Below are 57,671 nucleotides of genomic sequence, written 5' to 3' on the forward strand. Positions count from 1 at the left end.
TTGCTGGTCGGGATGGTGGCCACGCGCAGCTCGATGCGGTGCTGCGGCGAATACTTGGCGAAATTGATCTTCCCGTCCTGCGGCTTGCGCTTTTCGCTGATGTCCAGGTCGCACATGATCTTCACGCGCGCGACCACCGCATTGCGGTAGCTGGCCGGCAGCTCCAGGTGGGTGTGCAGGCGCCCGTCGCGGCGAAAGCGGATGCGGGTCTTTTCCTTGCCCGGATAGCTTTCGATGTGAATGTCGGACACCCCCTCGCGGTGCGCGTCGACGATCATGCTGTTGATCATTCGCACCAGGGAGTTGTCCGATTGCTCGATGCTTTCTTCTTCGGCGACGTGAACGGGGCGTTCCTTTTCGAGGGTGACCAGCAGCTCGCTGGTGCCCGCCACGCTGAAGTCGAAGTCGAGCGGCCGCGAGGGGTCATGGACGATGGTCGGGTCGAGGGTGTCGTTCCCGATCTTTCCGTAGGCCTTGTAGAGCACGGTGTCCAGAACAAGGCATTCGCCGATCACCGGCACCACCTTCATCTGCGAGATGAACTCCACTTCGTCGATCGCGGCATGGCGGCCGGCCGGATCGTCCAGGGCAAGGATCAGGCGGCCCTGGTGGATCATCAGCGGCATGACCTGCAGACGCCGGGCGACCGCATGGCTGATGGTGCGCAAGGCGTCGACCGCGACCGGGAACACGTGCAGGTCCACGAGGGGATAGCCCATCTTGCGCACCAGCGCGGTCTTCAGCTGCTCCCGGGTTACCGCGCCCATGCGAACCAGCGTTTCGCCGAGCGGCACGCTGCGGTCGAGCTGCTGCTGCTCCAGGCCCGCACGCAGCTGCTCGTCCGTGATCGCGCCCAGAGCCATCAGTGCCTGGCCGATGCGCAAGATGGGCATGCGGCTTTGAACCTCCAGTGCATGCAGCAACTGCTCGGGCGTGACGACTTCGGTGGGGGACATGTAGTTGGATCTCCTATGCGCCCATTCTGGGGGGCCGGGGCAGGCTTGTCAGCAGGAGCGCACCGCGTGCCAAGCCTCGTGGCCATGTGGCATCACTACCAAAGTTCTCAGTTTGAAGCGCATCAATCCGAGAACCCGAAGGTGTTGCGCCCCGCGGACTTTGCGCGGTACAGCGCGGCATCGGCATGCGCCAGCAGCTCCGAAGCCGTGGCGGATATTTCGCCTGCCGCCTGAAACGCCACGCCGACGCTGGTGGTGACGCGCAGGCCCTGCCCGTCGATGTCGAATGCCGTGCCGCCGATCTGATCGACGATCTTCCGTGCAATGGCCGCGGCGGCTTCCCGCGTGTGCAGGTTTTCCAGCACCACCACGAACTCGTCGCCGGCAAGTCGTGCCACGGTGTCGGTGTTTCGCACGCTGGCCAGCAGGCGGCGGGCGTATTCCATCAGCACGCCGTCGCCGGTCGCATGGCCGAGCGTGTCGTTGATGGTCTTGAAGTGATCGACGTCGAGAAACAGCACCGCCAGTGCGCTTTCCGTGCGCTGCGCGCGGGCGATGGCGCCGGGCAGGAACTCGTTGAACGCGAGCCGGTTCGCAAGGCCGGTGAGCGTGTCGACACGCGCCAGGTCGCTCAGCTTGCGCTCCACCGCCTTCAATGCGCTGATGTCGAGGCTCAGCGAAAAGATGCCGCGCGTGATGCCGTCGGGCCCGGTGTCGGGCACATAGCTCACGCGGGTGATGCGCTGTCCGTCCTTCGTCCGGGTCTGCGCCTCGAACTCGACCCGCTCGCCCGCCAGCGCGCGCTGGATCATGGGCTTGCGCGAAAGATACAGCTCGGGGCCCGCGACATCGCTGATGTGATGGCCCAATATCGCGGTGGGCTCCACGCCCAGCCATTCGCGGTAGGTGGCGTTCGCGAAGGTGATTTTTTCCTCGCGGTCGATGTAGGTGATCAGCGCCGGCAGGTTGTCGGTGATGGTGCGCAGCCGCATCTCGCTTTCGGCCTGCCGCAGCTCCGCTTTTTTCAGCGCGGTGATGTTGAAGGTCATGAGATAGAAGCCCAGGAACTTGCCGTCCAGGTCCTTGTCTGGAATCAGGTTGACCTGAAAGTAGCCGGTCTTGCCGTGCAGCGGCGCCCGCACCGGAAACCGCACCGCGTTGCCTTCGCGCACCATGGAGAGATAGGGCAGCTGCTGCTGGTACACCACGTCGCCTACCGCCCGGCGCAGGTCGATGCCGGCAAGCGGGCCGTCGTCCAGGCCGGCCATCCGCCGCGCCCGCACGTTCGCGAAAAGGCAGTTTTCGTCGGTGTCGAAGTAGCCCACCAGCGCCGGAATGTTGTCGGTGACATCGCGCAGCCGTTTTTCCTGTTCGGTCAGGGCCTTGCGTATGTTCACTTCGTCGGTGATGTCGAAGGTCATGGCGAACACGCCTTGCACCACGCCGTTCGCGTCCTTGTCGGGGACGTAGTGCGCCTTGAATGTCCGGTCCCCGATGCCTATTGCCGGATCGCCGGACTTCTCGATGACCACCGTTTCGCCGGCGAGCGCGCGTTGGTAAGAGTCGGCAACCAGCGCGAAATCCCCCCGGCCGCGAACCTCCGGCATCAGTTGGCCGACAAGGGCTCTGCCCTTGTGCAGCGCCTTGACTTTCGCATTGACGAAGGTGTATTTCAGCGACGAATCGACATGCGACACCAGTGCAGGGATGTTGTCCGCAATGATGCGGACCTGTGCCTCGCTGTGCGCAAGGCTCATTTCGATGCGCTTGCGCTCGGTCACGTCGGAGGTCATGGCGTAGTAGCCGCGAACCTGTCCGTCCTGGTCGCGGTCGGGAATCAGCTCGGTCTGAAAGAAGCGGTCCTGCTCGCCGTGGCGGGCATCGCCCCGGGCTTCGAAGCTCACGGCTTCGCCCGTCAGCACGCGGCGAACGGCGGCATCCAGCGCCTCGTCTTCGCCGGTGACCTTCGCGGTCCGCCCGATGAGTTGCGCCGCGCCTCGGTCGAGCTTCTTGCACAGCGGCGCGTTCACGAAGGTGTAGCGGCCTTGCGCATCCACGTGCGACACCATCGCGGGAAGGTTGTCGGTAATGTCGCGCAGGAATTTCTCGCTCGACTTGCGCAGCCGCATCAGCTCGTCGAAGGTTCGCGCAAGATCGCCGATCTCGTCGCGAGCGTATGTGCGCGGCCCGGCGCTTTCCAGTGCAGCGTTGTCCACGTCCAGCATGTGCCGGTGCAGATACTTGAGCGGCCTGAGCTGCCAGCTCACCACGGCCAGTGCAACGGCGCCCGCCAGCACCCCGAGCACCAGCGCTCCGACCCAGGCCGCGCGCTCGATGGCATTGATCCCCGCGAAGGCTTCGGCGCTCGGGTACATCGCCCCGAGCATCCAGTTCGTCTGCTGAATGCGCTTGAAGGCGTACAGGCCGTGCACACCCGCATGGTTGACGCCTTCGGCCACGCCTTCGTAGCCGTCCATCGGGCGGTCGATCTCGGGATTGCCGACGCCCTTCAAGCCCGTCTGGTTGATGATGAGTTCGGTGCGCGGATGGTCGATGACCACGCCGTCCGCGCTGGTGATGAACAAATAGCCGGTTTCGCCGAACTTCACCTCGGAGAGTTCGCCCAGGAGGTTCCGCTCCTTCAGGTTGATGGCGCCCGAGATCACGTACTTCACGTTGCCAGCGGGGTCCAGCACCGGCTCGGTAACGGCAACCTGTGCCAGTCCGCTGAGCCGGTTGAGGTAAGGCTCGGAGATGACGCTGGTCTTGGAGGTGACCGTTTCCTGGAAGTACGGGCGGTCCTTGATGCTCACCCTGCCGGGCTGCTGCGCACCGGTCAGGCTGGCGATCAGGTCTCCGTCGGCTGTGAAGAATGCGACATTGCTGAAGGCCTTGCGCAGCGACTGATGCTTTTCGAGGAAGGCTTGCAGCGCCGCCGCATCCGCGAAGTCATTCGACTCCACGCTGTCGGCAAAGGTCTCCAGCAAGGTGCGCCGGCTGACGAACTTTTGATTGACTGTATTTGCAACGGCCGACAACCGCGCGAACTCTTCGCTTTCGATCGAGGCCTTCATGCTGGCCTTGACGAGCTGCAGGGCCACCGTGCCAATCGCGAACGTGGCCGCCAGGACTACCGCGGCAACGCCGAGGCCGAGGCGCGTATTCAAGCTGATGCGAATGTTCCGTAGACCTGATGAGTTCATTGGCGTGGACAGGCATTGCGATGGAATCCCCGCGTTGCGTGCGTAGTGTGTCAGAAGCGGGGTTTTCGGTCCTGCGCGCAATCCCCCATAGGTCTCTCGGTGCGTTGCCGGCGCGCGGTCACGCCTCGCCGCGTTCGAGAGCGCGGCAACCGATGCGGCTACTTGCCGGACGGATAGGTTTCAGGCACCTCGGCGTCGCTCGGCGCCGCATCGCGCTCCAGAGGCTCGACCGCGCGGGTCCGGTCTATGTGCAGCAGTGCATCGAACTGCACCGGCAAGCGCGCGAAGAAGTAGTGGCTCTGCCGTTCGGTCTCCGGCCGGTAGATGACGCCGATGGCCCGCTCGAGCCGCTGCTGCTGCAACGCGAAGAAATGGCTCCCTTCGCCGCGCAGGGGCAGCATGAAGCGCTCTAGCCCGGTCTCGTGCATGAGGCTCTCGTAGCTGTCGGGCCGCGAGGGAGCGACCTGCTTGCGCTCTGCGGCGGCTCCCCAGTCGGAGGCCGCCATCACAGTGCCGGTGTGGGTGGTAAAGCCCACCAGCACCGCGTCGCGGCCCTGGCGTTCGCGCACCAGTTGGCCCACGTTGAGCTCGCCGCGCTCTTCGCCCATTTCGGTGGCCCGCGCGTCGCCCAGGTGCGAGTTGTGGGCCCACACCACGATCTTCGGGCGCTCGCTGCCGCGCCACAGGTGGCGCTCGACCTCGCCCAGTGTCTCGGCCATGTGCCGGTCGCGCAGGTTCCATGAGGACACGTCGCTCAGGTACATCGAGCGGTAATACGCCTCGGCATTCTTGATCAGGCGTGCGTTCTGCTCGGCATTGAAGGCGTCTTCCTCGTTGGCCGTGTTGCCGCTGCGCCATGCCTCGCCGGCGGCGCGTCGCATTTCGAGCAGCATGTCGACCACCTCCTGCCGGCAGGAGGGCGCGTTGCCGAGGCCGGCCATCAGGCCGTAGACCTGCCCGCGATCGCCGAAGCGGTCGAAACAGCCGTAGCGTTCGCGCGCGAGCCTTGCCGCATCGGGGTCGGTCTGGTCGAAGTATGCGAGCACGGCTTCTATCGAGCCCAACAGGCTGTAAAGGTCGAGTCCGTAGAAGCCCGTTTTCCCCTGCGGCGGCCCGGCGTCGTTGAAGGCGCGCTGCCATTCGACGAAGCTCGCGACATCTTCGTTGCGCCACATCCAGGTGGGAAAGCGCCGGAAGCCTGCCAGCGCATCGGATGCGCCGGCATCGTCGCCGAGGCCTCTTACATACTGGTTGACGCGATAGGCATCGGGCCAGTCGCCTTCGATGGCCACGGCGTTGAAGCCCTTCTCGGCCAGCAGGCGCCGCGTGATGTTCGCGCGCTCGGCGTAGAACTCGTGCGTGCCGTGCGAGGCTTCGCCGAGCAGCACGTAGTGCGCATCGCCGATCAGGTCGAGCAGGGCGTCATGGTCGCTCGCGGATCCGTCCATCGCGAGAGCCGCGGCGCGCAGCGCTTCCGTCTCTTTCGAAATGCGGGACGGCTTCATCGTGCAAGGTCCTCAGGCTGGAGAGCGCGGGCGATGCCTCGTGCGGCGGCGGCTCGCTTTTTCAAGCAGGCTGCAGACTTCCTCGTCGCTCGTCTGCGAAAAATCGAGATACCACCGGCCGACGCCCAGGAAAGCGGCAGGTACTTCGGCGCAAACCACTTCGTCAGCCTCGCTGCGCAAGAGTTCGCAGGCTTCGGGCGACGCAACAGGCGCGGCCACGACGATGCTGGCAGGCGCCTGCCGGCGCACGGCGCGTACGGCAACGCGCATGGTCGCGCCCGTGGCAAGCCCGTCGTCGACGAGGATCACGACGCGGCTGCGCAGATCGGGCGCGGGCCGCTCGCCGCGGTAGGCGTGCTCTCGCCGTTCGAGCTCGCGCTCTTCGGCACGCACCACTTCATCGACCGCCCTGGCACCGATGCCAAGGTCCCGAACGAGGTCGCTGTCGAGCACGCGCTCGCCGCCGCCCGCAATGGCGCCCATGGCGTACTCCTCGTGTCCCGGAACGCCCAGCTTGCGCACCACCAGCACATCGAGTGGTGCGTGGAGTGCTCGGGCCACCTCGTAGGCCACCGGCATGCCGCCGCGCGGCAGGGCCAGCACGATCACGCCCGGGTTGTCTGCATGGTCGGCCAGCTTTTGAGCGAGCACGCGGCCCGCATGCTGCCGGTCTCTGAAAAACTCGAAAGCCATTTCGGTGTCCTTGCGGCCACCTTATTTTTGCCGGCGCATGGGGGCTGTAGGGAGATGCGCACATCGGCGTAGGCGTGCTCTGCCAACGCTTCCGCTAGGCATCCGGCTTACGCATCTCGGTTGCCCAGGCTGCTCTCGGGCTCAGGCCGCCTGGATCTCGATGCGCCGCGGCTGGGCGTGTTCCGCTTTCGGAATGCGCAGCTTCAGCACACCCTGCTTGAGTTCCGCCGAGATGGCGCCCGTGTCCAGTTCCTTGCTCAGGGTGAACACGCGGCGGAAGCGGCCCAGGCCCACTTCCGTATGGCTGGATTCCAGGCCCTGCGGCACCCCCAGGTCGGACTCGGCCTCGATGGTCAGCGTGTCGGAGGCAACGTGCAGGCCGAGCTTCTCGCGCGAGACACCGGGCAGGTCGGCGAAGAGCGTGATGCCGCCGCTGTCCTCGATCACGTCTACCGGGGGCGTCAGGGCTGCGTCGCTGTAGCGCGGATAGCGCGCCCCGTCTTTCCGGGCGAGCTCCTGCGATTCGGCGACGCGAGGCGATGTGGTGCTGTTCATGATCGTCTCTCCTTTCTTCTGTTTCACTGAACGGCAATGCGCCGGGGCTGCGACGAAGCGCGGCGCTGCACGGTGATGTGCAGTACGCCGTCGCGGTACTTGGCCTGTACCGCGTCGGGGTCGGCATCGTCGGGCAAGGTCAGCACCCGGCGGAATGCGCCCTCGAAGCGCTCGTTGATGTGAACGGCCGCCTTGGCATCGCCCTCGGGCAGCGCATTGCCGCGCTTGCCGGCGATGGTGAGGAGGCCGCGCTCCAGGTGGACTTCCAGGCTGGACGGCTCGACACCGGGCGCAAACGCGTAGATCTCCACGGTCTGCGGCGTACCGCCGACGTTCAGTGCAGGGAAGCCGTTGCGGCCGAAGCCGCGGATGGTCGGAGACAGATCGAAGGCCTGCTGCATCTCGCGCTGCAGGCGATCCATCTCGGCGAACATGTCGCGCGGAAACAAGGATCGGTACATGGCGAAAACCTCCATTCGAACGTTGATGAACGGAGCGCCGGAGGCCTCTCCAGCGCTTCCGATCAGCGAAATAGGCGCTGCCGGCGCGTTTTCAAGAGGGGGTTTTTTGCAGGGCCGGCCCGGCGAAAAGTGCTTCAGAAATGCATTGCAGCAAGTCTTACCCGCGAGGCCACGATTCCCGTTCCCCTCGAGGCCTGTAGGCCGCATCCTTCCGGAACATGCGCGGAAATCCATGCCGCCGGATGCATGGTTCCGTGCTGAATCCGATTCGCTCACGCAAGCGAAAAATTCATCAGGAGACAGACATGGACTTCGAAGGCATTTACTGCTTTGACACGGCCGCCGTCCGTTTTGCGATCTACCCCGACGGACCCGACGGCGCGCGGATCATCGCGCAGATTTCGGAAGAAACGCTGCACGACGTGTTCGGAACCGGAGAACTCGGCGACCGGTTGCTTGAAATATGCAGGACGCACTTCGATGTCATCGGTGCTGCCGCGCTCCAGAGGTACCGCGCCAATCCGAAACGGCCCATCGTTCTGACCGTGGATGACTTTTCCCGGCGCGCCTATTCCAGATCGGCGGGCGCGCAAACCTCGCAAACCTCGGTGTCGGCCCCCTCGTTCGCGGCCTGAAATAGCCGCGCGCACGGCGCGGCTATTTTTGTCCCTCATCGAGTTACGGGGAACTCTCCGACACCGCAAGGCGGTTTAAGCCTTACCCGCTGAGCCCGAATTCTTTGCAAATTGTGTGCTCAGGGCTTGTAGATGCCGAAAGCGTGTTCCGTTGGACACCCGGTCGCTGGCCTTCATGCAAGCAAGGAACACTGGTGCCACTGACCCAGCCGCTATCGGAACCCGAGGCGCAAGACGCCTATCTGTTCCGCGAAGGAACGCATTCCCGCTTGTACGACCTTCTGGGTTGCCATCCATCGAAAGAGGGTGGCGCCCGGTTCGCGGTGTGGGCGCCCAACGCGGAGTCGGTTGCGGTGGTCGGCGACTGGAACCATTGGTCCGGCGATGCCGACCCGCTGGCACCGTCGCCGGACGGCACGGGCATCTGGCAGGGCCACGCGTCCCACGCGGCGCCCGGTCAGGCCTACAAGTACCGCATCCGCTCGCGCCACGGGGGCTATGTGGTCGACAAGGCCGACCCCTTCGCGTTCTGCGCCGAACACCCGCCCGCCACGGCCTCGCGCATCTGTGAACTTTCCTACGCATGGAACGACGCCGAATGGATGGCCACGCGCGGAGCGCGCAACGCGCTCGACGCGCCGATGTCCGTCTACGAGGTGCACCTGGGCTCCTGGCGGCGGCGTGACGGCCTTTTCATGGGCTACCGCGAAATCGCCCATGAACTCGCGGCCTACGTGAAGCACATGGGCTTCACGCACGTGGAGCTCATGCCGGTGACGGAGCACCCGTTCTATGGCTCCTGGGGTTACCAGACCACCGGCTACTTCGCGCCCACGGCGCGTTTCGGATCGCCGCAGGACTTCATGTACCTGGTCGATCACCTGCACCAGAACGGCATCGGCGTGCTGCTCGACTGGGTGCCTTCGCACTTTCCCACCGACGAGCACGGGCTCGCGTATTTCGACGGTACGCACCTTTATGAGCATGCCGATCCGCGGCAGGGCTTTCACCCGGAGTGGAATTCGAGCATCTTCAACTACGGCCGGCCGGAAGTGCGCAGCTTTCTGGTGTCGTCGGGGCTCTTCTGGCTCGACCGCTACCACCTCGACGGGCTGCGGGTCGATGCGGTGGCGTCGATGCTGTACCTCGACTACGCGCGCAAGCACGGCGAGTGGATTCCCAACCGGCACGGCGGCCGCGAGAACCTCGAGGCCATCGATTTCCTGCAAACGCTGAACCGCGCCGTCTACCGCGAGCACCCCGACGCCATCACCGTGGCCGAGGAGTCGACCGCGTGGCCGCGCGTCTCCCGCCCAACGGACATGGACGGCCTGGGTTTCGGCGAGAAATGGAACATGGGCTGGATGCACGACGTGCTCGCCTACATGAAGGAAGAGCCCGTCCACCGCAAGCACCACCATCACAAGATGACGTTCTCGCTGGTGTATGCGTTTCACGAGAACTTCGTGCTTCCGCTCTCGCACGACGAGGTGGTGCACGGCAAGGGCTCGCTGCTCGGCAAGATGCCTGGCGACCCTTGGCAGCAGTTCGCCAACCTGCGCGCGTTGTTCGGGTTCATGTGGGCACACCCCGGCAAGAAGCTGCTGTTCATGGGCGGCGAGTTCGGGCAGCGGCGCGAATGGACGCACGACGGCGAACTCGAGTGGTGGGTATGCGATCTCGAAGGGCACTCGGGGTTGCAGCGGCTGGTTGCGCAGCTCAACCGGGTGTACCGCGGCGCACCCGCGCTCTACCAACAGGACTTCACCGCCTCGGGCTTCGAATGGGTCGTGGCGGACGACGCCGAGCGCAGCGTGTTCGCTTTCGTGCGCAAGGCGCGTGACGGACATCCGCCGCTGCTGGTGGTCAGCAACATGACGCCGGTGCCGCGCACCAACTACCTGCTGGGCGTGCCGCAGGGCGGCTCCTGGCACGAACTCATCAACACCGACGCGGTGGAGTTCGGCGGTTCAGGCTGGGGCAATCTGGGCGGCGTCGAGTCCGCACCGGTGCGCGCGCATGGCCGCATGCAGTCTGTGTGCATGACCTTGCCGCCGCTCTCCACGCTGATTCTCGAACACCGGCCATCATGAAAAAACTGTTCGCCATTCCGCAGACGCCCGTAGCTTCCAGAATGCCCGATGCGCCCCACGGCGACCGGCGCGCGGTGATCGACACCGTCCTGCCTTCGGTGGACAACGGCCGCTTCCCGGTCAAATGCATCGTGGGAGAAATGGTGCGCGTGAAGGCGCATTGCTTTACCGACGGCCACGACGTGCTGCGCGTGCAGCTGTGCTGGCGCGCGCACGACAAGACCGAGTTTCGCGAGGTGCCGATGAAGCTGCTCGTCAACGACGTGTGGGAAGCCGCCTTCTCGCCGCCCGCGCTCGGGCGCTACTTCTACACCGTGGTGGCGTGGGTCGACCCCTTCGAATCGTGGCGCAGCGAGATGGCGCGCCGCGTCGAGGCCGACGACGTGCGCATTGCATCGCAGGTGGGCGCACTCGAGGTGGCTGCGGCCGCCGAGCGGGCCGAAGGCGCGGACCGGCAGGCGCTTGCACGCTGGGCCACCGAGCTCGATGCCGTTGCAGCCCATCCCGCCACGGAGGTGTCGACCCTCAAGGCATTGGCGCTGGACGAAGAGCTTGCCATGCTCGCGCGCCGCCACCCCGACCGCCGGCACGAGGTGCGCTACCCGGTCGAGCTGCCGCTGGAGGCCGAGCGCGAACGCGCGCGCTTCAGCACCTGGTACGAACTCTTCCCGCGTTCGGCGAGCCCGACGCCCGGGGTGCACGGCACCTTCAAGGACGTGGAAGCCCGCCTGCCGGCCATCGCGGCCATGGGTTTCGACGTGCTCTACTTTCCGCCGATTCACCCCGTCGGCCGCGTGCAGCGCAAGGGGCCGAACAACGCGCTGGCCAGCGGCCCCGACGATGTCGGCAGCCCCTGGGCCATCGGCGCGGCGGAGGGCGGCCACAAGGCCATTCTGCCGGCCCTCGGCACGGCGGAAGACTTTCGCCATCTCTACGCACAGGCCGCGGCGCACGGGCTCGAGATTGCGCTGGACATCGCATTCCAGTGCGCGCCCGACCACCCCTACGTGAAGGCGCACCCCGACTGGTTTCGCTGGCGTCCCGACGGCAGCGTGCAATACGCGGAGAACCCGCCCAAGAAGTACCAGGACATCTACCCCTTCAACTTCGAGAGCGAAGACTGGCGAGGCCTGTGGGCAGAGCTGCGCAGCGTCATCGAGCACTGGATAGGCGAGGGCGTGCGCATCTTCCGCGTCGACAACCCGCACACCAAGGCCTTTCCGTTCTGGGAATGGGCGATAGGGGAAATCCGGCGCGAGCACCCGGAGGCGATCTTTCTTGCCGAGGCCTTCACGCGGCCCAAGGTGATGCATCGGCTGGCGAAGCTCGGCTTTTCGCAGTCGTACACCTACTTCACATGGCGCAATACCAAGCAGGAGCTGACCGAGTACTTCACCGAGCTTTCCACCGCGCCCGGCATCGACTACTTCAGGCCCAACGTGTGGCCGAACACGCCCGACATCCTGCACGAGCAGCTGCAGGGCGGGGAACCTTCCGTGTACATGGCGCGGCTGGTGCTCGCCGCCACGCTGTCGGCCAACTACGGCATCTATGGGCCGGCCTTCGAGCTGCGCGAGCACCTGCCGCGCACGCACGGCAGCGAGGAATACCTCGACTCCGAGAAATACCAGCTGCGCCACTGGAACCACGACGACCCCGGCAGCCTGGCGCCGTTCATCGCCCGGGTGAACCGCATCCGCCGTGAAAACTCCGCACTGCAGTGGGACCGCAGCCTGCGGTTTCTCCAGATCGACAACGACCAGCTGCTGGCCTATGCCAAGGTGTCCGAGAGCGGCGACAACGTGATCGTGACGGTGGTGAACCTCGACCCGCACAACGTGCAGTCGGGCTGGCTCGAATTCGACCCGCAGAGCGTGGGCATCGATCGCACCCGCGCGTTCCAGATGCACGACCTGCTGAGCGGGCAGCGCTTCATCTGGCAGGGCGGATGGCACTTCATCCGGCTCGATCCGCACAGCGTGCCCGCACACATCTTCGTGGTGCGGCGGCGCCATGGCGACGAGCGCGACTTCGACTATTTCCTGTAAGGCCGCGCCCATGAATGCACCTGTCTCCCACATTGCGCTTGAAACGGTCGAGATCGACATCAGCGACGATCCGCTGTGGTACCGGGACGCGGTGATCTACCAGCTCAACGTCAAGGCGTTTTTCGATTCCAACAACGACGGCATCGGCGACTTCAAGGGCGTGACGGCCAAGCTCGACTACGTGAAGGAGCTGGGCGTCAACACCATCTGGCTGATGCCGTTCTATCCCTCGCCGCTGCGCGACGATGGCTACGACATCTCCGCCTACGAAGACGTGAACCCGCAGTACGGCACGCTGGACGACTTCCGCGAGATGCTCGACGCCGCGCACGAACGCGGGCTGCGGGTGATTACCGAGCTGGTCATCAACCACACCTCGAGCGACCATTCCTGGTTCCAGGCCGCGCGCCGCGCCCCGCCCGGCTCGCCCGAGCGCGACTTCTACGTGTGGAGCGACACCGACCAGATCTACCAGGGCACGCGCATCATCTTCACCGACACGGAGACCTCGAACTGGGCCTGGGACCCGGTGGCCAAGGCCTACTACTGGCATCGCTTCTTCAGCCACCAGCCGGACCTGAACTTCGACAACCCCGCCGTGCTGGAGGCCATCTTCAAGGTGATGCGCTTCTGGCTCGACATGGGCGTGGACGGCTTCCGGCTCGACGCCATTCCCTACCTGGTGGAGCGCGATGGCACCAGCAACGAGAACCTGCCCGAGACCCACGCGGTGATCAAGAAGGTGCGCGCCGCCATCGATGCGCAGTACAAGAACCGCTTCCTGCTGGCCGAGGCCAACATGTGGCCGGAGGATGTGCGCGAGTATTTCGGCGACGGCGACGAATGCCACATGGCGTACCACTTTCCGCTGATGCCGCGCATGTACATGGCCATTGCGCAGGAAGACCGGCACCCCATCGTCGAGATCATGCAGCAGACGCCGGACATTCCCGAGGGCTGCCAGTGGGCCATCTTCTTGCGCAACCACGACGAGCTCACGCTCGAGATGGTGACCAGCAAGGAGCGCGACTACATGTACACCATGTATGCCGCCGACTTGCGCGCGCGCATCAACCTGGGCATACGGCGGCGGCTGGCGCCGCTGATGGAGAACGACGTCGACCGAGTCAAGCTCATGAACGGCATGCTGCTGTCGATGCCGGGCTCGCCCATCATCTACTACGGCGACGAGATCGGCATGGGCGACAACGTGTTCGTGGGCGACCGCAACGGCGTGCGCACCCCCATGCAATGGAGCCCGGACCGCAACGCCGGCTTTTCGCGCGCTGACCCGCAGCGGCTGTACCTGCAGCCCATCATGGACCCGATGTTCGGCTACGAGGCGCTCAACGTGGAGGCGCAGGCGCGCGACAGCAGTTCGCTGCTCAACTGGACCAAGCGCATGCTGGCCGTGCGCAAGACCAGCCATGCCTTCGGCCGCGGCAAGCGGCGCTTTCTGAAGCCGGGCAACCGAAAGATCCTGGCCTACCTGAGCGAGTACGGCGACGACATCATCCTGACGGTGTTCAACCTGTCGCGCGCCGCGCAGCCGGTGGAGTTGGACCTCTCGGCCTTCAAGGGCCGCGTGCCCATCGAGATGCTGGGCCGCGCGCCCTTTCCGCCCATCGGCGAGCTGCCGTATCTGCTCACGCTGGCTTCGTACGGCTTCTACTGGTTCAGGCTCACCTCCGACGCCGAAATGCCGAGCTGGCACCAGGAGGGCGTGGCGCTGCAGGAGTGGCCCACGCTGGTGCTGTTCGACGGCTGGATCAGCTTCTTCCGCGACCGCGTCATGCCGTGGCGCATCGGCATGTCCGAGCGCATGCGTGCGCAGTTCGAGCAGGAGGTGCTGCCGCGCCACATCGAGATCCAGCGCTGGTATGCGTCGAAGGGAACGACCATCGAACGTGCGCGCCTGGCGGACCACGCCGTGTGGGAAGCCGGTTCGCTGAGCTGGATGCTGCCCTTGCTGGAGCTTGACGGCCCGCCCGGCGGCGCCACCTATTTCATGCCCCTGGCGCTGGCCTGGGAAGAGCGCGACGAAGAGCGCATGGCCGGCGTGGCGCAGGCCGCGGTCGCCAAGGTGCGGCAGCAGGCGCAGGTGGGCCTGATGGGCGACGCCTTCTACGACGAAGCCTTCTGCCGCGCGCTGCTGCAGGCCATCCGCGATGGGATGGAGCTGGAAACCGCACATGGGCGGCTGCGGTTCCGCGCGACGGCGGCGTTTGCGGCCATCGAGGCCGACATCGCCAGCCTGTCGGTCGGCCGGCCGAGCGGCGTAAGCAGCAACACGGTGGTCACGCTGGACGAAACCCTGTTCCTCAAGGGCTACCGGCACCTGCGCGAAGGCCTGAACCCCGAGTTGGAGATGGGCCGCTTCCTGACCGAGGTTGCGCACTATCCGCATTGCGTTCCGGTGCTGGGCGCGCTCGAATACACCGCCAACGATGGGCGCACCATGACGTTGGCCATGGTCCAGTCGTATGTGTCCAACCAGGGCGACGGCTGGGACCACACGCTCGGCTACCTGGAGCGGTTCCTGCGCGATTTCGCCACCACCGATGGAACGCTGCCTGACCCGCTGGCCGTGCACGGCGGCTTCCTTGCGCTCATGGCCACGCTGGGCCGGCGCACGGCCGAGCTGCACGAGGCGCTGGCGATGCGCACCGGTGCTGCGGCATTCGAACCCGAGCCGCTGCTGGCCGACGACATCGCCCGCTATGTGGCGCAGGCCCGGTCCGACGTGACTTCGACGCTCTCGCTGCTGCGCGAAAGGCTCGGCCAGTTGCCGGCCCCGGCACAGATCGACGGTCAGGCGCTCCTCACCATGGAAGACGCGCTGCAAGCTTCCATTGCGGCGCGCAGGCCGCAAGCGCAGGGCGGCATCAAGAGCCGCTACCACGGCGACTTCCACCTTGGGCAGGTGCTGGTGCGGGACAACGATTTCGTCATCATCGATTTCGAAGGCGAGCCGGCACGCGGCTTCGACGAGCGCCGCACCAAGGGCTCGCCGTTGCGCGACGTGGCCGGCATGCTGCGCTCTTTCAACTACGCACGCTGGTCGGCCCTGCGGCGCGTGGCGCAGAGCGTGGAAGAGGCCGCCTATCTGGCGCCGCCGGCCGCGGCCTGGGAGCAGGCGTCGCGCCAGGCCTTCATGGACGGCTACACGCAGGCGATTGCAGGCGAGGGCAGTGCACGCATCGACACCGAACTGCTCACGCTGTTCGAACTCGAGAAGGCGCTGTATGAGCTGCGCTACGAGCTCAACAACCGCGCCGACTGGGCGCAAGTACCGCTGAACGGCGTGCTCGCGCTCCTGCAGGCGGAGCGGTCCGGTTGATGCTTGCACCGCATTCGCCGCATTCGCCGCATTCGCCGCTTTTGTCCGCAACCGCAATCACGCACCGGAGAGACTCATGGACCGATTTGGCATTCACCTGGAGCCGCTGAACGCGATGCTCTACCAGGTCGGGGCCTTCGTGCCGCGCCTGGCCATCGCACTCGTGGTGGTGCTCGCCGGCTGGCTTGTCGCCAAAACGGTGCGCTTTGCCGTCACCAAGGCGTTGCGCGCCATCAATTTCAACGTGCTGACCGAGCGCGCGGGGCTGGACAACTTCCTGCGCCAGGGCGGATGGGGCGGAGACACCAGCAGCCTCTTCGGCGTGCTGGCCTACTGGCTGGTCATTCTGGCGGCGCTGCTGGTGGCGTTCAACGGCCTGGGCCTGAGCTACATCGCCGACCTGCTCGGGCGCATGGTGTGGTTCGTGCCGAATCTTTTCATCGCCTTGCTGGTGCTTGCCTTCGGTTCGTATTTCGCCCGCTTCGTGGGAGAGGCGGTGTCGAGCTACTTTCGCGGCGCGCAACTGCGGGACGCCGTGCTGCTGGGGCAGATCGCACGCTATGCGGTCATGGCCTTCGTCATCCTGATTGCGCTGGACCAGATCAAGGTGGGCGGCGACATCGTGCGCGAGAGCTTCCTGGTGGTGCTGGCGGGCGTGGTCTTTGCGCTGGCCCTGGCTTTCGGGCTCGCCGGCAAGGACTGGGCCGCGGAGCAGATCGAGCGCTGGTGGCCCCGCTTGCCGAAGAAGAACGAGCCCCACGGCGGTACCGGGGGAAGTGTCAACAAGGGCAGCCCGCCCGACGACCGGCCGCCGCGCTGACTTTCGCTGCTGACCTTCTTTCTTTCTCTTTTCCACCCGGTTCTTTTCTCCCACATACGACTTGATGACACGCAGCAAACGACCCTCCATCACGGCCGTGTGGCCGGGCCGCCCTTACCCGCGCGGCGCCAATTGGGACGGGGAGGGCGTGAACTTCGCGCTTTTTTCCCAACACGCACAGGGCGTGGACCTGTGCCTTTTCGACGAGAAGGGCCGCCACGAAATCCAGCGCATTCCGATTCGCGAGCGCACCGACGGCGTATGGCACTGCTACCTGCCCGAGGCGCGCCCCGGGCAAGCCTACGGCTATCGCGTGCATGGGCCCTACAAACCGGAGGAAGGCCACCGCTTCAATCCGCACAAGCTGCTGGTCGATCCCTACGCGAAGGACCTGGTCGGCGAACTGCGCTGGGGCGACGCGCTCTACGGCTACACCGTGGGCAGCAAGCGCGAAGACCTTTCGTTCGACCGCCGCGACAGCGCGCCGCTCGTGCCCAAGGGCCGCGTGCTGGAGCCGGCGTTCACCTGGGGCGACGACCACCGGCCGTCGATACCCTGGCAAGACATGGTGATCTACGAGCTGCACGTGCGCGGCTTCACCATGCGCCACCCCGATGTGCCCACTGAATTGCGCGGCACCTACGGCGGCTTGTGCTGCGCACCGGTGGTCGACTACCTGAAGCGCCTGGGCGTGACCACCGTCGAGCTCTTGCCGGTGCACAGTTTCCTGAACGACAGGCACCTGGCCGAGAAGGGCCTGCAGAACTACTGGGGCTACAACTCGCTGGCCTACTTCGCCCCCGAGATGCGCTACAGCGCCTCGGGCAAGGTGAAGGAGTTCAAGACCATGGTGAAGACGCTGCACTCGGCGGGCATCGAGGTGATTCTCGACGTGGTCTACAACCACACCTGCGAAGGCAACCAGCTCGGCCCCACGCTCTCGATGCGCGGCGTGGACAACGCCTCCTACTACATCGTGAACGCGGAGAACCGGCGCTACTACGACGACTTCACCGGGTGCGGCAACACGGTCAACCTCGAGCATCCGCATGCCCTGCAACTGGTGATGGATTCGTTGCGCTACTGGGCCGAGGAGATGCATGTCGACGGCTTCCGATTCGACCTCGCCTCGGCGCTGGCGCGCGAATCCGGCAAGGTCGAAAACCTCGGCGGATTCTTCGATGCGATCCGGCAAGACCCGACGCTCAACCGCGTCAAGCTCATTGCGGAGCCCTGGGATCTCGGCCATGGCGGCTACCAGGTGGGCAACTTTCCGCTCGGCTGGGCCGAATGGAACGACCGCTACCGCGACGGCATGCGCGGCTTCTGGAAGGGCAACGCAGGTGTGATCGGCGAGGTCGGCAAGCGGCTCACCGGCTCTGAAGACCTGTACGGCTGGTCGGGCAAGCGGCCCCACGCGAGCATCAATTTCATTACCGCCCACGACGGCTTCACGCTCAATGACCTCGTCTCCTACAACGACAAGCACAACGAGGCGAACGGCGAAGACAACCGCGACGGGAGCAGCCACAACATCTCATGGAACTGCGGCGCGGAAGGGCCCACGCCGGACCCCGGGATCGTGGCGCTGCGCGAGCGCCAGAAGCGCAATCTGCTGGCCACGCTGCTGCTGTCGCAGGGCGTTCCCATGCTGCTGGCCGGGGACGAACGCGGCCATACGCAGAACGGCAACAACAACGCCTACTGCCAGGACAACGACATCAGCTGGATCGACTGGACGCCCACGCCGGAGCGGCAGGCGCTGATCACCTTCGTGGAGCGCACCATCGCATTGCGGCGCGCCCACCCTTCGTTCCGGCGGCGCAGCTTCTTCGCCGGCAAGCCCTCGGAAGCCGAAAGCGTGACCGACGTGATCTGGCTCAAGCCCGACGGCGCCGAGATGCGCCCCGAGGACTGGAGCGATGCCAACGCCAGGTGCTTTGCAATGTACATGTCGGGCGGCGGCATTGTCGACCGCGGGCCGCGCGGCGAAGCGCTGCACGACGACGACTTTCTGGTGCTGTTCAACGCGCACCACGACGAGATTTCTTTCACGCTGCCTGCCGCGCCTTACGGTGCCTGGCGGCTGTTGCTGGACACGGCAAGCGGCTCGCCGCCGCCCGCCACCGAGGATGTGGCCGCGCTCGCGCCCGCCTGGTCGGAGCCCGCCTATCCCTTGCAGTGCCGCTCGCTGGTGGTGCTGAGCCGGCCGGACGTGCGGCCATGAAGCGGGGCCACCGCATGCCCTTCGGCGCTACGGTGCATGGGGGCGGCGTGGACTTTGCGCTCTGGGCGCCGTCGGTGGACGGCATCGTGCTCGTGCACACGCCGGCCGGCGGAGCGGCCGCATCGCACGCGGTAAAGCGGAACGCCGAGGGTTGGCACCGCCTCACGCTCGCGGATGCGTGCCATGGCGACAGTTATGCCTACCGGCTGCCCGACGGCACCACCATGCCCGACCCGGCTTCGCGTTTCAATCCGCAAGACGTCCATGGCCCGAGCCAGGTCGTCGACCCGGGCCGCTTCGAATGGACAGACGCGGCCTGGCGCGGACGCCCCTGGCACGAGGCGGTGATCTACGAGTTGCACATCGGCACCTTCACCGAAGAGGGCACCTTCCAGGCTGCGCGGGAACGGCTTGGCGAACTGGCGGAGCTTGGCATTACCGCCGTCGAGCTCATGCCGCTCGCGGACTTTCCGGGCGCACGCAACTGGGGTTACGACGGCGTGCTGCAGTTTGCGCCCGACGCCAGCTATGGATCGCCGGACGACCTGAAGGCGCTGGTCTGCGCCGCGCACGCATTGGGGCTGATGGTGCTGGTCGACGTGGTCTACAACCACTTCGGGCCGGAGGGCAATTACCTGCACGCATGCTGCCCCGAGTTCTTCAACGCGGCAGAGCGCACGCCCTGGGGTGCCGCAATTAACTTCGACGGCGCCCATTCGCGCACCGTGCGCGACTTCTTCATTCACAACGCGCTGTACTGGGCGGAAGAGTTTCACCTGGACGGCCTGCGCATGGATGCAATCCATGCCATTCGCGATGCTTCCCCCAAACACATCGTGCAGGAAATCCGCGAGGCGCTGAACGCCGGTCCGGCGCGCGAGAGGCATGTGCACCTGGTGCTGGAGAACGATGCCAACCAGGCTTCCATGCTCGCTCGCGACGGCAACGGGCACCCTGTTGCGGGCACCGCGCAGTGGAACGACGACCTGCACCACGCCGCGCACGTACTGGCCACCGGCGAGCGCGACGGCTACTACGCGGACTATGCCGACGACTCTGCCTGCCGCTTCGCGCGTGCGCTGGCCGAAGGCTTCATTTACCAGGGGCAGCCATCGGCATTCCGCGGCGGCGAGGCGCGCGGCGAACCCAGCACGCAGTTGCCGTCGACGGCTTTCGTGTCTTACCTGCAGACCCACGACCAGGTCGGTAACCGTGCCTTCGGCGAGCGCATTCATGCGCTGGGTGACCCGGTGCTGGTGCGCGCGGCGTTTGCCTGCGTGCTCCTTTCGCCGCACGTACCGATGCTCTTCATGGGCGACGAGTTCGCGGCGTCGTCGCCGTTCCTGTACTTCTGCGACTTCGGTCCCGAGCTGGCCACCGCCGTGGCTGACGGGCGGCGCGCGGAGTTCGGCGGCTTTGCGGCCTTTGCGGACGAAGCGGCCCGTGCGCGCATTCCGGATCCGAATGCCGAAGAAACCTTCACCGCCTCGAAGCTGCGGTGGCGCGAGCGCGGCACACGGCCGCACTTTGCGAGGTTGTGCGAAATGCAGCAATTGCTCGACGTGCGCCATCGCCTGCTGGTTCCGCACCTGGCGGGCGCACGCCGCGCGGGAAGCCATCGTTGTGACAACGGTGTCGTGCAGGTGCAATGGGAGCTGGTGGGCATTGCTGCTGATGCGCCGGCCAAACGCCTTCATTTGCTCGCCAACTTCGGCGCACAGCCGGCCACGCAAGCCGCGGTGCCGCGCGGCGAGGCGATCTACAGCTCGGGTGCCGCGGTGGATGCCGCGGGCCTGCGGCTCGAGCGCGGCGCGGTGCATGCGACGCTGGAGGACATGGCCGGTGGATGATTCGAGTCAGTGGCCCGCCGATGTGCTGGAACGCCTGTGCAGGCACTACGGCATCTCCGCCGCCTATTTCGACGCCTTTGGAACGCAGCGCCAGGCCACGCCCGAAAACCTTGCCGCGTTGCTGGCCGAGTTCGGTGTGCAAGCGGGTGCCGCATCGGGCGATGCGGCCGAGCCCTTCTCCATGCCGGCCATGCCGCCGGTGCTGGTGGTGGCACCGCACGCGCCGCATTGGGCCGTGCATCTGTCGCAGGGCCGACTCGCGGGCAGGCTTCGCTGGCAGCTTCGCGATGAGGAAGGACGCCTGCGCAACGGCGAGGCCGATGCGCATCCGCAGCCGGATGGCGGCGGCACCCTGCACCTGACGGAACCGCTCGCGCCCGGCTATCACTGGCTGCAGATCGAAGGTCTCGAAGGCGAGACCATGGTCATCGCCTCGCCCGGCCGCTGCTACCGGCCGCCCGCGGTGCGCGACGGCGGCCGTGTCTGGGGACCGGCCGTTCAGCTGTACGCGCTGCGCTCGCCGCGCAACTGGGGCATCGGCGATTTCGGCGACCTGGAGGCGCTGATCGACAGCATGGCCGGGCAGGGCGCCGACGTGGTCGGGCTGAACCCGCTGCACGCACTGTTCCCGACCGACCCGCAACGCGCCAGCCCCTACAGCCCTTCGTCGCGGCAGCGGCTCAACGTGCTGTACATCGATGTCGAGGCGGTCGACGATTTCGTCGCCTGCGAACCCGCCCGGCGACGCGTGGAGTCGCCCGAGTTCCAAGCCAGGCTGGCGGCACTGCGTGCGGCGCCGCTGGTCGACCATGCCGGCGTGGCGGCCGCCAAGTTCGAAGTGCTCGAGCTGCTCTTCGAGCACTTCAGAACGCACCATCTTTCATCGACCGGTGCCCCGGACAACCTGGGCGAAGCCTTCCTGGATTTCGTTTCGGAGCAGGGCGAAGCGCTTCGCTGCCACGCGTTGTTCGAAGCGCTGCAGGCCCACTTCGCCGCGGCGGATCCGCAATGCTGGGGCTGGCTCGCATGGCCGGAGGCCTACCGGCAGATCGACTCGCCCGAAGTGCAGGCCTTTGCGGCGCAGCATGCGGATCGCCTGCAATACCACCAGTACCTGCAATGGCTGGCCGAACGCCAGCTTGCGCGCGCCGGCCAGCGTTGCGACGCGCTCGGCATGGGCATCGGGCTCTATCTAGACCTAGCTGTTTCGGTGGACCGCGGCGGCTCCGACGCGTGGGGCGCGCAGCATTGCTTCGCGGTCGGCGCCAGCATCGGCGCGCCGCCGGACGAGTTCAATCCGGCCGGGCAGAACTGGGGGCTGCCGCCGCTGCGCCCGGACCGCCTGCGCATTCATCACTACCGGCCTTTCGTGCAGATGCTGCGCGAGAACATGCGCCATGCGGGCGCGCTGCGCATCGACCATGTGATGGGGCTGATGCGCCTCTTCTGGATTCCGCCGGGCCGCACCGCGCACGACGGCGCATACGTTCGCTATCGGGTGGACGAGATGCTCGCCATCGTGGCGCTCGAAAGCCATCGCCATCGTTGCATGGTTGTGGGCGAAGACCTGGGGACGGTGGAAGACGCGATGCGCGAGGCGCTCGCGCGCGCCGATGTCCTGTCTTACCGGCTGCTCTACTTCGAGAAGCAGCACGGCGGCGGGTTCACGCCGCCGGCGGCATATCCACCCGCGGCGCTGGTGGCCATTAGCACGCACGATCTCGCCACGCTCGCGGGTTGGTGGTCGGGCCATGACCTCCGGCTGCGGCTGGCGCTGGGCCTTTTCCCCGACCCCCGGCTGTTCGATACCCAACTGCTCGGTCGTGCGCAGGAGCGCATTCAATTGATGCTGGCGGTGCGCGAGGCAGGGCTGCTGTCGGACGACGAAGCGGCACAGGCGCTGTCGCTTGCAACGCCTTCGCCGAAGACCATGCAGGCGATTCATGCATACCTTGCCGCGGCGCCGTCGGCGCTGATGGTGTTTCAGCTGGAAGACGTGGCCGGCGAGGTGGAGCAGGCCAACATGCCGGGCACCATCGACACGCATCCGAACTGGCGTCGCAAGCTGGTGTCGTCCATCGACGCGCTGGCCGCAAGCGATGCCATGCAAGGCCTGGCCGGGCATCTGCGCGCGATACGGCCGCGCCGCAGCGTGGGGGCGGAGCCCGCGCCACTGCTGCAGGCGCGCGTGCCCCGGGCCACCTACCGCCTGCAGTTCCACAAGGGCTTCGGCTTCGACGATGCCATTCGCGTGCTGCCCTACCTGGCGCAGCTCGGCGTGAGCCACGTGTATTGCTCGCCGATCCAGCGGGCGCGTGCGGGCAGTACGCACGGCTACGACGTGGTGGCCCACGCGGAGATCAACCCCGAACTCGGCGGCGCCGAAGGCTTTGCGCGCTTCGTTGCGGCGCTGCGGGCCAACGGGCTCGGGCAGCTGCTCGACATGGTGCCCAACCACATGGGCGTGCTCGGCGCCGACAACGCATGGTGGATGGACGTGCTGGAGAACGGCCCGGCCTCGCTGTTCGCGCAGCACTTCGACATCGACTGGCAACCGCTCAACGAAGAGCTGACCGGCAAGGTGCTGCTGCCGGTGCTCGGCGGCCACTACGGCGAAGTGCTTTCCAGCGGCGAACTGGTGCTGCATTTCGAAGCGGCAGAGGGAAGCTTTGCGCTGCGCTACTTCGACCACCGGTTTCCGCTGGCGCCCGAAACCTATCCCGCGGTGCTGGGGCGTGCGCTGCCGCATCTGAAAGACCCGGCGCTCGCGGCCGAACTCGCCAGCCTTTCGACCGCCTTCAGGCACCTGCCGGGCCGCCATGCGCAGGCGCCTTTCGAACGCACCGAGCGCGTGCGCGACAAGGAATTGTTCAAGGCGCGCCTTGCCCGGCTGGTGCAGGCGCATCCCGCGCTGGCGCGCGCCGTGCTTGCCGCCGTGGCCGAAATCAACCTCGCGTCGGAAAGCGCGCGTGACGAGCTGCACCGGCTCATCGACGTGCAGGCCTACCGGCTCGCCTACTGGCGCGTGGCGACCGACGAAATCAACTACCGGCGCTTCTTCGACATCAACGACCTGGCGGCGGTGCGCATGGAGCGCGACGAGGTGTTCGAGGCCACGCAGGCCTTCGCGCTCGACCTTGCCGCGGCCGGCACGGTGGACGGGTTGCGCATCGATCATCCCGACGGCCTGTATGACCCCGCGCGCTATTTTCGGCAACTGCAGGAAGGGTTTGCGCGCCGAGCGGGCATCGTGCTGCCCGCTGCGGGACCGGACGGCAGGCCGCCGCGTCCGCTGTACGTCGTCGCCGAGAAGATTGCCGCCTCGGAAGAAGAAGTGCCCGTGGGTTGGCACGTGCACGGCACCACCGGCTACCGTTTTGCCAACGTGGCCAACGGCGTGCTGCTGAACACCGCCGCGGCCGACGCACTGCGGCAAACCTGGCATGACTTCACAGGCGAAGCGCAAGACTTCGACGCGGTGGCCCGCTCGGGCAAGCACGAAGTGATGCGCAGCGCACTCGCGTCGGAACTGAACGTGCTTTCCACCGAGCTGCTCAGAATTGCACGCGCCGACCGCAGCACGCGCGACTACACGCTGAACGCATTGCGGCGCGCGCTGGCCGACGTGGTGGCGTGCATGCCGGTGTACCGCACCTACATCGTCGATGCGCCTTCAGCGCAAGACGCGCATTTCATCGATGCCGCCACCGACGCCGCCGAACGCAAGAGCCTCGATGCCGACCGCTCCATCTTCGCTTTTGTGCGCCGTTCGCTGCGCGGCGAGGCCGCGGAGCATGCGCCGGCTGCCTTGGCCGAACGCGTGCGCCGGTTCGCGATGCGCTTTCAGCAGTTCAGCGCGCCGGTCGCGGCCAAGGGCGTTGAAGACACCGCGTTCTATCGGTACTTTCCGCTCAGCTCGCTCAACGAGGTGGGCGGCGAGCCCGATCAATTCGGCTTCGACGTGGACGAGTTTCACGCACTCAGCGCCGACCGCGCGCGGCACTGGCCGCACACCATGCTCGCGACCTCGACGCACGACAACAAGCGCTCGGAAGATGTGCGAAACCGCATCGACGTTCTTTCTGAAATACCCGGCGAGTGGCGGGATTCGCTGGCGCGCTGGCATGGGCTCTGCCGCGAAGGGCACGACGCGGATGCCGCCGCACCGTCGCGCGCCGACGAGTACCTGCTCTACCAGACGTTGCTGGGCACCTTGCCCTTCGGCGGCCTCGATGCCGCAGCCGTGCCGGCGTACCAGCAACGCGTGCTGCAGTACATGCACAAGGCCGCGCGCGAAGCCAAGCTCCGCACACGCTGGACCCAGCCCGACCCGCAGTACGAAGCGGCGCTCGAGGCCCTGGTGCAAGGAATTCTCTCGGACCGTTCGGCAGGCGGATGCCTTGCCGATATCCAGCGCATGGCCGATCGCCTTGCGTGGTTCGGTGCCTGGAATGGCCTGACGCTGACGCTGCTGAAGTACGCCGCGCCCGGCGTGCCCGATCTCTACCAGGGAAGCGAACTCATAGACCTGAGCCTGGTCGATCCCGACAACCGGCGGCCGGTGGACTATGAGTTGCGCGGGAAGCGGCTCGATCAGCTTCGCGCGATGGTTGACCAGACCAATCTACCGGCGCACGTGCAGTCGCTCGCCGAGGCGCCGCACGACGGCAGCGCGAAGCTCTGGTTCATCTGGCGGCTGCTGTCGATGCGGCGTGAGCATGCGGCGCTTTTTCGTGAAGGCGGGTATGAAGGGCTGACGGTCGAAGGGCCGATGGCGCGGCATGTGGTGGCTTTTGCGCGGAGGCACGAAGGGCGGACGCTGGTGGTGATGGCGGGGAGGTTATTTGCTGGGATTGCGCGCATTGGGGCGGATGGTGTCGCGCCGATGCTTCCTGAGGCGGCTGCCTGGCGGGGGACGAGGGTGGTGCTGCCTGAGGGGTTTGGGAGTGCGGGGTTGGAGAACGTGCTTACCGGGGAGCGGCTGGTGGTTGACGGCAATGTCGTTGCGCTTGATGAGGCGTTTTTTCGAATGCCTTGGGCGGCGCTCAAGGGCTGAGCACCTGGTTCATCGAATCAGTTAATCGCCGGGCCGAGATGTACGGGCGGCTGGACAGTCGTTCCGCGACAACAGCACTCGCGAACTTTCATATTCATTCTGAACTTGGAGGAGTAAACCACTTCGCGCTTCCGTTGCCTGGCCGCAGACTATCGGCTAACCTGAAACAACTTGTACGGATGTAGCCTGGTGGCGTGCCTCTCCCTGAGAGAAGCGTTTTATCGGTGGCCGACGAGTAGCGGTCTTGATGCTCAAAGGGGGAGTGGGGAATGGGAAAGTCGCTTTGGCCACCACAGCGGCGGATTTCATCGTGGGCGCCGGCGCAGTGGTCCATCGTAGAAAGCCGAATTGAGACACGCCCCCCGCAGCCGTCCTATTGCCGCCCAACGTGGGCGATGCTCCTGGCTCAGCTCGCCGCTTTCCCTACGTTGCTCTGGGCTTCAGCGACCTCGCGTGCGTTGCTACACCTATCAAACAGGGTGTTCATTGCTCTCCTCCAAATCATCCTTGTTTTAGCGGCCGTCTTTGCAAACGCTCCTTCGCTAGCCGCAGTTAAACCGCTTCCTTATCAATGGCGAGGGCATGTATCGATCATGCATTCGCTTTATACGGATTACTTCTCTGCAAAACCGGATGCCTGCGCTGCGGCGTCGCCGATGATCCCAGCTGAAGTCCGGTACCTCGGTTGGGCGACTGGTTGGACGGTGTGGGATGGAACCAGCTGCAACGTCATCACACAGTCTCCAAGCGGCGCAGTGCAGCCCAATGGCATGGTGCCCATTGAGTCTAGCGCGACCTTTTGCCCCGCAAACAGCTACCCCTGGTCCAATCTTTGCCTGTGTCTCGGCGGGTATGTTGAGGATGCATCGCAAACTTCCTGTCTGAAAGCAGGTTCGACGCCCTCAGCTAAGCTGACCGAGGCTCCCAATATGTGCGTGGCTGGCGCATCCGCAGGAAACCCTATTCTTCCGGCGAGCGCGGAGAAGTATGAAGCGCAAACCGATTGGGGTTCCGAAGGACCTGCTCCCTTGCTCTTCACTCGGATTTACCGTAGCAGCCGAGCTGGCAGCGTAAGTAGCCTATCTTCGGCATTGGGACAGACTTGGTCTCATAACTACGACATTGGGCTGGAAGCGACACCGAGCGGGGCTCCTCTGACGGCGGTTGTCACCCTGCCCGAAGGCTATGTACGCACCTTTACACGTGCATCTGTCGACGCTGCTTGGATCGCTGCTGACAGCGCAGATCACCTAGAGCAGACAGGTTCGGGAACTTGGATGTGGCTTCGTGCTGATCGCGGCGATTCATACAACTTCACTATCGACGGCACGCTGCAGAGTGTCGTGGCTCGCAACGGTTGGGGCAGGTCTTACAGCTACAACGATGCTGGCCAACTGGCGACGGTCACCAATGCCTTTGGTCGTGTTTTGTCGCTTGTATATAACGGGACAGGGCAGCTGACGTCGCTGATTGCACCGGATGCTCGCGTCGTCAGCTACGGCTATGACGCTGTTGGTCGTTTGACATCGGTGCTTTATCCCGACGGGAAAAGTCGAACCTTTTTGTACGAGAACGCTAGCTATAGCCAAGCCCTTACGGGAATCTTGGATGAAGGCGGTGTCCGATGGGCTACCTTTTCTTACGACGCGCAAGGTCGAGCCGTGAGCTCGGCACTGGCTGACGGCGCGAGTAACTATCAAGTCAGCTACCCAGCAACCGGTTCAGCTGTCATTGTTGATCCGTTAGGGGCAAGTCGAAACTACAACTATGCAATCGCGGCAGGAAAACTGAATGTGGCCGCCAGTTCTCGCCCCTCTGAGCAGGACCGGGCCGACGCCGCTTCCCGTGTTCAAGACGCCAACGGCCTGATCACTCGCGAGACCGACTTCAAGGGCGTGATCACCACTACGAACTGGGATGTCGCCCGCCGCCTGCCCACGTCGGTCACACGAGCCTCAGGCACCCCTGAAGCCCAGACAGTGACCACCCAATGGCACCCGACCTTCTCACTGCCCGCGCTGGTCACCGAGACCGGACGCACCACCGCCTACACCTACGACGCCCTCGGCAATGTCCTGACTCGCACGGTCACCGACACGGCGACCAACAAGGCCCAGCTCTGGCAATGGACCTACAACGCCCAGCAGCTCGTGGCCACCGCCACCGAGCCCAACGGCGCCGTCACCAGCTACACCTACGACCCCCGAGGCAACGTCCTCACCAGCACCAACGCCCTGGGCCACGTCACCAGCCACACCTACGACAACGCCAACCGCGTCGCGAGCTCGACCGCTCCCAACGGCCTCGTCACCACCTACACCTACGACCCGCGCGACCGCTTGCTGACCCAGACCGTCGGTGGCCAGACCACCACGCTCACCTACAAGCCCTACGGCACGGTCGAGACGGTGTCCCTGCCCACCGGCCTGGTCCTCACCTACAGCTACGACGCCGCCCACCGCCTCACCGGCTGGAGCAACAACCGCAGCGAGAGCGGCACCTACACCCTGGACGGCATGGGCAACCGCACCGCCGAGCAGATCAAGGACAGCGCCGGCAACGTGGCCTGGAACGCCGCGCGCACCATCAACAACATCAATCGCCTCAGCGCCCAGACCGAAGGCCCCAACCAGGCCAGTTCCTTCGGCTATGACGCCAACGGCGAGCTCACCCGCACCACCAACGGCCTGAACCAGAGCACCCAGTACGGCCTGGACGGCCTGCGACGCATCAAGGCCGTGACCGATGCGGCCAACGCCAGCGCCACCCTCAAGTACAACGCCCTGGATGCCGTCACCGAAGCCAAGGACTTCAAGGGCGTGGCCACCACCTACGCGCGCGATGCCCAGGGCAACGCCACCGCCGAGAGCAGCGCCGACACCGGTCCTGCCAGCACCCAGTACGACGCCCTGGGCCTGCCCAGCCAGATCACCGATGCCCTCGGCCAGGCCACCACCATCACCCGCGACGCCCTGGGCCGTCCCACCAACTTGGTCTTCGCCGACGGCAAGACCACCACCCTGCGCTACGACCTGAACGCGAACAGCAAGGGCTATTTCTCGGAGATCGTCGACCGTAGCGGCACCACCGAGTACACGCGAGACGGCTTCGGCCGCGTCACCCTCAAGAAGCAGACCCTCGCGAACGGCAGCGTGCAGCAGGTCAGCTACAGCTACAACCCGAACGGCACCCTCGCGAGCATCGGCTACCCCAACAATGGCGGGCTGCTCACCCACAGCTACGACGCCACCGGCCGCCTCACGGGCCTGAGCCTGAACGGCAACCCGCTGGTCACCGGCATCGCCTGGAACCCGCTGGGCCAGCCCACCGCCTGGACCTGGGCCTTCGCCAGCCCGAGCCTCGCCGCCAGCCGCAGCTACGACACCGCAGGCCGGATGACCGCCACCGAGTTCAGCAGCTACGTCTACGATGCGGCCGGCCGCATCACCAGCCTGACGCAGCTGCTTTACGCTCCGGGCGACACCGACCCCACCCACAGCACCATCGGCGCCAGCGACATCACCTGGACCGTGGGCTACAACAGCGTGGGCCGCATCACCGGCTTCAACGCCACCGGCAGCACTGCCGGCTTCGGCTACGACGCCAACGGCAACCGAAGCAGCAGCACGAGGGCACTCAACGGCCAGAGCACCAGCCGCACCTACACCGTGGGCGCCGCCAGCAACCGCCTGATCGGCTTCACCCAGAGCATCAACGGCGCCAGCAGCACCAGCGTCACCTACGGCTACAACGCCAACGGCGACCTGGTGAGCGACGGCCTCCGGAGCTACACCTACGACGCCGAGGGCCGCCTGGCGGCAGCCACCACCGGTGCTACCGACGTGAGCCCGACCACGCGCTACGCGCACAACGCGCTGGGCCAGCGGGTGTTCAAGACCGAGCCGCTGTACCCGCCGGGCCAGGGCGACGAAGCCGACCCGGGCTTCATGCAGAGCCTGATCGCGTTCTTCACGAAGCTGTGGAACCCAACAACCAACCAGGCCGAGCAGCTGGGCTATGCCTATGTCTACGACGAGAACGGCAGCCTGATCTCGGAGGCGGGCAGCGGCGGGGCGAACAGTGCGGGGCAGGCCAGCTACATCTACCTGCCGACGGCGAACGGGCCGATGCCGATCGCGGCCGTGATCAACGGCAATACCTATGCGGTGCACAGCGATCACCTGAATACGCCAAGACGCCTGAGCAACGACAGCGGCCAGCCTGTCTGGCAGTGGAGCTACAGCGCCTTCGGGGAGGACAAGCCGACGATTGCGAAGAACAGGTTCGCGAACCTCGACACCACACCGAACCCGGGCTCCACGAGCGTCTCGGAGGTGAAGTTCAACCTGAGGTATCCAGGGCAGTATGCGGATGAGGAGTCGGGGCTGTTTTACAACTACTTCAGGAGCTACGACAGTCGGACCGGGCGATACAGTCAGGCGGATCCGATCGGGCTGGATGGTGGATGGAACCGGTTCGGGTATGTTGGTGGAAACTCGCTGAGCTATGTTGATCCACTAGGCTTATGGGAGGTGGCTGGCATCTTTCCGGAGGGTGCGCCTATCGTAGCAATGGGACGGGCATTTGGCGGTTTGTTTGCTTATGGCGAGGGCCGGTTAACCAGCAACGGCGCCCTCGCCAATGCAGCCATGGAAGGACTTCAGTGCAGTCGCGCAGAGAACATAGACGCGTTCGGCGTCATGCTTTCCATGGGACGAGCGGGACGGCAATCGCGGTTGCGAGACTTAGCGAATGACACTAAGTTGGGTTCGGCAGATCGAGGATGGCTGCAGCAGGAAATCAACTCGATCAGTCGTGGCCAGCGCTCGAGTATTCGCAATCCTCCGGGCAAAGATCTTGCTCACGAGCGCGGACGAGAAGCAGCAAAAGGCTATGACTACAAACAGTCAAACTTACAAGATCGAGATTTGCACAGGCTGCAGCACAAGTACGATGATTTCGGCCGTGCCAACGCCGAAAGACCGCTAAACGGCGGTGGACTAGGAGGTCTCGGTGGTTCAAATAGATGTGGATGTCCTTGATCATGAAATTGAATGACAAACAAATCTCAGCAGTGATTGCCCTGCCGAGCAAAGACCGCTACGAGCACTTCATCAAAGTTGTAGCCGACTGGCAAGAAGCCTGGGGTCTTTACCAAGACGGCTGGGCGCTTGCTGGTACTGATGATGGAGTTCAGGTTTTCCCCTTGTGGCCTGCCAAGGAGTACGCACAGCTGTGTGCCGAGAATGAATGGGTCGGGCACGAACCTCGAGCTATACCGTTGAGCGAGCTGACGGGTGAACTTTTGCCGCGACTGAAGAAAGACGGTGTGCTCCCGGGTGTTTTCTATACGCCATCAAACAAGGGCGTGACACCTTCAGTTGAAGAGCTGAAAGATGCGATCGATGCGGAGTTGTCGAACTATTAAGTTTGGTCGACAAGCCCTCAAAGTCCTACGACCAGCCAATGGAGTTCCAAGACGCAAGGCATCGTCGACGGCTGGGTTCTTGAACACAGTTCAATGGACCGCCTGCTTCCGAGTAGGACCCTGTCACCTATAGGGTGACCGGTCGTTCAAAGAAAGCTACCAGCCGAGGCCAAATGAAGCTGGCGGCGGTTGCGCAGACACATAAACGAAAAGAGTGAGGGAGCGTGCGATGAGGGGATTGAATGCGGTACGGCGTGACGTGGCTCACGTTCTTCGGGTGCTCACTGCGTGGGCACTGTGTGTGATCTCTGCGTCCTCTTGGGCGCTGATCCCGACGTCTGATGTCTGGTTCTACAACGGTGGGGCCTATGGCAGCCCTAACTCACTCGGGAACAATTTTGCATCGGCCAACGCGGCCTGTGACGCCTATGTGGCTGCGCAACAAGCTCGGCTCTCCGCTTGGGTGTTTGGTACGGGGTCCATAGGTGCCGCCGCGCTACCTCCGAATTACTATGGTGATCTCAAATGCACTGTGTACGCAGACACACCACACGTGAGTCATGTAGGCCCGATGGCCGCGGCCACCACCGGCGCCACCGACGTGAGCCCGACCACGCGCTACGCGCACAACGCGCTGGGCCAGCGGGTGTTCAAGACCGAGCCGCTGTACCCGCCGGGCCAGGGCGACGAAGCCGACCCGGGCTTCATGCAGAGCCTGATCGCGTTCTTCACGAAGCTGTGGAACCCAACAACCAACCAGGCCGAGCAGCTGGGCTATGCCTATGTCTACGACGAGAACGGCAGCCTGATCTCGGAGGCGGGCAGCGGCGGGGCGAACAGTGCGGGGCAGGCCAGCTACATCTACCTGCCGACGGCGAACGGGCCGATGCCGATCGCGGCCGTGATCAACGGCAATACCTATGCGGTGCACAGCGATCACCTGAATACGCCAAGACGCCTGAGCAACGACAGCGGCCAGCCTGTCTGGCAGTGGAGCTACAGCGCCTTCGGGGAGGACAAGCCGACGATTGCGAAGAACCGGTTCGCGAACCTCGACACGACACCGAATCCGGGCACCACCATCGTCTCCGAGGTGAAGTTCAACCTGCGGTATCCGGGGCAGTATGCGGATGAGGAGAGCGGGCTGTTCTACAACTACTTCCGCAGCTATGACGCGAGGACCGGGCGCTACAGCCAACCGGACCCGATCGGGCTCGGTGGGGGCTGGAATCGATTTGGGTACGTCGGTGGAGATTCCCTTGGCTTTAGCGACCCGTTCGGTCTTGATCGTTGGGGAAGCTATGGCTATGGGCGTTATCTCCCTTCTACAAATCCCTCACCTACGCTCTGGGAGAGACTCAATTTCCCCGAAACGCCCGAGCAGCGGGCGCTCGGAGAAAACATCGCAATGGCTTTCTGTGGCGGTGGGCTTGGTGGCACCACAAAAGCAATAACTCGAGTTGGACGGTGGATGTCTCAGGCTGAGTACGACGCTATGAGGGCATCTGGAAAAGTCCAGGAGAGTTTGTCAGGGACTACGCATGTTGCCGACCCGGCGGATGCAGCAGCCTTCCTGAATCAGGCCAGACCGGGAAGCCTCTATGCTGAGTTTGGTGTTCCCTCTTCCTCATTGAAACCGACCAATGAAGGATGGTCGAAAATCATCGGGCCAAACTCTCTTGAAGGCAGACTTGCACAGCGGAAGGGGCTTCCCGCGCCGCAAATGCCCAGCGCATCAGGCATAGTTCATTCGGCAACCAAACTCCCATGACAGGAAATCCTATGCTGGACAGGTTCATCGACTGGGCACGTGCGATTCAAACAGCCCAAAACGGAGCGCGCGACAACGTTGAAGCGCAACTGACTGAGAGCGACCCCTCAGACAATCGCTCCGCGCGCTTGGATGTAGACACGCCAACAGCTGTAGGCCGAATCACCTGCTGGGAAAGCGGTGACTACGATGCTGAAGCCATCGACCTTCAAACTGAGCGTTCACTCTACACGGATCTCGGGACCCTGCGAGAGGGAGAAGAGATGTCGAAGAAGTTTTCCCCGTTCTTCGAGGCGCTGGGAATAGCGTGATGAACGAAGGGTTGCAGGCACGTGCCCCTCATTGAGACCTTTGGCTTCGTCTTCACGCCGCGCTGTCCGCGCTCTCGGAGAAGGTTGCGATGATCGACCCTTCCCTCCTTGATCTGTGATCTTGGGAAAGCTCGGATGTGACATGTCCGCGGAGACTGCAGCAGCAATGACCCTGTTGACCCCGGAGCACCAAAGTAACAACATGATCGCCACTATCGATTTCAGCATCTTCTACTCTCCTACAGAGGCTTATGGGAGCGTCACCGGGAAAATTGACGTTCCAGACTCGGTAAGCGTGGGCGACGAAGTTCTTGTTCTAGAAGAAAGCTCGGCAAAGGGTTTTTGCGGGCGACTCCGAGTAACTTCAGTGAGTCCTAACCAGAACGGTTTTCAAAGCATTTTGATAGGGCTGGATGATGTTGTTCTTGAATCGATAGAAGACGCCATAGTTCTGGCTCGCGAGTTGGAAAGCCAAGTTGGATTGTTTGTTGATCCGTATCACACATGACAGGAGATCTTCCAGCGCTATAGATCGAGAGCAACCGGCCATGCAGAAGGACAGTCTGAACTTTCGAATGGAAGCTGCAGAGGACGGTACGGGTGAGCTTTTTCTCGCAGTCGACTGCCAAGGTTTTTCAGGGTCTGGCAGTTGCTATATGGATCTGGCCGCTCTTCGCGAGGCCGCGAAAAAATTCGCGCTCTACCCGATCCCTGCAGATCGAAGTGTTCGACTCGAAGGAGGGTACTTTGCTCCAGACATGAAATCGCTGGCGCAGACCCATCTTCATATATCTGCAGTGCCCATCGATTCGATCGGAAATGTCGGGCTGAGCGTCAGCCTAGCGGTTCCGACTGATGAGGGAATCAGCACATACAAGGCCTCATTGAATTGCGAGTTCTCCGTGTCCTACGAACAGCTGAAAGATCTTTCGCTGGGACTTATCGCACTCGCCGAGCGACAACGCGACGAGTACTCGTTGGCCTTGTAATTGATCTGGGATGTGTGCCTGCAACGACTACGAGAACCGCCCCATGACAGCTTCTTCAGTTTCACAGGCTGAGCCCGTTTCATTCAACTTTGATGTTGCTCACGTGGCAACGATCCAAGCAAGCTTGATAGAACTGGCATCGAGGATGGGCTTCAGTGTTGGCCAAGAGGTGGACGACCTCGAAGAGTACGAGGTGGCATACCTTCAGCTGAGAGATGGGTTCCACTTCTATCTCAGCAAATACATGAGCCGACCGCGGAGCGAGACGGAGGTGTTCTTTGCCTCTCGGCTGGATGACTGGGAGGCCCGGCTTCAGGAGGTCTGTTCCGCTCTCGGCATCAGTTCGGTGGAGCTGCTTTGGCAGAACACTGCGTATGTGAAGACCCCTTGAGCGGCACAAACACGAGAGCGAGAAAGCGACCACCTGGAGATCGGAAGCCGCCCATCGGCCAACCCAATATGGAGCGATATGTTTGCCAAACTGATCGGTGTACTGCTACTCACTCTGGCGACGACGGCCAGCGCCTACGACGAACCAATGGAGTTCCAGGATGTTGAGGCAGCAAAAGCTTGGTTCAAGAAAGCGTATCCCCAGAGCGAGATGCGCAAAGAGAACGTTATGAATGCACAGAAGGCGGCCGGGGTGATCTATGCCTTCTACGGTCCAAGAGGCTCCGGAATCATCCGTACAGAGGGGTGGTTCTACTCTTGTACCCCCGGGTACTGTGGCTTGATCGCAATGGCGAATTTGGGTGTGATCAAGTCAGAAAAGGATGCGCCCAAGCTGTCGATCGAATCCGACTTTCTTGTGCTCCGATCGGGCGGGAACATCGTTCTTAAAGTGAAACCTCGACCTTGGAATTGACGAAAAATTCGAGCGATGCCGTGAACGACACTGGCTACTACTACAGCATCCGACTGTTGATCACTCACCCAGCCATGCCTGTCGAAGAAATCACCGTCGCCTTGGGGATGGAGCCTACACGCGCCTGGAATGCTGGCGAACGTCAATTCACCAAAGATGCGATGTGGAGTCGTACCTCACGGACTGAAGGGAAACGTCTCTTCTTCGAAGAGGTTCACGATGTTCTGGAATGGTTGGATGAAGAACATCAGTTCGTTTCGCGCCTGCTGTCCTCGGGAGGCGAACTGCAGGTGATCGCGCAATTGCCCGGCACCATCAATATTGGAAGTTATCTCTCACTAGAGACGATGGCGCTTGCTGTAAAACTTGGTGTTCGCATTGGCATCGAGGTGTTTCCTAGCCTGCCCAGATCGGCATAGGCCAGATTCGAATATCGGCCCAAGGCATCTTCCAATGCGTCCGATAGAGAGACGGCCGCAGTCTCCCCCCAAACCCGCGGCCCACACACTCCTAAAGCCCGTAATACTTGTCTATCGTCCCGCTGTACGCATCGTCGTATTCAGGCACGCGGTCGTTCGCATACCGAGGCGCCCCCTCGATCTGCGCCTTGTCCAACGGCACCACATAGCCATCTTGCGACGTGTCGTACTTCAGCATGGCCCAGGGAATCGGATAGCGGTCTGTGCCCATGCCCAGAAAGCCGCCGAACTCCAGCGCGGCATAGCGGACCTGGCCCGAGATCTTGTCGATCATGAGTTCGTCGATGGTGCCGAGCTTGTCTCCCGCTACGTTGTAGACGGCAGTCCCCTCGACACGCTCTGAAGAAATAACTGGATTGGCGCTTGTCATGGAAGGATGTCTCCGGCCGGCATTTCTGGGGAATGACGGCGTTGATTGCAGTGCCCAGACATGCAACTCTCCATCCGCAAAATTCCCGCTGCATCGGCTGAATGACCGTCGTGTTGTAGGAGGCTGTCCGGCAACACGCGCAGAAGAGCTGCACGGCTTGTTGCCGCAGGCCGGGGTCAAGCCAGGACCAGCAACACCAGGCACGCCGCGGACAAGCCCAGCCCCAACATTTCCGTGCTCGTCATGCTGCGCAGCCGCCGCACGGTCAGCGTCAGCAGCGGCACCATCAAGGCAAGGCCGATCCAGCGGTCCAGCGGGGCTAGGCAGATGCGTGCGAGTGCCCACAGCCAGGCGCAGTGGGCAAGAAAGCACCAGAACTCGGCGCGGCTGGTAGCGGAATTCAGGTCCAGCGCACTGCGCCAGCCTTTGGCCACGGCGTCCCACCCACTGATCTCCTCGTTGTCCAGCAGCGTCTGCAAACCATGCAGTGCCAGCACGCACAGCAGAACAGGGCCGAAGATGCCCAACAAGGCGATGCCGGCGTAGAGCGGATGGCCGTAGCCGGTGCCGCCGTCCAGGCTTGCGGTGGCCAGCACGGCCAGGCCGGCGCCGGCCAGCAGTGTGACCACCCCCACGGCGAACTTCGGCACGCCCACGCGCATCAGGCCGCGTCCGCCTGCAAACAAGGCAAGCGCAAGCACGGTGCCGCCCAGGAAGTACTTCAGCGCCGCCGCAGAAGTCTTCCAGCCCTGATGGGGCCGCGCGGCCCAAGGGCTCGACTCGGGCGGCTCCAGCGGTTTCGCGCCGGGCGCCCATTGCCGCGCGGGCTCCTGCTGTGCGACCAGCCTCCGCCGGCCCCAGTTTTCCTCTTGCGGCGCAAGGTTCCTCAGGGCGAGTTCCAGGTGGTACAGGCGGCGAGCGTTGTCCATGTCGTGCGGCACCAGAAGCGGCTTTGCGGCAGCGCCGGCCATCATGAGCGCCGCCAACTGATCGCGCCAATACATCGGCGCGGGCTGCGCCTCACAAGCCAATGGTCCCGATGCCTCGCCGGGCTGCACCATGGTCACCGCATTGGCCTGCATTTCGCTCAGGTTCTGGTCGGGGCGATCCCAGGTGCAGGCAAAGGCCAAGCCGTCCAGACCCGTGCCGGGCGCGCCGCCCAGAATGATGTCCGGCCGAAAAATGGGGAGCGGCTGCGTGGAGGTGTTGGCCAGGCGCAGCGCCAGCATCAGGCGGACTCTGCCGCCGGCGGCAGGCGCGGCCCACACGCCGGGTGCGATGGGTTGCATGTCGCGCATCGCGATGGCAAAGAAAGGCGTGCGCGCGGCTCCGGTCTCCCACCGCGGGGTCAACCCCTGGTTCAGGGCGCCCTGCCAGGCGGCGCGAAAGGGGGCATCCAGCACGTCGGGTCGTGCGTGGCCGCGCGCGATGGCGGCGGCCACCGTGTCTTTGGGGGCTGGTGCTGCGCCGGGTAGCCGGCGCTTCAACGATTCCCAGGCGCCGGGTTCGGGCGCGGGGACAACTGCCGGGCTGGTGATCTGCGCCACATACGCATGCAGGAGCTCGCGGCGTAAGGCTTCGATGTCAGCGCGGGGCGTCCCCGTGTCGCGCAGCACGCCGACGAGGAAGAAGGCCTGCGCCGCGTTGCCACCCACCGTTGTTTCGCGCACGGCGGCGGCGAATCGAGAGGGCTCCGACGCCAGGGCCCAGGCCGGCAGGCAAAGCAAGATACAGAGAACGCGGCGCAGGTAGTGCGTCATGGGCGATGCCAGCCGATGGCGGAGTTCAGGGGCGGGCGAATCTTAGTGCACTTGCCTTGGACGAACGGCCGATGGCTCCAGTCGACGCAGCCCGCAAGATGCGCTGGAACGTCGGGCATTCCATATGGCTGGGCGCAGGGCAAACGGCGGCGTGCCGCAGGCCGTCGCGCATGGCGCTGAGTTTGCGGATCGTCTTGTCGAGCTCGTCGGCCTTCGCCGCGAGTATCTGCCTGTCGATGCGCGGCACTCCCTCGGGCGCGAACATGTGCCCGATCTCATCGAGCGAGAAGCCCGCGGAGCGTCCCACGGCGATCAGCGCCAGCCGTTCCAGCACGCCTGCATCGAACAGGCGGCGCAGGCCGCGGCGGCCGGTCGAGGCGATCAGCCCCTTCTCCTCATAGAACCGCAGCGTCGACGCGGGAACGCCGGATCGCTGCGCCACTTCGGCAATGTCCAAGTGTTGTGCTGCCACCTCTTGACCTCAAGTCGACTTGAAGTTGCACAGTCTAGCTTCCGCCTCTTCAGGCACGCAAGGAAAACGATCATGAACGTCAATCAGCAGATAGGCAGCGAGCAAGCCGCACTCTGGAACGGGCCCGCCGGGCGTGCCTGGGTCGATGCGCAGGAGTCGCTCGACCGGTTGTTCGCATTGTTCGAAAACCTGCTCGTAAACGAGGCGCGCACCGCGTCTGCGCGCCGGGTGCTCGACGTCGGCTGCGGCACGGGTGCCACCACGCTGGCCATTGCACGGGCGCTCGGCGCGGAAGGGCGATGCGTCGGCGCCGACATCTCGGAGCCGATGATTGCCGCCGCGCGGGCGCGCGCCCAACGCGAAGGCTCGCCGGCACGCTTCGTTTGCGCCGACGTGCAGAGCCACGCCTTCGAACCGGTGAGTTTCGACCTGATTGTTTCGCGCTTCGGCGTGATGTTCTTCGACAGCCCGGTGCAGGCCTTTGCGAACCTGCGACATGCCGTGGCGGACGGTGGCGCGCTTCGGGCCATCGCGTGGCGCAGCGCCGCGGAAAATCCGTTCATGACGACGGCCGAGCGCGCCGCGGCACCGCTGCTGCCGAACCTGCCGGCCCGCAAGCCGGGTGCGCCGGGGCAGTTCGCTTTCGCGGACCGGCATCGGGTGTCTTCCATTCTGGAAGAGAGCGGCTGGGCCGGCATCGACATCCGGCCGATCGATGTCGAGTGCACCTTGCCTGAGAGGGAGCTGGCCGGCTATCTCACCCGGCTCGGGCCGGTCGGCCTGATTCTTCAAAACGAGGCGGACGAGCGCATGCGCACTCAAGTCATCGAAGCCGTGCGCACCGCCTTCGATCCGTATGTGCACGGCACCGAAGTTCGCTTCACCGCTGCCTGCTGGATGATCGGTGCCCGGGCGTCTTTCGCGTCACCCGCGCTGAAGGAGGCTGCCCGTGTTTGAAGCGGCGAGCTATACGAGCTATCTGGTGTGCGCTGTTCTGATCGGCACTGGCGCAACCGCGGTAATGGACATCTGGGCGGTCGTGCGAAAGCGGCTGCTCGGCATGACCTCGCTGGACTACGCCCTGGTGGGCCGCTGGTTCGTCTACCTGACGCGAGGGCGCTTTCGCCACCATCCGATTGCCGCTTCGCCGCCGGTAAAGGGCGAGCGGCTGATCGGTTGGGTTGTCCACTACCTGACCGGAATCTTGTTCGCGGCCGTGCTGCTCGCGTTCTGGGGCCTTGGCTGGGTCTGCCGTCCGGCGCTCGGCCCTGCGTTGATCGTCGGCGTTGGCAGCGTGGTGGCCCCTTTCTTTCTGATACAGCCGGGCATGGGTGCCGGCATTGTGGCCAGCCGCACGCCGCGTCCGGGCGTTGCGCGCTTTCACAGCCTGGTGACGCACGGGGTTTTTGGCCTCGGCCTTTATGTTGCCGGCTGGGTTGCGAAGTGGTTGTTGATCGCGTTGCAGTGGCGAAGCTTTTGCTAGCTGGAAGGTGCATCGGCCATACCGGCTACATCGGCCACATGGCGCTTCTCAGCCCAGCAGCTTGGGCACCAGCTGCACCGTGAGTGCGCCGACGATTCCCTGTACGGTCACGCAGTGCCACATCAGCCCGGTGTTGTCGATCGTCGCGCGGGCCGCGGGCTGCAGCCGCCCCGTCCACGAACGCACCAGCACGTAGCCGCCCATCAGCATCAGCACGGCAACGTGAAAGGCCTGGTAGCCCAGCAGCATGCCGACCGATGCGCTCCAGCCCTGCGCGCGCGGATCGAGCTCCGCCAGCCGATGGCCGCCGATGTCGAATGCGGCCGCGGCGATTGCGCAAACCATGGCCAGCGCCATGAGAACGCGCAGCAAGCGCTGGCCGCGCGGATGCGTCGTGCGCAGCATGCGCGTGGCAGCAAGCATGGCGACCGAGCCGGCGGCGAGCAACAGCGCCGCGGCCAGCGGCCAGCGCATGGCCGGCAGCGCGGCGCCGGGCGGCGGACACACGTCGCTGGCCATCGACAGGTGCACGTGGGTGTAGAGCAGCGACACGAAGATCGTCATGTCCACCGCAATCAGCACGATCATGGCCCACCAGGAGTGCGATGCCCGGCCATGCGCGCCGACCGGCAGGCGAACGCCCCGGCCCACGTCAGCCGTTGCAACCGGAGGCGGGCGGTCGGAATCCCAAAGCCAGCGCAGGATGAACGCCACCGCGAGCACGCCGCACGCAAAAGCCGGCAGGGTCTGCGAAACCGTGAGAAGCAGAAAGAAGCCCGCCGTGCCTGCGGCCGCTCCCAGCGGCCACCAGCTGTCGGTCGGCAGGCGCAGCAGATGCATCGGCCGGGCGTCGCGCAGGCTGGTTATCAGCGTTTCACGGCCGCCGAACACCGTGCCCGGCAGCCAGTGATGGCCGGCCTCGACCTCTTGCGGCAGCGTGGGGTGTTTCCACAGCGGATAGAACGAATCCACCTGCGGAATGCTGCGCGCGCCGTATTCGCGCGACGGCAGCCATTCGAGCGTGCCTGCGCGCCAGGGGTCGCCGTGGTCTTTGGAGGGCCGCCGCAGCGTACGGAACGCATCGACGATGAACAGCAGCACGCCCACCGCCAGCGTGTAGGCGCCGATGGTCGACAGCATGTTGAGTGCATTCCAGCCCAGGTCGCCGGCATAGGTGTACACGCGCCGCGGCATGCCGAGCATGCCCGCAATGTGCATCGGAAAGAACGCAAGGTTGAAGCCGCCGAACATGAGCCCGAAGACCCAGCGGCCCCAGCGCTCCGAAAGGCGATGGCCGTTGAAGAGCGGCGCCCAGTAGTAGAAGCCCGCGAACACCGGAAACACCATGCCGCCGATGAGCACGTAGTGCAGGTGCGCCACGATGAAGTAGCTGTCGTGCGCCTGCCAGTCGAAGGGCAGCACCGCCACCATCACGCCGGTGAGGCCGCCCAGAATGAAGATGAAATGAAAGCCGAGCAGGAACAGTGTCGGCGCATTGAGCGAAACGTGGCCGCGCCAGAAGGTGGCAATCCACGCGAACACCTGCACGCCGCTCGGTATGGCGACGATGAAGCTCGCGGCGGACACAATCAGCAGTGAGAGATTGCCCAGGCCGGCGGTGAACATGTGGTGCGCCCAGAGCGCGAAGCTCACCACGCCCACGCCGACAAGCGCCAGCACCACCGCGCGGTGCCCCACCAGCGGGGTGCCCGCAAGTGTGGCGACCATCATTGACACCATGCCCGCAGCCGGCAAGAAGATGATGTAGACCTCCGGGTGGCCGAAGAACCAGAACAGGTGCTGCCACAGCAGCGGATCGCCGCCGCGCGCGGGAATGAAAAAGGGCCAGTCGAACGCGCGCTCCAGCTCCAGCAGCATGGTGGCGGCAATCACGGCTGGAAACGCGATGACGATCATCAACGCGCTCACCAGCATGGCCCACGCGAAGATGGGCATGCGCATCAGCCTCATGCCGGGCGCGCGCGTAAAGAGAATGCCGACGATCAGCTCGATGGCGCCCGCAATGGCGGAGATCTCGATGAACCCGATGCCCAGCAGCCACCAGTCGGCGCCGCGCCCGGGTGAAAATTCCTTGCCGGTGAACGGTGGGTACATGAACCAGCCGCCGTCCGGCGATTCGCCGAAGAAAATGGTGCAGAAGAAGGCAAGGCCGCCAATGGCATAGGCCCAGAACGCATAGGCCGAGAGCAGCGGAAACGGCAGGTCGCGCGCGCCGAGCATGCCCGGCAGCAAATAGATGGCCACGGCCTCGACGATGGGAACCGCGAACAGAAACATCATCACGGTGCCGTGCATCGTGAAGAGCTGGTTGTAGGTCCGGGCGTCGATCAGGCCGTTGTCGGGCACGGCCAGCTGCGTGCGCATCAGCAGCGCCAGGATGCCGGCCAGCACGAAGAAGAGCATCGCCGTCGCGATGTAGAACACGCCGATGCGCGTGTTGTTCACCGCCGAGAACTGGCGCCAGCCGGTAGGCGGCCGCCAGGCCCGTTCGAGCGCCTCGCGCTCTCCTTCGGGGCGCGGCGGCAGGGTTGAAACGTCGTCGGCAGCTTGGGTCATTTCAGTTGCGCGAGCCAGGCCGCGATCAGTTGCAGATCGGTTTCGCCGATGCGCTCGCCGGACGATGGCATGCGCGCCCCCGGCTTCAGTTGCTGCGTATGCGCAACCCATGCGGCCAGCTGGGCCGGCTCGTTGGGGACGGTGCCGGCACCCAGGTGCAGCCGGCTGCCCACGTGGGTCAGGTCGGGGCCGAGGCGGCTTTCTTCGCTCACGCCGCGCACCGTGTGGCAAGCGTTGCAGCGGTTCGCAAGGAATGCGTCGCGGCCGCGTTCGACTTCGCGCGTTGCCGATACCGTGGGCGGCGTGGCTGCGGGCCTGGCCTGCGCCGCAAGCCAGGCGTCGAAGGCCGCGGGCTCTTGCGCCACCACGTGCAGCGCCATGCGCGCATGCTGCTCGCCGCAGTACTCCGCGCACTGCCCGCGCCAGGTGCCGGGCCGGTCCGCCTGCAGCTGCAGGTGCTGCACGCGGCCGGGTAGCATGTCCATCTTGCCGCCGAGCGACGGCACCCAGAAGCTGTGGATCACATCGGCGCTGCCGAGCCCGAAGTAGACGGGCCGCCCGACCGGAATGCGGATTTCGTTCGCGGTGACCACCTCGGCCCCGGTGGTGGGGTCGCGGTAGCGCACCTCCCACCACCACATGTGGCCCGTGACGCCGACGATCAGCGCGTTCGGCGGCGGAATGGGCCGCCATGGCGGCCGGTGCCATTCGCTGTAAACGAAGAGCGCCGCGAGCACCAATGCTGGAAACACGACGCCGCCGCCGATGAGCCACCAGCGCGTGTTCACGGTGCCGTTCCGGCGGCGGACGGCAAGCACGAGCAGCAGCATCACCCCGGCGAAGATCAGCGTGCCGCCCACCACCAGCACACCGCTCACCTCGAGCAGCGTCTCGGCGACGGGGCCGGCGGCCCGAAGGGCGGATTGCGATGGAGCTTCGCTCATTCGAGTGCGAGCAGGTAGGCCGCCATGTCGCGCGCATCGTCCGGTGAAACGCCCATCGCGGGCATGAGCGTGCCGGGCACCAGCGCGGCGGGCGCCACGATCCAGCGGACGAGGTGGTCGGGCCCGTTCGGCACATGCCCGGCGATATAGCTGCGGCGGCCGAACGCAGCAAGCGTGGGCCCCATGCGGCCACGCGCCGCCTGCACATCGGGGATGGTGTGGCAGCTTCCGCACTGGTACTGGGCCAGCAGCAACCTTCCTCTCTCGAGTTGGGCGGGCGACGCATGACCGGATGCCGCCGGCCCGCTCTCTTGCGGTGCGCACCCGACCGAGAGCAACGCCAGCACCAGCAGGGCGAACGGGCTCACGGCGCAAACGGCGCGGTACGGAAGGGCGGCCACCATGCCGCAATTCTGCGGACAGGAACGCGGCTTGCGCCGACACGGCGGCGCCGGTGCGCGTCGGACAATGCCGCCAATTGAATGTTGCCGATGGGTGCACCCAAGACTGTTCTTCTCACCATTGCCGCGCTGGGCCTTGCAGGCGTGGCGGCGGGCGCGCTGGTGGTGTATGGCGGCTTCTACAACGTCGCCGCCACGGTGCAGCACACGCAGCCGGTCTACTCGCTGCTTGAAACCGCCATGCACCAGTCGGTGAAGATGCGCGCCCGCAACATCGAGCCACCGCCGCTCGCCGATGAACGGCTCGTGATGCGCGGTGCGGCATGCTTTCGCGACAAATGCGTGCAGTGCCACGGCGCGCCGGGCGTTGCACAGGGCGACATCGGAAAGAGCATGCAGCCCCTGCCGGGACCGCTGGTGGATGCGCGGCACCACTGGAAGCCACGCGAGCTGTACTGGCTGACGAAGCACGGCATCAAGATGAGCGGCATGCCGGCCTGGGAGTACAGGCTGTCCGAGGAAGAGCTGTGGTCGGTGGTGGCTTTCCTTGCCCGGCTGCCCGACCTGACGCCGCAGGCGTATGCCGAAGCAACGCGCGTGGAAGCGAGTGGCGCACAAGGCGCATTCACAGGTCCGGCATGCGGGGCCGCGCCGGGCACCGCTGCGGGTACTGCCCCGGTTCGCGTGGGCGGCGATGCAGACCGCGGCAAGCGGGCGCTTTCCCAGTACGCATGCAGTGCCTGCCACACCATTCCGGGCGTGACGAGTTCGTCGCCCCACGTCGGCCCACCGCTGGCGGGCATTGCGGGCCGCTCCCTGATTGCCGGAAAGCTCGCCAACACGCCCGACAACATGGTGCGCTGGCTGCGGCACACCAAAGAGGTCGATCCGTTGACGGCAATGCCCGAGTTGGGAGTCACCGAGCAGGATGCGCGCGACATCGCGGCGTACCTTGCAACGCTGCGCTGACGAGGGCGCTCGTTCGGCGGACCTCGGCCGCTATGAGGAATCAGTATTTCGCCGTGCCGCGTTCGTCGTCGACCGTGGCGATTCGCAGCCGGGCTCGCTCGTGCTTCAGGACGAGCTCGGCGCATCGTTCCTGCATGGAGGCATCGGCGGGCGTTTGCTCCTTGCAGTCCACGAGAAGCTGCGACTCATCGAAGTCCAGGCCATGAAGAATCTCCTGGCCATGCGAATTGATGGCCAGGAGATTTTCTGCGGACAGCTGGGTACGCAGGGCCTCGGAAATGGCGAGCGTTTGCACGGGCTTCACCACGCCCTGATCCCGGCGCCGGTTTCGTGAATGACTAGGGGCGTCGTCACTTCCCGGTCACTTCTTCATGGCCTTGATGTCGGCCTTGCCCTTGGACTCTTCCGCCTTGGCCTGCTTCACGCAAGCGTCCTTGGCTTCGCCCTTCTGGTCGTCGCACTTTTCCTTGGCAACGCTGTAGGCAACTTCCACCTTGGCTTCGGCTACCTTGCGGGCATTGCCATCGCTGGGCTTCTGCTTCTGGTCGAGTTCGGCCTTGGCGATTTTTTCCTTGCCCTTGGCTTCTTCCATGCAGACGTCCTTGGCGTTGTCCTTCATGGCATCGCAGGCCGCCTTGTCGGCCTTGTAGTCGGCCGAGATCTTGTCGCGAGCGGCCTTGAATTCGGCTATGGCCGGATCGGCCGCCGCCGAAGGGGGCGGGTTCGTTTGCGCGTGCACCTGGACCATTGCAAGGCAGGTGGCTGCGGTACACATCAATAGCAGTTTCTTCATGGTTGAACTCCTTGACGCCGGTGGTTTTTCTTGCACGGGAGAGGGAGGGGCCGGCGTCTGAAATCAATATAGAAGTCGGCGGTACCGCATCGGTAGGACGCATCGCGAAGCGGTCGTAAGCACATGCTGACGCTTCTGCGCGGCCTTCCCGTGGGGGAACGATGCGTCGGCGGTGCCTCCGGCCGGCTTGGGCGCACGTCCTACCGGCACGGCACATGCGGCGCGCACACTGCCCCAACGCCCTGAACGCGGACGTACAGGAGATCGCCATGCAAAAGCTTCAAACGCTGTTCGCCACCGTGGCGCTGTGGGCGGCCGTGATTCCCGCAGGAGCCCAGACCCTACCGTCGGCGCCGGCCGAGATCGATCCGGCCCTCGTCGAATATGGCGCCGCGCGGGAACGGATCGGCGCCAACGCCAAGGCGGCATTGGGCCAGTGCGAGACGCTGGCCGCGGCCGCCAAGCCGGTCTGCATCAAGGAAGCCCAAGGGCGCGAAAAAATCGCGCTGGCCGAACTCGATCAGCAACGCCGCCCCAGCGACGCGAATGCCCGCAGGCTCGCGGAGACGCGGGTGGCCGTGAACTACGAAATCGCCAGGGAGAAGTGCAACGACCGGCAGGGCGATGACAAGGCCGAGTGCCTTTCGCGCGCCGGCGCCGAAGAATCGAAGGCCCGGGCAGGCATCAGGACCGGCCCGTGAAGTAGCTGCAGCTGAAACCGCCGAGGCCCGCTTTGCGCGAAGACCAAAGGCCGTGCCAAGGTCCGGTCGTGCAGGTCACGCCGTTGCGCTGGCCCAGTATTCCCGTGCAGCAGCCTTGACGGTGCGCATCGCCTCGGGGTCGCCATGCCAAAGGGCCGAGAGGTAAGCCTTGGCCTCCGCCAGCGAAACGTCGGGCGGCAGCGGCGGCACGGCGGCGTCGGTGACCATCTCCAGCAGCATGGGGCGGTCGGCCGCAAAGGCGGCATCCCATGCCGGGCCGATCGCGTCGGGCGTGTCGACACGCAACGCCGCAATACCGAGCATCTGCGCGAAGCGCGCATAGGGAAAATCGGGCAGCACCTGCGAGGCCTCGAATTTCGGATCGCCGCCGAGCACGCGCTGCTCCCAGGTCACGAGGTTGAGATCGCGGTTGTTGAGCACCATCACCACCAGGCGCGGGTCAGGCCAGTCGCGCCACATGCGCGCCAGCGTGATGAGCGCGTTCAGGCCGTTCATCTGCATGGCGCCGTCGCCCAGCATCGCGACCACCGGCCGGTCGGGGTGAACCAGCTTGGCCGCAATGGCGTACGGAACGGCAGGGCCCATGGTGGCCAGGCCGCCGGAGAGGCTGGCCTTCATGCCGCGGCGCAGCTTGACGTCGCGGGCGTACCAGTTGGCGGCGGTGCCGCTGTCGCAAGTCAGGATCGCCTGTTCCGGCAGCCGCGGGGAAAGCTCCCAGAACACGCGCTGCGGATTGACCGGCGAGGCCTCCACGTAGGCGCGCGCCTCGAGCACTCGCCACCACTTCGCCACCTCGGTTTCGATGCCGCGGCGCCACGGGCCGTGGTCCTTGTGTTCCAGCAGCGGCAGCAGGGCGGAAAGGGTGGCGCGGCTGTCGCCTACCAGGCCCAGTTCCGCGGGGTAGCGCAGGCCGATGGCGCGCGGGTCGGTGTCGATTTGAATGCAGCGCGCCTGCCCCTCGGCCGGCAGGAATTCCGCATACGGAAACGACGAGCCCACCATCAGCAGGGTGTCGCAGTCTTCCATCATGCGGGAGCTCGGCCGCGTGCCCAGCACGCCGATGGCGCCGGTGACAAAGGGAAGATCGTCCGGCACCGCCGCCTTGCCCAGCAGGGCCTTGGCAATGCCGGCCCCAAGTCGCTCGGCCACGTGAATCAACTCGTCGGTGGCGTGCAAGGCGCCTGCGCCTGCGAGGATGGCGACCTTGTTGCCCGCGTTGAGGATCTCCGCCGCGCGCTCGAGCGCCGGCGCGTCCGGCACCGCCGCGGTGGCCGTGGTGCCGATGCCGCTGTGCACCGTGCCGTGTTCGCGCGGCGGCACCGGCACCGCGGGCAGATCCTGCACGTCGTTGGGGAAGATGACGCAGGTAACGGCGCGGCGGTCTCGTGCGATGCGCATGGCGCGGTCGATCAGGTGGCGCGCCTGCTCCGCGCTGGTGGCCATTTGCACGAACTCGTGTGCCACGTCCTTGAACAGCGAGACAAGATCGACCTCTTGCTGGTAGTCGCCTCCGAGCGCGCTGCGTTTCTGCTGGCCGACGATGGCCACCACGGGCTGGTGGTCGAGCTTCGCGTCGTAGAGGCCATTCAGCAGGTGAATCGCGCCCGGCCCCGAAGTGGCCAGGCAGACACCCACTTCACCGGAGAACTTGGCATGCGCGCAGGCCATGAAGGCAGAAAGCTCCTCATGCCGGCTTTGAATGAATTCGATGGCGCCGTCCGCCCTGTCGAGCGCGCCCATGAGGCCGTTGATGCCGTCGCCGGGATAGCCGTAAACGCGCCGCACGCCCCAGTCGTACAGGCGCTGCACCACGAAATCGCTGACTGTTTTCTTCATCGGGTCTCCATGTGCCGGGCCATGCCGCGGCTGTTGGTTGCTAGTGGTTGCTACTGGTTGCGGATGACGCTGACTTTTCCATCGCTCTCCAGCCGGGCGATCCGGACCAGGCCGAGATCGTCGATGCCGTGCTCGCGCAGCTTGGCCATCAGTTCATCGACGCTGATGCGCTCCTTGCGGAGCGTGCGCGTCACGAGCTTGCCGTGACGCACCAGCGGCTCGGCCGGCGGCTCCAGCAGTTTCGAGATCGGCTCGTAGCGGTAGGCGAGCGCATCGAGCAGGTAGTTCCACCCGATCAGCGTGCCGAGCAGAGCCAGGCCGTTGGTGATGGACTTGTATTCGCCCTGCATCGCACTGCTGGACGCGTCGGCCACAAGCACGATGAACAGCAGGTCGGCCATGCTCATCGAGCCGATGTCGCGCCGCAGCACGAAACGGAACACGATCAGAAGGAACCAGTAGATTGCGCTGCCGCGGATCACCATCTCCAGCAGCGGCTGGTCGGGGAAGAACAGATCGGCCAGATTCATGGGTTGCCCTTCGGCGGCGAGAGTGGCCACCTGCAGGGCCATGTTCCGCATGTGCCGCAACTTGGGTGTCGTGCAATCGGCCTCAGGAGCCGTCGGCGCAATCCCACAATCTGGCGCGATCCCGAAGCCTCGCGCAAGTGCTCCTGCACGGCGCCGTGCCGCCGCCAGACTGCTCCCACGCGCAAGCCCTGTGTCCTCCGACCCGCAGTCCGGAAGGCGGGCGCAGGATGAAAAGCTTCTTCACCCTTCAGGACACCCTTCAGGAGAAAGCAATGCCAAGAGGCGACAAGTCGTCCTATACGGACAAGCAGAAACGCAAGGCCGAGCACATCGAGGAAGGCTACGAGCACCGAGGGGTCGGCAAGGCTGAAGCCGAAAAGCGCGCCTGGGCCACGGTCAACGCCGAGACTGGGGGCGGCAAGAAGAGCGGCAGCGGCCGCGGCAAGGCCGAGAACCACGGGCCGTCGCGCAAGGGCGGCCACAAGGGCGGCGCCGCCGCTGCATCGCGCACCGCCGCCGAACGGTCCGCATCCGCCAAGAAGGCGGCCGCCACGCGCAAGCGCAATGCCGAGCACCGCAGCGGCTGACGCACCAAGGAGATCCGCAATGACTCGAGTTTCAGAACTGATGACCCGCGGCGTGCGAACCCTCTCGCCCGCCGACCCGGTGGCGCTGGCCGCCCAGGCCATGGACGAGCTGGACATCGGCGCCATTCCGGTGTGCGACGGCACGCGCCTGCTGGGCATGGTGACCGACCGCGACATCGTGCTGCGCGTCGTGGCGCAGAAACGTCCGCTGGACACCGCGCTGTCCGAAGTGATGTCGAAGGACATCAAGTGGTGCACCGAGAGCGACAACGTCGAAACGGTGATGGACGAAATGGCAGGCTACCAGGTGCGCCGCATGCCGGTGGTGGACCGCGACCGCAGGCTGGTCGGCATGCTGTCGCTCGGCGACACGGCTGCCAAGGGCGACATTGGCAAGGCGGGCGACACGCTCAACATCATTTCCCAGCCGGCCGAGCCGGACCGCTCCGGGCAGTCCGCGGCCAGCGGGCCCAGTGGCGGCGGCGCGTCGTAAGCCGGGTCGCATGAGCGGCCGGCCGGCTCAGCGCTTCGCAGGCAGGCGGATGCGCGGCCCGGGCGTGGTGTGGATCAGCAGCGCTTCTTCCGCCTGGCGCAAAAAGCGTTCATTGCGCTCGGGCGTTTGCGAAGCAACGCAATCGCGCGGCGCAATGGCGTCCAGGTCGCGCATTCCCGCATCGGCCACGGTGGCCCAGATGCATTGGTCGCTTGCCACGCCCGTCACGATCAGCCGCTTCGCCTTCAGGTAGGCAAGCAGCAGGTCGAGCGGGGTAGCGAAGAACGCGGACTGCTTGGGCTTGAGCACGAAATAGTCGGTCTCGGCCGGCAGCAGCGCTGAAGTGATTTCGGCGCCGGCGCCGCCCGCGGCGAGCGACAGCGCCACCAGTCTGGGAAAGTCGGAGCGCCAGCGCCCGCGGTTGTCGTTGACGTAGATCGTGGGCACGCCGGCGCGGGTGCATCGTGCCTTCAGCGCTGCAATGGGCCCGGCGACGGAAAGCGCGCCGGGCAACAGTTTGTCCGCATCCGGAAAATCCCAGCAACTGATCATGTCGATGATCAGCAGGGCGGTGTGGCCGGCGGCAGGTGCGGAGGCAATGGCAGGGGGCGGGGAGGGGGCCATGAACGTAGGAGGCCTCTTTCACAACGACGCGCGTTATCCCGCCCCGTCGCGGCTGAAGCTGTTCGACTATCTGCGGGACGACGATGGTTGCTAAAAAAATGCAAAACTAGGCCCGCGCGCAAGGGTGCCTTGTAGGAGCCGGACGCGTCGACATGCACGGATCGCTGCCGTGCGCCCCGCCAATCGTTCGCAAGGAGTTATTCCGATGAACACTTTCGCGATGGAGACTTCCGCTTTCACCCGGATGGCCGAGCCGGGAACGGCGGAGCACCGCTGAAGCCGGGAGCACGTGCCATGGACACATTTTTCAGCTCAGGAGTTGCCCTCGTGGACACGGTCCTCAAGAGCACTGGTGGCAGCGTCGTGGTCTGGAGCGCTGATGCGCAGGCCTACAGCAGCGATCACGAGCGCGCCACGCGCAGCAATTTCGCGCAGCGGCTCGCGGCGTTGAAGCAATTCCGCTTTGCCGGCGAGTACGACGCTTCGCGTGCGCACGAGAACACGCCGCTGTACTTTGTGCCGAGCGACACCATCCCCAGCACGCAGGTGGCGCGCTCGCTCGGCATCTCGACGGTGCACGACCTTTTCGGGGGCGTGGTTCCGTACCCCTTCGTGGCCACCAAGGCCATCACGCACCCGCTCGTCGGCAGGGCCGCCGCCTGCCCCGAAGGATGGGCGCCTGCCTTCGCGCCCGACATATCGCATGCGGCGCTCGAAGGGTTTTCTGCGTTCTCGGCCGAGGACGCGCGGTGGGCCGGGCGCCGCCTGCTGGAAAGCGGTGCGGTGCGCGTGAAGCCGGTGTGCGCCACCGGCGGGCGGGGCCAGACCATGGTGACCGACGCCGACGCACTGGACCGCACCCTCGCGGCCATGGACGAGAGCGAAATCGCGCTGCACGGCGTGGTGATCGAGGAGAACCTCGAACGCCCCGAAACCTACAGCGTCGGCCAGGTGATGGTCGACCACATGATCGTGAGCTACTTCGGCCGCCAGCGCATGACGCCCGACAACGCCGGCCAGAACGTGTACGGCGGCTCCGACCTGACGCTGGTGCGTGGCAACTTCGATGCGCTGCTTGCCAAGACCAGCCCGAACCCGGCGCTCTGCCTGGCCATCGAACAGGCGCGGCGCTACCACCAGGCGGTGATCGACTGCTTCCCCGGATTTCTTGCGTCGCGCGTGAACTACGACGTGGCGCAGGGCGTTGGTGCCGGGGGGGCGTGGCGCTCGGGCGTGCTCGAGCAGTCGTGGCGCGTCGGCGGCGCAACCGGCGCCGAGATGGTGGCGCTCGAATGCTTCTGGCGCGAGCCGGCACTCGAACGCCTGCGCGTCTCCTGCTTCGAGGCCTATGGTGCGGCAGCGCCGATTCCGGCGGATGCGGCGGTGCACTACCGCGGCATCGACAATCAGATCGGCCCCCTGACCAAATATGCATTGATCCAGCCGTATGCCAGCGACACGACATAACGTCATCGATATTCCCGTAGACGGCCAGCACATTGCCGGAACGCTGGTCGCCGCCTCCACGATGGTGCCCGGTGTGCTGCTTGTCCACGGCTGGGATGGCAGCCAGGAGCAATACATTGCGCGCGCGCACGAAATCGCCGCGCTCGGCTGCGTGTGCCTGACCTTCGACCTCCGGGGGCATGCCCGCCACGCCGCGCTGCGAAAGGAGGTCACCCGCGAGGACAACCTGCGCGACGTGCTCGCGGCCTACGACACGCTCGTGAGCCACCCCACGGTCGACCCGAATGCGGTTGCCATTGTGGGCAGCAGCTACGGCGGCTACCTGGCCGCGCTGGTCAGCGCCATGCGGCCGGTGCGCTGGCTCGCGCTGCGTGCGCCGGCGCTCTACCGCGACCGCGAGTGGCTCGCGCCCAAGGGGCAGCTGAGCAGGTCCGACCTGGTGGCCTACCGCCGCACGCTGGTCGGCCCGCGCGACAACCGCGCCCTTGCGGCCTGCGAAGTGTTCAAGGGTGACGTGCTGATCGTCGAATCGGAGCACGACCAGATCGTGCCGCACCCCGTCATCGAGAACTACCTGGGCGCGTTCAAGCGCGTGCGCTCGGCGACCTACCGCGTTATTTCCGGCGCCGACCACGCCTTGTCGAAGCAGTCGTCCCGCCAGGCCTATGGGCAGCTCCTCGTGTCCTGGATGACGGAAATGACGCTGGGCGCCAGGGCGACCGGCACCATGACGCGGTCCCTTTCCGAAAGCCCTGCATAGGTGCTTCGGATGAAAACGGACCAGCCAGTTCCGCGGGTGCCGCGAACGGGCTGATTGCCGGAACCTTCGCGAGTAGTGGGCGCTGCTACGCACACACAGGCAGCTTTCCTACGTCGCTGCGTTTTGAGTCCCTCCATCGTTCAGCTTCCATCAACCACCCTGTTCGGAGCCCACGATGCCCACCTCCACCAAGCGCGCAGCCCCCGATGCATGCAGCCTTCTCGATACGGACCACCGCAACGTCAAGAAGATGTTCAAGGAGTACGAGGAACTGACCCATTCGCGAGCTGCCGGCGCGCAGCAAAAGAAGCGCGAACTGGCACACCAGATCTGCACCGAGCTCACGGTGCATGCGCAGATCGAGGAAGAAATCTTCTATCCCGCCTTGCGAGAAGCGCTCAGTGAAACCGATCTCCTGGACGAAGCCGAGGTCGAGCACGCCAGCGCCAAGGAACTGATTGCGCAGATCGAATCCGCCACCGATGCGGACGACAAGTTCGACGCCAAGGTCATCGTGCTGGGCGAATACATCGATCACCATGTGAAAGAAGAGCGCAACGAGATCTTCGTCAAGGCGCGCGCCGCCAAGGGGCTCGACCTGGTGGCCATGCGCGAGCAGCTCGCGGCGCGCAAGGAAGAGCTGATGGAAGAACTCACCGGCGTGGCCGCCTGAGCCCGCCCGGGTACTTCCCCGCCTTTTTTTACCCATGGCGCCCCGGCCGCCTGCCGGCCGGCGCCCCGCTTTTTTCCCCTGACCCTGGAGGTCACCATGAAGAATTTCGTCTCCCGGATATTTCCCACGGCGACCAACATGATTCGCCTGGATCACACGCACGTGCTTTCCACTTTTCACCAGTACAAGGCGAGCGCGCCCAGCCGCGTGAAAAAGGGGCTGGTCAACACCATCTGCACGGCGCTCGAAATTCACGCGCAGCTCGAGGAAGAAATCTTCTACCCCGAGATGCGCACGATCGACGACGAACGCATCACGAAGGCCATCGACGAGCACTCCGAAATGCGCCGTCTCATCGGGCTGCTCCGCGCCATGGAACCCGAGGCCATCGACTACGACGAGACCCTGTCGGCGCTGATGCGCGACGTGATGCATCACGTGGCCGATGAAGAAACCATCTTGCTGCCCGCGGCCGAAAAGCACCTGGCGGACAAGCTGGGCGACCTCGGCGCGCAAATGACCAAGCGCCGGCTGCAACTCGCGGGCCCGCGCACGGGCGAGATCGCGCTCGACATGGGGCGGGCCGCTTCGGGCAATACCGCGGCCATTGCCATGGTCGGCCTGGCCGCGGCGGGGCTTCTGCTGGCGCGGCGCTCCGGCCATTTGCGCTGGCATGCGCGCGCCTGACCGGCTGGCCGCGCGCGGCGTCGACCGGCTATCGCGAGCTTGCGCGCTTCAGCACACCTTTGCGGACGGGTAGGAGGATTTCATAGACGGGTTTTTTTCTCGGGCTCGTGGTAGAAACCGGCCACTATGCGCGCGTCGCGCATCGCAGCGATCCGATGGCAGAAGACCCCAACCCGAGAATTTCCGGAATTTCCGACACGGCCATCGGCGCTGGCCCCCACTCCCGGTGGCCGCTGTGGCTGCTGCTTGGCATGGCCCTGCTGCTCCTGGGCGGCTGCGCCGGCCTGCCGTCGGGCGTGGAGCGCAAGCCGTCGATGGCCATTGCGGACGGCGCCGACACGATGCTAGGGCGCCTCGTCACGGCGGCCTCACCGCCGGGGCAGGGCTTGAGCGGCTTTCGCCTTTTGCCCATGCCGCAGTTTTCGCTGCATGCGCGCATCGAGCTGGCAAAGCGCGCGCAGCGCTCCATAGACGTTCAGTACTACCTGGTGCAGAACGACGAAACCGGCCGCTATCTGCTGCGCACATTGCGCGATGCGGCGGAGCGCGGCGTTCGCGTGCGCCTTTTGGTGGACGACCTCTACACCGCGGGCGCCGACCCGCTGTTCGCCGGGCTGGCCGCGCATCCCAACGCCGAGGTGCGGATGTTCAATCCGTTTCCGGCCGGGCGCGAGCGCCTGGGCACGCGCTGGGCCTCGTCGCTGCTCGACTTCGACCGTGTGCACCGCCGCATGCACAACAAGCTCTTCGTGGTGGACAACACCATGGCGGTGATGGGCGGTCGCAACATCGCCAACGAATACTTCCTGCGCGACGGCGGCTCCAACTTCATCGACATCGACACGCTGGTGGCAGGCACCGTGGTGCCACGGCTTTCGTCGCTGTTCGACATGTACTGGAACAGCCTGTATGTGTATCCCGTGGAGTCGCTGGTTTCAACTGGCGGGGCCACGCCGCAGCAGTTGCGCGACCGCTTCGAGCAACTGACCGGCGGGCCGGACACGCTGCATCCCGAGCCGCTCGTTGCCACCGACCTGCTGGGCAACAACGCGCTGGCCAAGGACCTCGACGAAGGCGCGCTCTCGCTCGTCTGGGCGCGCGCCGAGGCCTATGCCGACGCCCCCGCCAAGGCGCTCGGGCCCACGGAGGAGGCCCGCGGGCTGCCGGCCGACGAGTCGACCGACAGCGTGCTCTACAACGTGCGGCGCTACATACGGGACGCGGAGCACGAGGTTCTGCAAACCACGCCTTACCTGATTCCAGGCCGCGGCGGCATGGAGTCGATGCGCATCGTGCGGCAGAAGGGCGTGAGCTACACGATCGTGACCAATTCGCTGGCGGCCACCGACGAATCGCTGGTGCACATCGGCTACCGCCGCTACCGGCCGGAGATGCTGCGGCTTGGCGTGGCGCTGTACGAACTGAGCCCCAAGCGCGTGGAAGAAACCAAGCGCTTCGGCATCTACGGTTCGGCGAGCGGACGGCTGCACGGAAAGTCGGCAGTGATCGACCGCAACATCGTCTTCATCGGTTCGATGAACTTCGATCCGCGTTCGATGCTGCACAACACCGAGGTCGGCATCTTCATCTTCAGCCCGCAGATCGCGCAGCAGCTCACCAGCCTGATCGGCTTCATCCGGCTCGACGGTGCGTATCAGCTGCAACTGGGGCCGCGCGGCGGCATCGAATGGGTGAGCCCGGCCTCGGGCGACGGTGCAGACACCATCCTGCACGTGGAGCCGGAAACGGATTTCTGGTCGCGCTGGAAACTGGAGCTGTTCGCGCCGCTGGTGCCCGAGAGCCTGCTTTAGCGGCGCGCCTGCGCCGCCCTTGGGTGCCTAGTGCTGCAGGCGCCCGCTCAGGTAGGGCTCGGGATCGACGGCGGTGCCGTTCTTGCGGATTTCGAAATGCACCTTCACGCGGTCGGTGTCGCTCTTGCCCATTTCCGCGATCTTCTGGCCTTGCCGGACGACGGCGTTTTCCTTGACGAGGATGGTCTGCGCATGGGCATACGCGGTCAGGAAGGTCTCGTTGTGCTTGATGATGACCATGTTGCCGTAGCTTCGCAGCTCACCGCCCACGTACACCACGCGGCCATCGGCCGCGGCCACGATGGGGTCGCCCAGATTGCCGGCGATGTCGAGGCCCTTGTTGCGCACGCCGTCGAAGCGGGCAACGGTGGAGCCGCTGGCGGGCCGGATGAACATGGCCTGCGGCTGCTGCACGGGCGGCGGCACGTTCACGCCGGCCCGTGGCGGGGGAGCGGGTGTCGTGCAGGCTGCAAGGCCGGCGGCCACGAGAAGCGCGGCGCCGGTACGGAAAACAAAAGTGTGAAGGTGCTGCATGGTTCTCTGTTGGAACGAATTCGTTGCGGAGGGTTCCTTCGGTCGGCGCGCCGGGCGAGCCACCCGCGGCATGCTAGCAAACTCGCGGGAGCCGGCGCATGCGGACGGGTAAAGGAGGTTGAGGCAGTCTATTTCAGCGGAATGGGCGTGCCGCGGTCGATGGGCACCGCCGTGACGCTGTTCTTCGGCGAGCCTTCGATCAGCAGGTCGGAGTAGGTGAGATAGACCAGCGTGTTGCGCCTGGGGTCGACCATGCGCACCACGCGCAGGCGCTTGAAGAGAATCGACAGCCGTTCGGTGTACACCTCTTCGCGCTTGGGCAAGGGCTGCGTGATGCTGACCGGGCCGACCTGGCGGCAGGCAATGGAAGCTTCGGACTTGTCTTCCGCCACGCCGAAGGCGCCGGCCAGGCCGCCCGTCTTGGCGCGCGAGACGTAACAGGTTACGCCGTTGACCTTGGGGTCGTCATAGGCCTCGACCACGATCTTGTGGTCCGGGCCGATGAGCTTGAACGCGGTGTCGACGTCGCCCACCGTTTCCGCCTGTGCCGCCGAGGCCAGGGCAAGGCCCAGACCGAGGGCAAGGGCTGGAACGGAAGTGCGGAATGCGAAGGCGGCGGCGCGGAGTGCCTGGGTGGTCATGTGTTTCAAACGATGCTGAGTTCGTGCACGCGGTCGAAGCTGCCGCGCCGCCTGTCTTCGAAGAAATGTTCCAGCGCCTCGCGCACGGTGCGAAAGGCGATTTCATCCCAAGGAATTTCTTCCTCGGTGAAAAGCCGGGCCTCGATGGTTTCGTGGCCCGGGTCGAAGCGGTCGTCGAGCAGGCGGGCGCGGTAGAACAGGTGCACCTGGCCCACGCGCACCACGCTGATCACCGCGAACAGGCCCTGCATTTCGTAGTTGGCGCCGGCCTCTTCATCGGTCTCGCGGGCAGCGCCCTGGGCCGTGGTTTCGCCAAGCTCCATGAAGCCCGCCGGCAGCGTCCACTTGCCCCAGCGCGGCTCGATGTTGCGCTTGCAAAGCAGCACCTTGTCGCCAAGCACGGGAATGGTGCCCACCACGTTCAGCGGGTTCTCGTAGTGGATGGTGCTGCAGGCCGGACAGACGGCGCGCTCCTTGGTGTCGCCGTCGTCGGGAATGCGGTAGACCACCGCTGTGCCGCAGTTCTTGCAGTGCTTGATGGGTACGCGCAGGATCATGGAGCGTGAGCGCGGGGCTTCAGACGATCTTGACCGTCAGCTTGGGCAGGCCGGCCACTTCGCCGACCAGCGTGTCGCCCGCCACCACCGCCGCCACGCCTTCGGGCGTGCCGCTGTAGATCAGGTCGCCGGGTTGCAGCTCCCAGGCGGCCGAGAGGTGCTCGATGGTTTCGGCCACGTTCCAGATCAGCTTGCTCACGGTGCTGCGCTGGCGGTCGGTGCCGTTCACTTGCAGCGAGATTTCGGCGTTCTCGGCATCGCCGGCCTGCGCCACCGGCACGATGGGGCCGATGGGCGCGCTCTGCTCGAAGCCCTTGCCGATGTCCCAGGGGCGGCCCTGCTTCTTCATCTCGCCCTGCAGGTCGCGGCGGGTCATGTCCAGGCCTACGGCGTAGCCATAGATGTGCTTGTGTGCATCGGCCGCCAAGATGTTCTTGCCGCCGGTGCCGATGGCCACCACGAGTTCGATCTCGTGGTGCAGGTTCTTGGTGAGCGTGGGGTAGGCCATGGTGCCGGTCTGGCCCGCATCGACCACCACCAGCGCGTCGGCCGGCTTCATGAAGAAGAACGGTGGCTCGCGGCCGGTAAAGCCCATTTCCTTGGCGTGATCTTCGTAGTTGCGGCCCACGCAATAGACGCGGTGCACCGGAAAACGGGCGGGCTGCCCGACCACCGGAACCGAAACGGTTGCGGGT

The 57,671-nt window shown here is 65.2% G+C and carries 49 protein-coding genes and 1 pseudogene (2 of these 50 only partly in view); 29 read left to right on the plus strand and 21 right to left on the minus strand.

Annotated features, from left to right (window positions below; genetic code table 11):
- From ABIC94_RS11260 to ABIC94_RS11285, 6 genes are all read right to left on the minus strand, one after another.
- Positions 1-956, minus strand: the 5' portion of a protein-coding gene (locus ABIC94_RS11260; RefSeq protein WP_354373097.1) for a GspE/PulE family protein. 937 nt of this gene lie to the left of the window's left edge; 956 of the gene's 1,893 nt are visible here — the first part of the coding sequence; it begins with the start codon at positions 954-956; its stop codon lies beyond the left edge, outside the window.
- A 122-nt stretch (positions 957-1,078) separates the two neighbouring features.
- Positions 1,079-4,159, minus strand: a complete 3,081-nt coding sequence (locus ABIC94_RS11265; RefSeq protein WP_436317986.1) for a PAS domain-containing protein — start codon at positions 4,157-4,159, stop codon at positions 1,079-1,081.
- Between the two features lie 158 nt (positions 4,160-4,317).
- Positions 4,318-5,664 (minus strand): erythromycin esterase family protein, encoded by a 1,347-nt coding sequence (locus tag ABIC94_RS11270; RefSeq protein WP_354373099.1) that lies wholly within the window; start codon positions 5,662-5,664, stop codon positions 4,318-4,320.
- 12 nt (positions 5,665-5,676) lie between these two features.
- Positions 5,677-6,357: a phosphoribosyltransferase gene (locus tag ABIC94_RS11275; protein WP_354373100.1), complete on the minus strand. Its 681-nt coding sequence runs from the start codon at positions 6,355-6,357 to the stop codon at positions 5,677-5,679.
- A gap of 141 nt (positions 6,358-6,498) precedes the next feature.
- Positions 6,499-6,912: an Hsp20/alpha crystallin family protein gene (locus ABIC94_RS11280; RefSeq protein WP_354373101.1), complete on the minus strand. Its 414-nt coding sequence runs from the start codon at positions 6,910-6,912 to the stop codon at positions 6,499-6,501.
- A 23-nt stretch (positions 6,913-6,935) separates the two neighbouring features.
- On the minus strand, positions 6,936-7,373 hold the full coding sequence (locus tag ABIC94_RS11285; protein WP_354373102.1) for an Hsp20/alpha crystallin family protein: 438 nt from the start codon (positions 7,371-7,373) through the stop codon (positions 6,936-6,938).
- Positions 7,374-7,678: 305 nt separating this feature from the next.
- On the opposite strand from ABIC94_RS11285, the gene ABIC94_RS11290 reads away from it, so the two are divergent.
- The 18 genes and pseudogenes from ABIC94_RS11290 to ABIC94_RS11375 all read left to right on the plus strand — a co-directional run bounded on the left by ABIC94_RS11290 (position 7,679) and on the right by ABIC94_RS11375 (position 35,225).
- On the plus strand, positions 7,679-8,008 hold the full coding sequence (locus tag ABIC94_RS11290; protein ID WP_354373103.1) for a hypothetical protein: 330 nt from the start codon (positions 7,679-7,681) through the stop codon (positions 8,006-8,008).
- A gap of 194 nt (positions 8,009-8,202) precedes the next feature.
- Positions 8,203-10,101 carry a 1,4-alpha-glucan branching protein GlgB gene (gene glgB / locus ABIC94_RS11295; protein ID WP_354373104.1) on the plus strand — a complete coding sequence of 633 codons (1,899 nt, stop codon included), beginning with the start codon at positions 8,203-8,205 and terminating at the stop codon, positions 10,099-10,101.
- Positions 10,098-12,149, plus strand: coding sequence for an alpha-1,4-glucan--maltose-1-phosphate maltosyltransferase (locus ABIC94_RS11300; RefSeq protein WP_354373105.1), 2,052 nt, complete (start codon positions 10,098-10,100; stop codon positions 12,147-12,149). The genes glgB and ABIC94_RS11300 overlap by 4 nt, the downstream gene beginning before the upstream one ends.
- A gap of 10 nt (positions 12,150-12,159) precedes the next feature.
- The gene (treS, locus tag ABIC94_RS11305; protein ID WP_354373106.1) at positions 12,160-15,489 is read left to right on the plus strand and encodes a maltose alpha-D-glucosyltransferase; all 3,330 of its coding nucleotides are present in this window, start codon (positions 12,160-12,162) and stop codon (positions 15,487-15,489) included.
- Positions 15,490-15,565: 76 nt separating this feature from the next.
- Positions 15,566-16,309, plus strand: coding sequence for a mechanosensitive ion channel family protein (locus tag ABIC94_RS11310; protein ID WP_354373107.1), 744 nt, complete (start codon positions 15,566-15,568; stop codon positions 16,307-16,309).
- 64 nt (positions 16,310-16,373) lie between these two features.
- The gene (glgX, locus tag ABIC94_RS11315) at positions 16,374-18,536 is read left to right on the plus strand and encodes a glycogen debranching protein GlgX (RefSeq protein WP_354373108.1); all 2,163 of its coding nucleotides are present in this window, start codon (positions 16,374-16,376) and stop codon (positions 18,534-18,536) included.
- Positions 18,533-20,386, plus strand: a complete 1,854-nt coding sequence (treZ, locus tag ABIC94_RS11320) for a malto-oligosyltrehalose trehalohydrolase (RefSeq protein WP_354373109.1) — start codon at positions 18,533-18,535, stop codon at positions 20,384-20,386. Before glgX ends, treZ begins: the two co-directional genes overlap by 4 nt.
- Positions 20,379-25,442: a malto-oligosyltrehalose synthase gene (locus ABIC94_RS11325; protein ID WP_354373110.1), complete on the plus strand. Its 5,064-nt coding sequence runs from the start codon at positions 20,379-20,381 to the stop codon at positions 25,440-25,442. The genes treZ and ABIC94_RS11325 overlap by 8 nt, the downstream gene beginning before the upstream one ends.
- A gap of 929 nt (positions 25,443-26,371) precedes the next feature.
- Positions 26,372-26,629 (plus strand): annotated as a pseudogene (locus tag ABIC94_RS27365) (DUF6531 domain-containing protein); the annotation flags it as partial.
- 792 nt (positions 26,630-27,421) lie between these two features.
- Positions 27,422-30,484 carry an RHS repeat-associated core domain-containing protein gene (locus ABIC94_RS11335; RefSeq protein ID WP_354373155.1) on the plus strand — a complete coding sequence of 1,021 codons (3,063 nt, stop codon included), beginning with the start codon at positions 27,422-27,424 and terminating at the stop codon, positions 30,482-30,484.
- A 2-nt stretch (positions 30,485-30,486) separates the two neighbouring features.
- On the plus strand, positions 30,487-30,870 hold the full coding sequence (locus ABIC94_RS11340) for a DUF2750 domain-containing protein (RefSeq protein WP_354373111.1): 384 nt from the start codon (positions 30,487-30,489) through the stop codon (positions 30,868-30,870).
- Between the two features lie 571 nt (positions 30,871-31,441).
- The gene (locus tag ABIC94_RS11345) at positions 31,442-32,641 is read left to right on the plus strand and encodes an RHS repeat-associated core domain-containing protein (RefSeq protein ID WP_354373112.1); all 1,200 of its coding nucleotides are present in this window, start codon (positions 31,442-31,444) and stop codon (positions 32,639-32,641) included.
- 11 nt (positions 32,642-32,652) lie between these two features.
- Positions 32,653-32,952 carry an immunity protein TriTu family protein gene (locus ABIC94_RS11350; RefSeq protein WP_354373113.1) on the plus strand — a complete coding sequence of 100 codons (300 nt, stop codon included), beginning with the start codon at positions 32,653-32,655 and terminating at the stop codon, positions 32,950-32,952.
- Positions 32,953-33,118: 166 nt separating this feature from the next.
- Positions 33,119-33,460: a hypothetical protein gene (locus ABIC94_RS11355; RefSeq protein ID WP_354373114.1), complete on the plus strand. Its 342-nt coding sequence runs from the start codon at positions 33,119-33,121 to the stop codon at positions 33,458-33,460.
- Between the two features lie 40 nt (positions 33,461-33,500).
- Complete coding sequence (locus ABIC94_RS11360) at positions 33,501-33,941, plus strand: hypothetical protein (RefSeq protein ID WP_354373115.1); 441 nt, start codon at positions 33,501-33,503, stop codon at positions 33,939-33,941.
- A 43-nt stretch (positions 33,942-33,984) separates the two neighbouring features.
- A complete protein-coding gene (locus ABIC94_RS11365) occupies positions 33,985-34,332 on the plus strand; it encodes a hypothetical protein (RefSeq protein WP_354373116.1) in 348 nt (115 codons plus the stop codon).
- Positions 34,333-34,410: 78 nt separating this feature from the next.
- Entirely contained in the window at positions 34,411-34,806 is a 396-nt protein-coding gene (locus ABIC94_RS11370; protein ID WP_354373117.1) for a hypothetical protein, read from the plus strand.
- Positions 34,797-35,225, plus strand: a complete 429-nt coding sequence (locus ABIC94_RS11375; protein WP_354373118.1) for a DUF4279 domain-containing protein — start codon at positions 34,797-34,799, stop codon at positions 35,223-35,225. Before ABIC94_RS11370 ends, ABIC94_RS11375 begins: the two co-directional genes overlap by 10 nt.
- Before the next feature lie 91 nt (positions 35,226-35,316).
- On the opposite strand, the gene ABIC94_RS11380 is transcribed toward ABIC94_RS11375, so the two are convergent.
- The 3 genes from ABIC94_RS11380 to ABIC94_RS11390 all read right to left on the minus strand — a co-directional run bounded on the left by ABIC94_RS11380 (position 35,317) and on the right by ABIC94_RS11390 (position 37,887).
- Positions 35,317-35,655 (minus strand): PRC-barrel domain-containing protein, encoded by a 339-nt coding sequence (locus tag ABIC94_RS11380; protein ID WP_354373119.1) that lies wholly within the window; start codon positions 35,653-35,655, stop codon positions 35,317-35,319.
- Between the two features lie 176 nt (positions 35,656-35,831).
- Complete coding sequence (locus ABIC94_RS11385; protein WP_354373120.1) at positions 35,832-37,415, minus strand: hypothetical protein; 1,584 nt, start codon at positions 37,413-37,415, stop codon at positions 35,832-35,834.
- Positions 37,416-37,440: 25 nt separating this feature from the next.
- Positions 37,441-37,887, minus strand: coding sequence for a helix-turn-helix domain-containing protein (locus ABIC94_RS11390; RefSeq protein ID WP_354373121.1), 447 nt, complete (start codon positions 37,885-37,887; stop codon positions 37,441-37,443).
- Between the two features lie 72 nt (positions 37,888-37,959).
- Here ABIC94_RS11390 and ABIC94_RS11395 point away from each other — a divergent pair, with 72 nt between their 5' ends.
- Both ABIC94_RS11395 and ABIC94_RS11400 read left to right on the plus strand, forming a co-directional pair.
- Positions 37,960-38,844: a class I SAM-dependent methyltransferase gene (locus tag ABIC94_RS11395; protein ID WP_354373122.1), complete on the plus strand. Its 885-nt coding sequence runs from the start codon at positions 37,960-37,962 to the stop codon at positions 38,842-38,844.
- On the plus strand, positions 38,837-39,370 hold the full coding sequence (locus ABIC94_RS11400; RefSeq protein WP_354373123.1) for a DUF2938 domain-containing protein: 534 nt from the start codon (positions 38,837-38,839) through the stop codon (positions 39,368-39,370). Before ABIC94_RS11395 ends, ABIC94_RS11400 begins: the two co-directional genes overlap by 8 nt.
- A gap of 48 nt (positions 39,371-39,418) precedes the next feature.
- Here the strand turns inward: ABIC94_RS11400 and ABIC94_RS11405 are convergent, their stop codons facing one another.
- The 3 genes from ABIC94_RS11405 to ABIC94_RS11415 are packed head-to-tail and all read right to left on the minus strand — an operon-like array spanning position 39,419 to position 43,295.
- Positions 39,419-41,947 carry a cbb3-type cytochrome c oxidase subunit I gene (locus tag ABIC94_RS11405; protein ID WP_354373124.1) on the minus strand — a complete coding sequence of 843 codons (2,529 nt, stop codon included), beginning with the start codon at positions 41,945-41,947 and terminating at the stop codon, positions 39,419-39,421.
- Positions 41,944-42,891, minus strand: coding sequence for a cytochrome c oxidase subunit II (locus tag ABIC94_RS11410; protein WP_354373125.1), 948 nt, complete (start codon positions 42,889-42,891; stop codon positions 41,944-41,946). The genes ABIC94_RS11405 and ABIC94_RS11410 overlap by 4 nt, the downstream gene beginning before the upstream one ends.
- Positions 42,888-43,295, minus strand: a complete 408-nt coding sequence (locus ABIC94_RS11415; protein WP_354373126.1) for a c-type cytochrome — start codon at positions 43,293-43,295, stop codon at positions 42,888-42,890. The genes ABIC94_RS11410 and ABIC94_RS11415 overlap by 4 nt, the downstream gene beginning before the upstream one ends.
- A gap of 78 nt (positions 43,296-43,373) precedes the next feature.
- Here ABIC94_RS11415 and ABIC94_RS11420 point away from each other — a divergent pair, with 78 nt between their 5' ends.
- On the plus strand, positions 43,374-44,261 hold the full coding sequence (locus tag ABIC94_RS11420) for a c-type cytochrome (RefSeq protein ID WP_436317987.1): 888 nt from the start codon (positions 43,374-43,376) through the stop codon (positions 44,259-44,261).
- 40 nt (positions 44,262-44,301) lie between these two features.
- Here the strand turns inward: ABIC94_RS11420 and ABIC94_RS11425 are convergent, their stop codons facing one another.
- Together ABIC94_RS11425 and ABIC94_RS11430 are read right to left on the minus strand one after the other, a co-directional pair.
- Positions 44,302-44,556 carry a hypothetical protein gene (locus tag ABIC94_RS11425; RefSeq protein ID WP_354373128.1) on the minus strand — a complete coding sequence of 85 codons (255 nt, stop codon included), beginning with the start codon at positions 44,554-44,556 and terminating at the stop codon, positions 44,302-44,304.
- A 66-nt stretch (positions 44,557-44,622) separates the two neighbouring features.
- Positions 44,623-45,054 (minus strand): hypothetical protein, encoded by a 432-nt coding sequence (locus tag ABIC94_RS11430; protein WP_354373129.1) that lies wholly within the window; start codon positions 45,052-45,054, stop codon positions 44,623-44,625.
- 269 nt (positions 45,055-45,323) lie between these two features.
- Here ABIC94_RS11430 and ABIC94_RS11435 point away from each other — a divergent pair, with 269 nt between their 5' ends.
- Entirely contained in the window at positions 45,324-45,755 is a 432-nt protein-coding gene (locus tag ABIC94_RS11435; protein ID WP_354373130.1) for a hypothetical protein, read from the plus strand.
- A 75-nt stretch (positions 45,756-45,830) separates the two neighbouring features.
- Here ABIC94_RS11435 and ABIC94_RS11440 read toward each other — a convergent pair whose 3' ends face one another.
- Positions 45,831-47,612 (minus strand): thiamine pyrophosphate-requiring protein, encoded by a 1,782-nt coding sequence (locus ABIC94_RS11440; protein ID WP_354373131.1) that lies wholly within the window; start codon positions 47,610-47,612, stop codon positions 45,831-45,833.
- Positions 47,613-47,662: 50 nt separating this feature from the next.
- Positions 47,663-48,142, minus strand: coding sequence for a DUF421 domain-containing protein (locus tag ABIC94_RS11445; protein ID WP_354373132.1), 480 nt, complete (start codon positions 48,140-48,142; stop codon positions 47,663-47,665).
- A gap of 272 nt (positions 48,143-48,414) precedes the next feature.
- Between ABIC94_RS11445 and ABIC94_RS11450 the strand changes: the two genes are divergently transcribed.
- Positions 48,415-48,729 (plus strand): plasmid stabilization protein, encoded by a 315-nt coding sequence (locus tag ABIC94_RS11450; RefSeq protein ID WP_354373133.1) that lies wholly within the window; start codon positions 48,415-48,417, stop codon positions 48,727-48,729.
- A gap of 19 nt (positions 48,730-48,748) precedes the next feature.
- Positions 48,749-49,222 (plus strand): CBS domain-containing protein, encoded by a 474-nt coding sequence (locus tag ABIC94_RS11455; protein ID WP_354373134.1) that lies wholly within the window; start codon positions 48,749-48,751, stop codon positions 49,220-49,222.
- A gap of 27 nt (positions 49,223-49,249) precedes the next feature.
- Here ABIC94_RS11455 and ABIC94_RS11460 read toward each other — a convergent pair whose 3' ends face one another.
- Entirely contained in the window at positions 49,250-49,846 is a 597-nt protein-coding gene (locus tag ABIC94_RS11460) for an isochorismatase family cysteine hydrolase (RefSeq protein ID WP_354373135.1), read from the minus strand.
- 327 nt (positions 49,847-50,173) lie between these two features.
- On the opposite strand from ABIC94_RS11460, the gene ABIC94_RS11465 reads away from it, so the two are divergent.
- The 5 genes from ABIC94_RS11465 to ABIC94_RS11485 all read left to right on the plus strand — a co-directional run bounded on the left by ABIC94_RS11465 (position 50,174) and on the right by ABIC94_RS11485 (position 55,244).
- A complete protein-coding gene (locus tag ABIC94_RS11465; protein WP_354373136.1) occupies positions 50,174-51,313 on the plus strand; it encodes a DUF3182 family protein in 1,140 nt (379 codons plus the stop codon).
- Positions 51,294-52,073 (plus strand): alpha/beta hydrolase family protein, encoded by a 780-nt coding sequence (locus ABIC94_RS11470; protein ID WP_354373137.1) that lies wholly within the window; start codon positions 51,294-51,296, stop codon positions 52,071-52,073. Before ABIC94_RS11465 ends, ABIC94_RS11470 begins: the two co-directional genes overlap by 20 nt.
- Before the next feature lie 175 nt (positions 52,074-52,248).
- Positions 52,249-52,746 carry a hemerythrin domain-containing protein gene (locus tag ABIC94_RS11475; RefSeq protein ID WP_354373138.1) on the plus strand — a complete coding sequence of 166 codons (498 nt, stop codon included), beginning with the start codon at positions 52,249-52,251 and terminating at the stop codon, positions 52,744-52,746.
- A gap of 96 nt (positions 52,747-52,842) precedes the next feature.
- Positions 52,843-53,433 carry a hemerythrin domain-containing protein gene (locus ABIC94_RS11480; RefSeq protein WP_354373139.1) on the plus strand — a complete coding sequence of 197 codons (591 nt, stop codon included), beginning with the start codon at positions 52,843-52,845 and terminating at the stop codon, positions 53,431-53,433.
- 155 nt (positions 53,434-53,588) lie between these two features.
- Positions 53,589-55,244 (plus strand): phospholipase D family protein, encoded by a 1,656-nt coding sequence (locus tag ABIC94_RS11485; RefSeq protein ID WP_354373140.1) that lies wholly within the window; start codon positions 53,589-53,591, stop codon positions 55,242-55,244.
- A gap of 27 nt (positions 55,245-55,271) precedes the next feature.
- Here ABIC94_RS11485 and ABIC94_RS11490 read toward each other — a convergent pair whose 3' ends face one another.
- The 4 genes from ABIC94_RS11490 to ABIC94_RS11505 form a co-directional block, all read right to left on the minus strand.
- On the minus strand, positions 55,272-55,778 hold the full coding sequence (locus tag ABIC94_RS11490) for a murein hydrolase activator EnvC family protein (protein ID WP_436317988.1): 507 nt from the start codon (positions 55,776-55,778) through the stop codon (positions 55,272-55,274).
- Positions 55,779-55,906: 128 nt separating this feature from the next.
- Positions 55,907-56,419 (minus strand): CreA family protein, encoded by a 513-nt coding sequence (locus tag ABIC94_RS11495; protein ID WP_354373141.1) that lies wholly within the window; start codon positions 56,417-56,419, stop codon positions 55,907-55,909.
- 5 nt (positions 56,420-56,424) lie between these two features.
- Positions 56,425-56,976: an NUDIX hydrolase gene (locus ABIC94_RS11500; protein WP_354373142.1), complete on the minus strand. Its 552-nt coding sequence runs from the start codon at positions 56,974-56,976 to the stop codon at positions 56,425-56,427.
- Between the two features lie 19 nt (positions 56,977-56,995).
- Positions 56,996-57,671 carry the 3' portion of a fumarylacetoacetate hydrolase family protein gene (locus ABIC94_RS11505; protein WP_354373143.1) on the minus strand. It continues 26 nt past the right edge of the window, so the window shows 676 of its 702 coding nt (coding positions 27-702); its start codon lies off the right edge, out of view — the gene reads right to left on this strand; its stop codon occupies positions 56,996-56,998.

It is taken from the genome of Variovorax paradoxus (assembly GCF_040544635.1).
Taxonomy (GTDB): Bacteria; Pseudomonadota; Gammaproteobacteria; order Burkholderiales; family Burkholderiaceae_C; genus Variovorax; species Variovorax paradoxus_R.

Coding starts and splice junctions, on each gene's coding strand:
- ABIC94_RS11265 (WP_436317986.1), bottom strand. CDS start 4,159: ATGAACTCATCAGGTCTACGGAACATTCGCATCAGCTTGAATACGCGC.
- ABIC94_RS11270 (WP_354373099.1), bottom strand. CDS start 5,664: ATGAAGCCGTCCCGCATTTCGAAAGAGACGGAAGCGCTGCGCGCCGCG.
- ABIC94_RS11275 (WP_354373100.1), bottom strand. CDS start 6,357: ATGGCTTTCGAGTTTTTCAGAGACCGGCAGCATGCGGGCCGCGTGCTC.
- ABIC94_RS11280 (WP_354373101.1), bottom strand. CDS start 6,912: ATGAACAGCACCACATCGCCTCGCGTCGCCGAATCGCAGGAGCTCGCC.
- ABIC94_RS11285 (WP_354373102.1), bottom strand. CDS start 7,373: ATGTACCGATCCTTGTTTCCGCGCGACATGTTCGCCGAGATGGATCGC.
- ABIC94_RS11290 (WP_354373103.1), top strand. CDS start 7,679: ATGGACTTCGAAGGCATTTACTGCTTTGACACGGCCGCCGTCCGTTTT.
- ABIC94_RS11300 (WP_354373105.1), top strand. CDS start 10,098: ATGAAAAAACTGTTCGCCATTCCGCAGACGCCCGTAGCTTCCAGAATG.
- treS (WP_354373106.1), top strand. CDS start 12,160: ATGAATGCACCTGTCTCCCACATTGCGCTTGAAACGGTCGAGATCGAC.
- ABIC94_RS11310 (WP_354373107.1), top strand. CDS start 15,566: ATGGACCGATTTGGCATTCACCTGGAGCCGCTGAACGCGATGCTCTAC.
- glgX (WP_354373108.1), top strand. CDS start 16,374: ATGACACGCAGCAAACGACCCTCCATCACGGCCGTGTGGCCGGGCCGC.
- treZ (WP_354373109.1), top strand. CDS start 18,533: ATGAAGCGGGGCCACCGCATGCCCTTCGGCGCTACGGTGCATGGGGGC.
- ABIC94_RS11340 (WP_354373111.1), top strand. CDS start 30,487: ATGAAATTGAATGACAAACAAATCTCAGCAGTGATTGCCCTGCCGAGC.
- ABIC94_RS11345 (WP_354373112.1), top strand. CDS start 31,442: ATGGCCGCGGCCACCACCGGCGCCACCGACGTGAGCCCGACCACGCGC.
- ABIC94_RS11350 (WP_354373113.1), top strand. CDS start 32,653: ATGCTGGACAGGTTCATCGACTGGGCACGTGCGATTCAAACAGCCCAA.
- ABIC94_RS11355 (WP_354373114.1), top strand. CDS start 33,119: ATGACCCTGTTGACCCCGGAGCACCAAAGTAACAACATGATCGCCACT.
- ABIC94_RS11360 (WP_354373115.1), top strand. CDS start 33,501: ATGCAGAAGGACAGTCTGAACTTTCGAATGGAAGCTGCAGAGGACGGT.
- ABIC94_RS11365 (WP_354373116.1), top strand. CDS start 33,985: ATGACAGCTTCTTCAGTTTCACAGGCTGAGCCCGTTTCATTCAACTTT.
- ABIC94_RS11370 (WP_354373117.1), top strand. CDS start 34,411: ATGTTTGCCAAACTGATCGGTGTACTGCTACTCACTCTGGCGACGACG.
- ABIC94_RS11380 (WP_354373119.1), bottom strand. CDS start 35,655: ATGACAAGCGCCAATCCAGTTATTTCTTCAGAGCGTGTCGAGGGGACT.
- ABIC94_RS11385 (WP_354373120.1), bottom strand. CDS start 37,415: ATGACGCACTACCTGCGCCGCGTTCTCTGTATCTTGCTTTGCCTGCCG.
- ABIC94_RS11395 (WP_354373122.1), top strand. CDS start 37,960: ATGAACGTCAATCAGCAGATAGGCAGCGAGCAAGCCGCACTCTGGAAC.
- ABIC94_RS11405 (WP_354373124.1), bottom strand. CDS start 41,947: ATGACCCAAGCTGCCGACGACGTTTCAACCCTGCCGCCGCGCCCCGAA.
- ABIC94_RS11410 (WP_354373125.1), bottom strand. CDS start 42,891: ATGAGCGAAGCTCCATCGCAATCCGCCCTTCGGGCCGCCGGCCCCGTC.
- ABIC94_RS11415 (WP_354373126.1), bottom strand. CDS start 43,295: ATGGTGGCCGCCCTTCCGTACCGCGCCGTTTGCGCCGTGAGCCCGTTC.
- ABIC94_RS11420 (WP_436317987.1), top strand. CDS start 43,374: ATGTTGCCGATGGGTGCACCCAAGACTGTTCTTCTCACCATTGCCGCG.
- ABIC94_RS11430 (WP_354373129.1), bottom strand. CDS start 45,054: ATGAAGAAACTGCTATTGATGTGTACCGCAGCCACCTGCCTTGCAATG.
- ABIC94_RS11435 (WP_354373130.1), top strand. CDS start 45,324: ATGCAAAAGCTTCAAACGCTGTTCGCCACCGTGGCGCTGTGGGCGGCC.
- ABIC94_RS11440 (WP_354373131.1), bottom strand. CDS start 47,612: ATGAAGAAAACAGTCAGCGATTTCGTGGTGCAGCGCCTGTACGACTGG.
- ABIC94_RS11445 (WP_354373132.1), bottom strand. CDS start 48,142: ATGAATCTGGCCGATCTGTTCTTCCCCGACCAGCCGCTGCTGGAGATG.
- ABIC94_RS11450 (WP_354373133.1), top strand. CDS start 48,415: ATGCCAAGAGGCGACAAGTCGTCCTATACGGACAAGCAGAAACGCAAG.
- ABIC94_RS11455 (WP_354373134.1), top strand. CDS start 48,749: ATGACTCGAGTTTCAGAACTGATGACCCGCGGCGTGCGAACCCTCTCG.
- ABIC94_RS11460 (WP_354373135.1), bottom strand. CDS start 49,846: ATGGCCCCCTCCCCGCCCCCTGCCATTGCCTCCGCACCTGCCGCCGGC.
- ABIC94_RS11470 (WP_354373137.1), top strand. CDS start 51,294: ATGCCAGCGACACGACATAACGTCATCGATATTCCCGTAGACGGCCAG.
- ABIC94_RS11475 (WP_354373138.1), top strand. CDS start 52,249: ATGCCCACCTCCACCAAGCGCGCAGCCCCCGATGCATGCAGCCTTCTC.
- ABIC94_RS11480 (WP_354373139.1), top strand. CDS start 52,843: ATGAAGAATTTCGTCTCCCGGATATTTCCCACGGCGACCAACATGATT.
- ABIC94_RS11485 (WP_354373140.1), top strand. CDS start 53,589: ATGGCAGAAGACCCCAACCCGAGAATTTCCGGAATTTCCGACACGGCC.
- ABIC94_RS11490 (WP_436317988.1), bottom strand. CDS start 55,778: ATGCAGCACCTTCACACTTTTGTTTTCCGTACCGGCGCCGCGCTTCTC.
- ABIC94_RS11495 (WP_354373141.1), bottom strand. CDS start 56,419: ATGACCACCCAGGCACTCCGCGCCGCCGCCTTCGCATTCCGCACTTCC.
- ABIC94_RS11500 (WP_354373142.1), bottom strand. CDS start 56,976: ATGATCCTGCGCGTACCCATCAAGCACTGCAAGAACTGCGGCACAGCG.